Origin of the sequence: Cyanobium sp. T1G-Tous, from assembly GCF_024345455.1 — a bacterium.
Taxonomy (GTDB): domain Bacteria; phylum Cyanobacteriota; class Cyanobacteriia; order PCC-6307; family Cyanobiaceae; genus Cyanobium_A.
The window spans coordinates 1-55,039 of sequence record NZ_JAGQBD010000008.1 but is presented as its reverse complement, the minus strand read 5'-3'; the positions used below and the strand labels follow the sequence as shown (position 1 = coordinate 55,039).

62 protein-coding genes (1 of these 62 cut by a window edge) are annotated in these 55,039 nt (G+C 62.2%); 35 read left to right on the top strand and 27 right to left on the bottom strand.

The features are described from left to right. Positions 1-145, top strand: the final stretch of a protein-coding gene (locus KBY75_RS06590) for a YifB family Mg chelatase-like AAA ATPase (protein ID WP_255023402.1). The gene continues 1,427 nt to the left of window position 1, outside the view; 145 of the gene's 1,572 nt are visible here — the last part of the coding sequence; the start codon falls outside the window, past its left edge; its stop codon occupies positions 143-145. 22 nt (positions 146-167) lie between these two features. On the opposite strand, the gene rpsU is transcribed toward KBY75_RS06590, so the two are convergent. The 4 genes from rpsU to def all read right to left on the bottom strand — a co-directional run bounded on the left by rpsU (position 168) and on the right by def (position 1,902). Continuing rightward, entirely contained in the window at positions 168-338 is a 171-nt protein-coding gene (rpsU, locus tag KBY75_RS06585) for a 30S ribosomal protein S21 (protein ID WP_010304532.1), read from the bottom strand. Positions 339-414: 76 nt separating this feature from the next. Further along, positions 415-1,074: a DUF3747 domain-containing protein gene (locus KBY75_RS06580; RefSeq protein WP_255023401.1), complete on the bottom strand. Its 660-nt coding sequence runs from the start codon at positions 1,072-1,074 to the stop codon at positions 415-417. Positions 1,075-1,107: 33 nt separating this feature from the next. Next, the gene (locus KBY75_RS06575; protein ID WP_254937708.1) at positions 1,108-1,305 is read right to left on the bottom strand and encodes a hypothetical protein; all 198 of its coding nucleotides are present in this window, start codon (positions 1,303-1,305) and stop codon (positions 1,108-1,110) included. A gap of 12 nt (positions 1,306-1,317) precedes the next feature. Next, positions 1,318-1,902: a peptide deformylase gene (gene def, locus KBY75_RS06570; RefSeq protein WP_255023400.1), complete on the bottom strand. Its 585-nt coding sequence runs from the start codon at positions 1,900-1,902 to the stop codon at positions 1,318-1,320. Positions 1,903-1,990: 88 nt separating this feature from the next. Here def and KBY75_RS06565 point away from each other — a divergent pair, with 88 nt between their 5' ends. Both KBY75_RS06565 and KBY75_RS06560 read left to right on the top strand, forming a co-directional pair. Beyond that, positions 1,991-3,919, top strand: coding sequence for a prolyl oligopeptidase family serine peptidase (locus KBY75_RS06565; protein WP_255023399.1), 1,929 nt, complete (start codon positions 1,991-1,993; stop codon positions 3,917-3,919). Further along, entirely contained in the window at positions 3,916-5,286 is a 1,371-nt protein-coding gene (locus KBY75_RS06560; protein ID WP_255023398.1) for a sodium:solute symporter, read from the top strand. Before KBY75_RS06565 ends, KBY75_RS06560 begins: the two co-directional genes overlap by 4 nt. On the opposite strand, the gene KBY75_RS06555 is transcribed toward KBY75_RS06560, so the two are convergent. From KBY75_RS06555 to KBY75_RS06535, 5 genes are read right to left on the bottom strand one after another with little or no spacing between them, the layout of a single operon-like run. Continuing rightward, on the bottom strand, positions 5,268-5,924 hold the full coding sequence (locus tag KBY75_RS06555; RefSeq protein ID WP_255023397.1) for a class II aldolase/adducin family protein: 657 nt from the start codon (positions 5,922-5,924) through the stop codon (positions 5,268-5,270). The two genes, KBY75_RS06560 and KBY75_RS06555, sit on opposite strands and share 19 nt — an antisense overlap. After that, positions 5,917-7,017, bottom strand: a complete 1,101-nt coding sequence (gene mtnA / locus KBY75_RS06550; protein WP_254937713.1) for an S-methyl-5-thioribose-1-phosphate isomerase — start codon at positions 7,015-7,017, stop codon at positions 5,917-5,919. The genes KBY75_RS06555 and mtnA overlap by 8 nt, the downstream gene beginning before the upstream one ends. Positions 7,018-7,068: 51 nt before the next feature. Continuing rightward, positions 7,069-7,452 (bottom strand): HEPN domain-containing protein, encoded by a 384-nt coding sequence (locus KBY75_RS06545; protein WP_254937714.1) that lies wholly within the window; start codon positions 7,450-7,452, stop codon positions 7,069-7,071. Then, a complete protein-coding gene (locus KBY75_RS06540; protein WP_255023396.1) occupies positions 7,445-7,789 on the bottom strand; it encodes a nucleotidyltransferase domain-containing protein in 345 nt (114 codons plus the stop codon). The genes KBY75_RS06545 and KBY75_RS06540 overlap by 8 nt, the downstream gene beginning before the upstream one ends. A gap of 48 nt (positions 7,790-7,837) precedes the next feature. Continuing rightward, positions 7,838-8,383 carry a DUF1543 domain-containing protein gene (locus tag KBY75_RS06535; RefSeq protein ID WP_255023395.1) on the bottom strand — a complete coding sequence of 182 codons (546 nt, stop codon included), beginning with the start codon at positions 8,381-8,383 and terminating at the stop codon, positions 7,838-7,840. Positions 8,384-8,451: 68 nt separating this feature from the next. Here KBY75_RS06535 and KBY75_RS06530 point away from each other — a divergent pair, with 68 nt between their 5' ends. Next, on the top strand, positions 8,452-9,849 hold the full coding sequence (locus KBY75_RS06530; RefSeq protein ID WP_255023394.1) for an FAD-dependent oxidoreductase: 1,398 nt from the start codon (positions 8,452-8,454) through the stop codon (positions 9,847-9,849). On the opposite strand, the gene KBY75_RS06525 is transcribed toward KBY75_RS06530, so the two are convergent. Genes KBY75_RS06525 through KBY75_RS06505 form a run of 5 tightly spaced genes read right to left on the bottom strand, consistent with a single transcriptional unit; the run spans position 9,846 to position 14,981 of the window. Beyond that, the gene (locus KBY75_RS06525; RefSeq protein WP_255023393.1) at positions 9,846-11,171 is read right to left on the bottom strand and encodes a SufS family cysteine desulfurase; all 1,326 of its coding nucleotides are present in this window, start codon (positions 11,169-11,171) and stop codon (positions 9,846-9,848) included. The genes KBY75_RS06530 and KBY75_RS06525 overlap by 4 nt on opposite strands. Continuing rightward, a complete protein-coding gene (locus tag KBY75_RS06520; protein ID WP_255023392.1) occupies positions 11,168-12,280 on the bottom strand; it encodes a SufD family Fe-S cluster assembly protein in 1,113 nt (370 codons plus the stop codon). The genes KBY75_RS06525 and KBY75_RS06520 overlap by 4 nt, the downstream gene beginning before the upstream one ends. After that, a complete protein-coding gene (gene sufC, locus KBY75_RS06515) occupies positions 12,280-13,083 on the bottom strand; it encodes a Fe-S cluster assembly ATPase SufC (protein ID WP_255023391.1) in 804 nt (267 codons plus the stop codon). Before sufC ends, KBY75_RS06520 begins: the two co-directional genes overlap by 1 nt. Positions 13,084-13,140: 57 nt before the next feature. Beyond that, complete coding sequence (gene sufB, locus KBY75_RS06510) at positions 13,141-14,580, bottom strand: Fe-S cluster assembly protein SufB (protein WP_254937720.1); 1,440 nt, start codon at positions 14,578-14,580, stop codon at positions 13,141-13,143. Positions 14,581-14,594: 14 nt separating this feature from the next. Next, positions 14,595-14,981 (bottom strand): ferredoxin-thioredoxin reductase catalytic domain-containing protein, encoded by a 387-nt coding sequence (locus KBY75_RS06505; RefSeq protein ID WP_254937721.1) that lies wholly within the window; start codon positions 14,979-14,981, stop codon positions 14,595-14,597. A 231-nt stretch (positions 14,982-15,212) separates the two neighbouring features. Between KBY75_RS06505 and sufR the strand changes: the two genes are divergently transcribed. From sufR to KBY75_RS06455, 10 genes are all read left to right on the top strand, one after another. Continuing rightward, positions 15,213-15,863: an iron-sulfur cluster biosynthesis transcriptional regulator SufR gene (gene sufR / locus KBY75_RS06500; protein WP_255023425.1), complete on the top strand. Its 651-nt coding sequence runs from the start codon at positions 15,213-15,215 to the stop codon at positions 15,861-15,863. Positions 15,864-16,251: 388 nt separating this feature from the next. Next, positions 16,252-16,860: a phycobiliprotein lyase gene (locus tag KBY75_RS06495; protein ID WP_255023424.1), complete on the top strand. Its 609-nt coding sequence runs from the start codon at positions 16,252-16,254 to the stop codon at positions 16,858-16,860. A gap of 91 nt (positions 16,861-16,951) precedes the next feature. Further along, positions 16,952-17,713 (top strand): phycobilisome rod-core linker polypeptide, encoded by a 762-nt coding sequence (locus tag KBY75_RS06490; RefSeq protein ID WP_254942735.1) that lies wholly within the window; start codon positions 16,952-16,954, stop codon positions 17,711-17,713. Between the two features lie 185 nt (positions 17,714-17,898). Beyond that, positions 17,899-18,942: a DUF4912 domain-containing protein gene (locus KBY75_RS06485; RefSeq protein ID WP_255023390.1), complete on the top strand. Its 1,044-nt coding sequence runs from the start codon at positions 17,899-17,901 to the stop codon at positions 18,940-18,942. Between the two features lie 8 nt (positions 18,943-18,950). Beyond that, positions 18,951-19,133, top strand: coding sequence for a hypothetical protein (locus tag KBY75_RS06480; RefSeq protein WP_254937765.1), 183 nt, complete (start codon positions 18,951-18,953; stop codon positions 19,131-19,133). A 57-nt stretch (positions 19,134-19,190) separates the two neighbouring features. Then, positions 19,191-20,564 carry a phosphatidylserine/phosphatidylglycerophosphate/cardiolipin synthase family protein gene (locus KBY75_RS06475; protein ID WP_255023389.1) on the top strand — a complete coding sequence of 458 codons (1,374 nt, stop codon included), beginning with the start codon at positions 19,191-19,193 and terminating at the stop codon, positions 20,562-20,564. A gap of 123 nt (positions 20,565-20,687) precedes the next feature. Beyond that, a complete protein-coding gene (locus KBY75_RS06470; RefSeq protein ID WP_254937726.1) occupies positions 20,688-21,074 on the top strand; it encodes a hypothetical protein in 387 nt (128 codons plus the stop codon). Positions 21,075-21,121: 47 nt separating this feature from the next. Continuing rightward, positions 21,122-21,364: a hypothetical protein gene (locus tag KBY75_RS06465; protein WP_254929606.1), complete on the top strand. Its 243-nt coding sequence runs from the start codon at positions 21,122-21,124 to the stop codon at positions 21,362-21,364. An 8-nt stretch (positions 21,365-21,372) separates the two neighbouring features. Beyond that, positions 21,373-22,587 (top strand): FAD-dependent monooxygenase, encoded by a 1,215-nt coding sequence (locus KBY75_RS06460; RefSeq protein ID WP_255023388.1) that lies wholly within the window; start codon positions 21,373-21,375, stop codon positions 22,585-22,587. A gap of 22 nt (positions 22,588-22,609) precedes the next feature. Next, positions 22,610-23,035 (top strand): hypothetical protein, encoded by a 426-nt coding sequence (locus KBY75_RS06455; protein ID WP_255023387.1) that lies wholly within the window; start codon positions 22,610-22,612, stop codon positions 23,033-23,035. Here the strand turns inward: KBY75_RS06455 and KBY75_RS06450 are convergent. Next, positions 23,018-23,368, bottom strand: a complete 351-nt coding sequence (locus KBY75_RS06450; protein WP_254937729.1) for a hypothetical protein — start codon at positions 23,366-23,368, stop codon at positions 23,018-23,020. The genes KBY75_RS06455 and KBY75_RS06450 overlap by 18 nt on opposite strands. A 162-nt stretch (positions 23,369-23,530) precedes the next feature. Between KBY75_RS06450 and KBY75_RS06445 the strand changes: the two genes are divergently transcribed. Together KBY75_RS06445 and KBY75_RS06440 are read left to right on the top strand one after the other, a co-directional pair. After that, positions 23,531-25,186 (top strand): alpha-D-glucose phosphate-specific phosphoglucomutase, encoded by a 1,656-nt coding sequence (locus KBY75_RS06445; protein WP_255023386.1) that lies wholly within the window; start codon positions 23,531-23,533, stop codon positions 25,184-25,186. A gap of 121 nt (positions 25,187-25,307) precedes the next feature. Beyond that, the gene (locus KBY75_RS06440; protein WP_255023385.1) at positions 25,308-26,042 is read left to right on the top strand and encodes an ion channel; all 735 of its coding nucleotides are present in this window, start codon (positions 25,308-25,310) and stop codon (positions 26,040-26,042) included. A gap of 114 nt (positions 26,043-26,156) precedes the next feature. Here the strand turns inward: KBY75_RS06440 and KBY75_RS06435 are convergent, their stop codons facing one another. From KBY75_RS06435 to KBY75_RS06420, 4 genes are all read right to left on the bottom strand, one after another. Continuing rightward, positions 26,157-26,600, bottom strand: coding sequence for a hypothetical protein (locus tag KBY75_RS06435; RefSeq protein WP_255023384.1), 444 nt, complete (start codon positions 26,598-26,600; stop codon positions 26,157-26,159). Beyond that, positions 26,600-29,905 (bottom strand): efflux RND transporter permease subunit, encoded by a 3,306-nt coding sequence (locus tag KBY75_RS06430; protein ID WP_255023383.1) that lies wholly within the window; start codon positions 29,903-29,905, stop codon positions 26,600-26,602. Before KBY75_RS06430 ends, KBY75_RS06435 begins: the two co-directional genes overlap by 1 nt. A gap of 7 nt (positions 29,906-29,912) precedes the next feature. After that, on the bottom strand, positions 29,913-30,953 hold the full coding sequence (locus KBY75_RS06425) for an efflux RND transporter periplasmic adaptor subunit (protein WP_255023382.1): 1,041 nt from the start codon (positions 30,951-30,953) through the stop codon (positions 29,913-29,915). 111 nt (positions 30,954-31,064) lie between these two features. Continuing rightward, positions 31,065-32,198 (bottom strand): efflux RND transporter periplasmic adaptor subunit, encoded by a 1,134-nt coding sequence (locus KBY75_RS06420; protein ID WP_254937735.1) that lies wholly within the window; start codon positions 32,196-32,198, stop codon positions 31,065-31,067. 59 nt (positions 32,199-32,257) lie between these two features. On the opposite strand from KBY75_RS06420, the gene KBY75_RS06415 reads away from it, so the two are divergent. Next, positions 32,258-34,552 carry an AAA family ATPase gene (locus KBY75_RS06415; RefSeq protein WP_255023381.1) on the top strand — a complete coding sequence of 765 codons (2,295 nt, stop codon included), beginning with the start codon at positions 32,258-32,260 and terminating at the stop codon, positions 34,550-34,552. A gap of 89 nt (positions 34,553-34,641) precedes the next feature. Here the strand turns inward: KBY75_RS06415 and KBY75_RS06410 are convergent, their stop codons facing one another. After that, on the bottom strand, positions 34,642-35,325 hold the full coding sequence (locus tag KBY75_RS06410) for an alpha/beta hydrolase (protein ID WP_255023380.1): 684 nt from the start codon (positions 35,323-35,325) through the stop codon (positions 34,642-34,644). Between the two features lie 160 nt (positions 35,326-35,485). Beyond that, a complete protein-coding gene (locus KBY75_RS06405; protein ID WP_255023379.1) occupies positions 35,486-36,148 on the bottom strand; it encodes a 4'-phosphopantetheinyl transferase superfamily protein in 663 nt (220 codons plus the stop codon). 41 nt (positions 36,149-36,189) lie between these two features. Between KBY75_RS06405 and bcp the strand changes: the two genes are divergently transcribed. Further along, a complete protein-coding gene (gene bcp / locus KBY75_RS06400) occupies positions 36,190-36,657 on the top strand; it encodes a thioredoxin-dependent thiol peroxidase (RefSeq protein ID WP_255023378.1) in 468 nt (155 codons plus the stop codon). On the opposite strand, the gene KBY75_RS06395 is transcribed toward bcp, so the two are convergent. Both KBY75_RS06395 and KBY75_RS06390 read right to left on the bottom strand, forming a co-directional pair. Then, a complete protein-coding gene (locus tag KBY75_RS06395; RefSeq protein WP_254937740.1) occupies positions 36,635-37,231 on the bottom strand; it encodes a type III pantothenate kinase in 597 nt (198 codons plus the stop codon). The two genes, bcp and KBY75_RS06395, sit on opposite strands and share 23 nt — an antisense overlap. A gap of 92 nt (positions 37,232-37,323) precedes the next feature. Further along, positions 37,324-38,091, bottom strand: a complete 768-nt coding sequence (locus KBY75_RS06390) for a phosphoadenylyl-sulfate reductase (protein WP_396098046.1) — start codon at positions 38,089-38,091, stop codon at positions 37,324-37,326. 111 nt (positions 38,092-38,202) lie between these two features. On the opposite strand from KBY75_RS06390, the gene KBY75_RS06385 reads away from it, so the two are divergent. From KBY75_RS06385 to KBY75_RS06370, 4 genes are all read left to right on the top strand, one after another. Then, positions 38,203-39,357, top strand: a complete 1,155-nt coding sequence (locus KBY75_RS06385; RefSeq protein WP_254937742.1) for an NAD(P)/FAD-dependent oxidoreductase — start codon at positions 38,203-38,205, stop codon at positions 39,355-39,357. Positions 39,358-39,447: 90 nt separating this feature from the next. Further along, on the top strand, positions 39,448-41,106 hold the full coding sequence (hflX, locus tag KBY75_RS06380) for a GTPase HflX (protein ID WP_255023423.1): 1,659 nt from the start codon (positions 39,448-39,450) through the stop codon (positions 41,104-41,106). 46 nt (positions 41,107-41,152) lie between these two features. Next, positions 41,153-41,788 carry a peroxiredoxin gene (locus tag KBY75_RS06375; protein ID WP_254937744.1) on the top strand — a complete coding sequence of 212 codons (636 nt, stop codon included), beginning with the start codon at positions 41,153-41,155 and terminating at the stop codon, positions 41,786-41,788. A gap of 10 nt (positions 41,789-41,798) precedes the next feature. Further along, on the top strand, positions 41,799-42,983 hold the full coding sequence (locus tag KBY75_RS06370; protein ID WP_254937745.1) for an anhydro-N-acetylmuramic acid kinase: 1,185 nt from the start codon (positions 41,799-41,801) through the stop codon (positions 42,981-42,983). On the opposite strand, the gene KBY75_RS06365 is transcribed toward KBY75_RS06370, so the two are convergent. Further along, a complete protein-coding gene (locus KBY75_RS06365) occupies positions 42,917-43,228 on the bottom strand; it encodes a ribbon-helix-helix domain-containing protein (protein WP_254937746.1) in 312 nt (103 codons plus the stop codon). The genes KBY75_RS06370 and KBY75_RS06365 overlap by 67 nt on opposite strands. A 107-nt stretch (positions 43,229-43,335) precedes the next feature. Here KBY75_RS06365 and KBY75_RS06360 point away from each other — a divergent pair, with 107 nt between their 5' ends. From KBY75_RS06360 to KBY75_RS06340, 5 genes are all read left to right on the top strand, one after another. Further along, positions 43,336-43,668, top strand: coding sequence for a hypothetical protein (locus KBY75_RS06360; protein WP_261347262.1), 333 nt, complete (start codon positions 43,336-43,338; stop codon positions 43,666-43,668). A gap of 39 nt (positions 43,669-43,707) precedes the next feature. Beyond that, a complete protein-coding gene (locus KBY75_RS06355) occupies positions 43,708-43,989 on the top strand; it encodes a hypothetical protein (protein ID WP_255023375.1) in 282 nt (93 codons plus the stop codon). A gap of 203 nt (positions 43,990-44,192) precedes the next feature. Next, positions 44,193-45,944, top strand: a complete 1,752-nt coding sequence (locus KBY75_RS06350; RefSeq protein WP_396098043.1) for an ABC-F family ATP-binding cassette domain-containing protein — start codon at positions 44,193-44,195, stop codon at positions 45,942-45,944. 132 nt (positions 45,945-46,076) lie between these two features. Beyond that, positions 46,077-46,256, top strand: coding sequence for a hypothetical protein (locus KBY75_RS06345; protein ID WP_255017083.1), 180 nt, complete (start codon positions 46,077-46,079; stop codon positions 46,254-46,256). 134 nt (positions 46,257-46,390) lie between these two features. Further along, positions 46,391-46,618: a hypothetical protein gene (locus tag KBY75_RS06340; RefSeq protein ID WP_254937751.1), complete on the top strand. Its 228-nt coding sequence runs from the start codon at positions 46,391-46,393 to the stop codon at positions 46,616-46,618. Here the strand turns inward: KBY75_RS06340 and KBY75_RS06335 are convergent. Next, positions 46,615-47,751, bottom strand: a complete 1,137-nt coding sequence (locus KBY75_RS06335) for a trypsin-like peptidase domain-containing protein (RefSeq protein WP_255023373.1) — start codon at positions 47,749-47,751, stop codon at positions 46,615-46,617. The genes KBY75_RS06340 and KBY75_RS06335 overlap by 4 nt on opposite strands. Positions 47,752-47,882: 131 nt before the next feature. Here KBY75_RS06335 and KBY75_RS06330 point away from each other — a divergent pair, with 131 nt between their 5' ends. From KBY75_RS06330 to KBY75_RS06295, 8 genes are read left to right on the top strand one after another with little or no spacing between them, the layout of a single operon-like run. Beyond that, positions 47,883-48,014, top strand: a complete 132-nt coding sequence (locus KBY75_RS06330) for a hypothetical protein (protein ID WP_255023372.1) — start codon at positions 47,883-47,885, stop codon at positions 48,012-48,014. A 46-nt stretch (positions 48,015-48,060) separates the two neighbouring features. Beyond that, entirely contained in the window at positions 48,061-48,366 is a 306-nt protein-coding gene (locus KBY75_RS06325; RefSeq protein WP_254937753.1) for a DUF2973 domain-containing protein, read from the top strand. Positions 48,367-48,409: 43 nt separating this feature from the next. Then, positions 48,410-48,793, top strand: a complete 384-nt coding sequence (locus KBY75_RS06320; protein WP_106632550.1) for a hypothetical protein — start codon at positions 48,410-48,412, stop codon at positions 48,791-48,793. Between the two features lie 18 nt (positions 48,794-48,811). Then, entirely contained in the window at positions 48,812-51,400 is a 2,589-nt protein-coding gene (gene hrpB, locus KBY75_RS06315) for an ATP-dependent helicase HrpB (RefSeq protein WP_255023422.1), read from the top strand. A gap of 60 nt (positions 51,401-51,460) precedes the next feature. Beyond that, positions 51,461-51,637, top strand: a complete 177-nt coding sequence (locus tag KBY75_RS06310; RefSeq protein WP_254937754.1) for a hypothetical protein — start codon at positions 51,461-51,463, stop codon at positions 51,635-51,637. Beyond that, positions 51,607-52,809 (top strand): exodeoxyribonuclease VII large subunit, encoded by a 1,203-nt coding sequence (gene xseA / locus KBY75_RS06305; protein ID WP_255023371.1) that lies wholly within the window; start codon positions 51,607-51,609, stop codon positions 52,807-52,809. Before KBY75_RS06310 ends, xseA begins: the two co-directional genes overlap by 31 nt. A 3-nt stretch (positions 52,810-52,812) precedes the next feature. Next, positions 52,813-53,088, top strand: coding sequence for an exodeoxyribonuclease VII small subunit (locus KBY75_RS06300; RefSeq protein ID WP_255023370.1), 276 nt, complete (start codon positions 52,813-52,815; stop codon positions 53,086-53,088). Between the two features lie 14 nt (positions 53,089-53,102). After that, positions 53,103-53,552 carry a DUF2834 domain-containing protein gene (locus KBY75_RS06295; RefSeq protein WP_255023369.1) on the top strand — a complete coding sequence of 150 codons (450 nt, stop codon included), beginning with the start codon at positions 53,103-53,105 and terminating at the stop codon, positions 53,550-53,552. An 8-nt stretch (positions 53,553-53,560) separates the two neighbouring features. Here KBY75_RS06295 and KBY75_RS06290 read toward each other — a convergent pair whose 3' ends face one another. Then, positions 53,561-53,908 (bottom strand): hypothetical protein, encoded by a 348-nt coding sequence (locus KBY75_RS06290; RefSeq protein ID WP_254937758.1) that lies wholly within the window; start codon positions 53,906-53,908, stop codon positions 53,561-53,563. Continuing rightward, positions 53,908-54,705 carry a YhjD/YihY/BrkB family envelope integrity protein gene (locus tag KBY75_RS06285; protein ID WP_396098040.1) on the bottom strand — a complete coding sequence of 266 codons (798 nt, stop codon included), beginning with the start codon at positions 54,703-54,705 and terminating at the stop codon, positions 53,908-53,910. Before KBY75_RS06285 ends, KBY75_RS06290 begins: the two co-directional genes overlap by 1 nt. Positions 54,706-55,039 lie beyond the last annotated feature (334 nt).

Sequence of the window (55,039 nt, the reverse complement as noted above, 5' to 3'; positions counted from 1 at the left end):
CCGGCAACTCAGTGCCCGGGCTGGGGCCAGGCTGCTGCGGGTTGCCCAGACGATCGCCGACCTAAACGATCAAGCCAGCATTGGCGCAGCTGCAATTGCCGAAGCGCTCACCTACCGGTCGTTTGATCAAGGGGTATCTCCCTAAGCGGGAGGCCAGATCAAAGCAATCAACGGCGGCGGCGGCGCTGCTGGGCCTTGCGCTTGTACTTCTCGACAGGTGTCTCGTGGTGACGCAGACGCTTTAGGTCAGCGAAAATGCCCGCCTTGGACACCTGGCGCTTGAAGCGGCGCAGAGCCGATTCAATCCCTTCGTTTTCGCCGACGGTGACCTGGGTCATGAAGCGCTGCGCTGCTCACAGAGCTTGCCAATGTAGCAACTGCCCTTTCGCGTTGACCATTCCCCGTGCCTCCAGATCAGCTCCCGCTGCCAGAGAGGCCTGAAATGGGGCTGGGCGCCACTACCGGCAGCCCAGGATGGATGGCAGCATCAGGCCAGGTATCGCGGTAGAGATACACGTGGCCCAGATTGCGACCGCCGAAAGCGCGGCGCTTGAGCTGCCAGCCCGGTTCAAACACCAACTGCAGGAAGCCAGAGCCCGAACCCTGGGTGCGGGCTACCAGCATTTCAGGACCCGCACCGGCCTTGGTGGGCACGGCCAGCAGCACGTTGTCACCGCTCTGACGCTGCACGGTGAGCCGATAGCTCGTAGCTAGATCAGCCTCGCCTACACGCACCGAGTAGCCGTTGGCATCAATGAAGCGACTGCAGATGCCGCTGAAGTCAAAAGTTGCAAGCAGGGGGTCTACCTGAGCTGGAGAGCCAGGGACTACGGCAAAACAGGGCCGGGTCGGCTTTACCTGCTCATAGATGTTGAGTTGAGCGCGGACGCCATCGCCGATGGGCGCTGCCACCAGCACAAAACGCTCCTGGCTGAGATCCGCAGCTTGAAAAAGGGTGCTGGCCATGGCTGGGGTGGCAGCAAAGGCCACCGCAGCGGCCCAAGCTCCAGCTGCCAGGGGGAGGGAATTGGCACCCAGTTGGGGCAATCGCATCACGGCATTGGCAAGCAACATGGGCTTAATCGTATGCAAGGCATCCAGCTAGAGCTAGGCCGGCTTGTTGATCCGGATGGCAACCAACAGGGCCGCAACCGTGCCAGGCAGGCTTAGGCCCAGAATCCAACGGGTGGCCTGCAGGCCCAGGTCGGGGTCGCCATAGGCCAGCTCAAACACTGAGCCCGTCGAAGCGATGCCCAGCAGGCAGGCCAGGGCCAGAAACAAGCCGGCCAGGGGTTTCATTGGCATGGAGAAGAAAGATCAGCGGATGGAACGGACATCTGCCCGCTGAAAACCCTTTTCCAGCAAGCCTTCATTGAGGCTGAGCTCATCGGTAACCCGATCGACGAAAAGCACACCTTCGAGGTGGTCCATCTCGTGCTGGATGCAGCGGGCCAGCAGACCATCAGCCTTGACCCGTTGGGGCCGGCCCATCTCGTCGCGATAGCTGACCTCGACCGTGGCCGGGCGCACCACATTTAAGTAGACGCCTGGAATACTGAGGCAACCTTCCTCGTAAGTCTCGATCGCAGCGCCGAAGCAGGCGATTTCGGGATTGATCAAAACCATCGGCGCCGCAGCGGCATTCTCGGGATCAAGATCAATCACCAGCAGCTGCTTATGCACTCCCACCTGGGGTGCCGCCAAACCGATGCCCTTGGCCGCGTACATGCTGCGCAGCATGTCCCGGGCCAGATCTCGCACACTCTCATCAACCTTGCTGATGCGCTTAGCAGGAGCGCGCAGCACCCCATCACCAAGGGTGTGGATTGTGAGCGGGGACTCCTCAAGGGCATCCTTGGGTACTTGAACGCCGCGGCTGGCCTGAACGGCGGAGCGTGCCATCTGGGCAAAGCTGCCGGCTGAACTGCGGGCCAACGCGATACTTGATCGAAGGACATCCACTTTAAGTCGTTATCCCTCGGTGCATGCGGTGGCTAACCCCCCTGGAGCCCTTCCCGCCGCTGTTGTGGTGGGCCAAACCCCCAGCCTGCGGGAGCCACGGCTACTCGACGGGGTGCTCTATTGGCTAGAGCAGCGCCCCCATGAAGGGGGGCGCACGACCCTGCTGCGGCGCTTGGGGCCAGACCAGCCAGCAGAGGAGCTAAGCCCTGGCAGCTGGAATCTGCGCAGCCGGGTGCATGAATACGGTGGAGGCAGTACGGCCCTGGGCCACCGGAGCGATGGCCGGCCGGTGGCAGTGTTCAGCCACGACGGCGACCGCTGCCTCTGGCTGCTGGAGCTCGATAGCAGCAGTTGCCAGCCGCGACGGCTCAGCCCGCCAGGTGCCTACGGCGGCGGCTTGATCGATGCCAGCCGCGACCGCTGGATTGGCGTACTGGAAAGCGGCATTGATGTAGGTGCTAGCTGCGACCAGCTGGTGGCTGTTGGGCTGGAAGGTGGCGAGCCCCAGCCGCTGGTGGAGCCAGCCGACTTCTGCGGCTACCCGGCCCTGAGCCCCTCCGGCGCAGGGCTGGCCTGGGTGGAGTGGCAGCAGCCCTTCATGCCCTGGGAGCGCAGCCAGCTGTGGCTGGGGCACTTCGATGCGGCAGGCCAGCTCAGTGGCCGCCGCCTGGTCGCAGGATCGGGGGTGGAGCCAAACCCGGACATTTCTGTGTTCCAGCCGCTCTGGTGCGGGCCCCACCTGGTGGTGGCAAACGATCGCTCCGGCTTCTGGAACCTCGAACAGCTCGATAACGCCGAGGGACTCGACATAGAGACCCTCGGCGCAGAGGCGCCGCTGCATTGGCGGCCGCTGCTGCCCATGCAGGCGGAATTCGGCCTGCCCCAGTGGGTGTTCGGCATGGGCACCCAGGCCTGGGATGGCGAGCAGCTGCTGGCCACCGCCTGCCTGCAGGGGCGCTGGCAGCTGGGCCGGGTGGAGCTGCCGAGCCAGGGCGGAGACGCCGGCCAGTGGCAGCCCCTGGCCATCCCCTTTGATGATTTGGCTGGTATTTGCGCCGAAAAAGGGCGGCTGGCCTGCATCGCCGCATCAGCAACTGAAGCCGCGGGTCTGCTCGAGCTGGACCTGGCCAGCGGCAACTGGTGGCACACCCCTGCTGCCACCTGCCCTCTGGCGCCGGAGGCGATCAGCCTGCCGCAGGAGCTGTGGTTTGAGGGCCACGGCGGCGCCCGCAGCCACGCCTGGTTCTACCCCCCAGCCGGGGGAGCCCACCGCGGGGCACCCTTGCTGGTGAAAAGCCACAGCGGCCCCACCGCCATGGCCCGCACGGCCCTGAACTTAGCCATTCAGTTTTGGACAACTCGAGGCTGGGGGGTGGTGGATGTGAACTACGGCGGTTCAACCGGCTTCGGCCGCGCCTATCGGCAGCGGCTCGCTGGCCAGTGGGGCGTGGTGGACGTAGCAGATTGCGCCGCAGCCGCCCAGGCCCTGGTGGCGGCGGGCCGGGCCGACCCTGACCGCATCGCCATCGAAGGCGGCAGTGCCGGCGGCTTCACCACCCTGGCCGCCCTGTGCTTCACGGACGTATTTCGCGCCGGCGCGAGCCGCTACGGCGTAGCCGACCCCAGCGCGTTGGCGTCTGAGAGCCATCGCTTTGAAGCCCGCTATCTCGATGGGCTGATCGGCCCCTGGCCGGAAGCGCGCGCCACCTACGAGGCCCGCTCACCGCTGGCCCACGCCGATCAAATCCGCTGCCCGGTGATCTTTTTTCAGGGCCTCGATGACAAGGTGGTGCCACCGGAGCAGACCGACCGCATGGCAGCAGCGCTCGCAGCCAACGCCATCCCGGTGGAGGTGCACCGCTTCCCGCAGGAGGGCCACGGCTTCCGCGATGGTGCCACCTTGATCCGCGTCCTGGAGGCCACTGAGGCTTTCTTCCTCCGGCACTTCAACCTGTGATCGCAACCTTGGCGAGCGACCTGCTGCCCAGCTTCGGCTGGTTGGCCCTGGCCCTGGCCTGCCTCAGCCTGATCCTGGCGGTGGGGCGAACTCTTGGCACGAGGCTGCAGCTGCGGCTGTGGGGCATCCCCGAAGCCCTGCTGGCCGGACTGCTGGGCCTACTGCTGGCCCCGGGCGGCACCCTGCCGCTGTTGCCTCCTCAGGTGATGCAGCTATGGGCCGATCTGCCGCTGGTGCTGCTCACCCTGGTGTTCGGCTCGCTGCTGCTCGGCAAACCCCTGCCCAAGCTGGAGGGGCTGTGGCGACCGGTGTCGGGGCAGGTGTCGCTGGCGCTGGTGCTGGCCTTCGGCCAATACGTGGTGGGCGGCCTGGCGGTGCTGCTGGTGCTGCAGCCCTGGCTGGGGGTGAGCCCGGTGATGGCCTGCCTGATCGAGGTGGCCTACGAAGGAGGCCATGGTTCCGCCGCGGCGATGGGGCCGAGCTATGCAGCCTTGGGCTTTCCCGGCGGTCAGGCTTTGGGCTTAGCCATGGCCACGGTGGGGCTGCTCTCCTCCACTTTGGTGGGAGGGCTGGTGGTGGTGCTGGCCCGCAGCCGCGGCTGGCTGCTGGCCGATGCCCCAGGCGCAGCAGCCAGCGAGTCCATCAGCACGACCAGCGGTGATTCGGGTGGCGTGGCGGCCAGAGCGGCGGCCTGGGCGGTGAACCTGGCCCTGGTGGGCGTGGCGGTGCTCACGGGCGTGGCGCTGCTGGCCGGGCTGCGCTGGCTCACCGCCGGGCTGGGGGATGGCGTTGGCAGCGTTGTTGATGCGCTACCGGTGTTTCCGCTGGCGATCGTGGGGTCGCTGCTGGTGCGGCTGGCGCTGGAGCGCAGCGGCAAAGCCCACTGGGCCTCTTCCGCGGTGCAGGGGCAGGTGGGCACCCTTTCGGCAGATTTACTGATTACAGCGGCCACCGCCGGGCTGGATCTGGCCCTGCTCAAGGCCGACTGGCTGCCGCTCACGGTGCTTGCCCTAGGCGGCCTGGTGTGGAACCTGGCGGTAACCCTGCTGCTAGCCCCGCGGCTGCTGCCCGCCGACTGGTTTGAGCGGGCGGTGATTGAGTTTGGCCAGGCCACGGGAGTGGCGGCCAGCGGCCTGCTGCTACTGCGCATGGCCGATCCAGACGACCGCAGCGACGCCCTACCGGCCTTCTCGATCAAGCAGCTGATGCTGCAGCCGTTTCTGGCCGGAGGGGTGGTGACGGTGGTGGCGCCGCTGGCGGTGGCGGGCTGGGGGCTGCCGCTGTGGACCGGCTTCTGCTTTGCCCTGGTGCTGCTGTTTGGCGGCACCGGACTGTGGTTGGCGCGCAATCAGGCGCCGGTCCCGTAGTGCAGGGAGCGGAACTGCTGGTGCACCGCGGCCATCTGGGCGGCGCTCAACAGCGGAGGCTCGCCGAGTTGCAGGGCCTGCAGATACATCTGGGCCAGGGTTTCCACCTCAACGGCGATGCGCAGGGCCTGATCGAGGCTGGTGCCGAGCGTCACCTGGCCGTGCTGGGCCAGCAGGCAGGCCAGCCGATCCTCCATGGCCTGCACTGCCAGGGCTGAGAGCTCGGCGGTGCCAAAGGTGGCGTAGCCGGCGCAGAGGATGTGATCGCCGCCGGCCACGGCTGTCATGTAATGAAAGGGTGGGATGGGGCGGCCATGGCAGGCAAGGGCCGTTGCATGAATCGAGTGGCAATGCAGCACCGCCTGGATCTCAGGCCGGCTGGCGAGGAGATCGGCGTGCAGCCGCCACTCGGAGGAGGGCCGCCGCTGGCCAGCTGCCGCCGCGAGGGGCTTGCCGCTGCTGGCAATCGCCACCAGATCCCGCGGCTCCATCAGCTCGAAGGGCAGGGAGCTGGGCGTGATCAGCAGGCCACCAGGAATACGCACCGATAGGTTGCCGGAGGTGCCCTGATTGAGCCCGCTGGCGTTTAGGCGCCGGGACACCTCCACGAGCTGCTGGCGCAGCGCCTGCTCAGTCATTGCCATAAAGCTCCTGCAACCCAGCCTCGGTGGCCGCTGCCACGCCTCGCTCGGTGATCAGGCCAGTCACCAGCCGCGCCGGCGTGACATCGAAGGCCGGGTTGAAGCCGGCACTGCCATCGGGACTGAGCTGCACCGTGGTGATCGCCCCATCGGCGCCGCGCCCCTGGATGTGGGTCACTTCCGTAGCGCTGCGGGCCTCGATCGGGATCTCGGCCACGCCATCGCCAATCGTCCAGTCGATCGTGGAGGCGGGCAAGGCCACATAGAAGGGCACGTTGTTGTCGTGGGCGGCCAGGGCCTTGAGATAGGTGCCGATCTTGTTGCACACATCGCCGCGGCGGGTGGTGCGGTCGGTGCCCACGATCACCGCATCCACCTGGCCGTGCTGCATTAGGTGGCCGCCGGCGTTGTCGACGATCACCGTGTGGGGCACGCCCTCCTTACCCAGCTCAAAGGCGGTGAGGCTGGCGCCCTGGTTGCGGGGGCGGGTTTCATCGACCCACACGTGAATGTTGAGCCCGGCGCGATGGGCCTTGTAGATCGGCGCTAGGGCCGTGCCCCAGTCGACGGTGGCCAGCCAGCCGGCGTTGCAGTGGGTGAGCACATTGAGCCTGGCGCCGGGCCTGGCCGCCGCCAGCTGCCGGAAGATCGCCAGCCCGTGATCGCCGATGGCCTCGCACATGGCCACGTCCTCATCGGCGATCGCCGCGGCCTCCGCCTTGGCCACCTCGGCCCGCTCAGCAGGCGGCAGCGGCTGCACCATCGCCCGCACCCGCTCCAGGGCCCAGCGCAGGTTGATCGCCGTGGGCCGGGTGGCATTGAGCTGCTCAAAGGCCGCCGCCAGGGAGGCGTCGCCCGGATCGGCCTGCATGGCCAGCATCAGCCCATAGGCGCCGGTCACGCCGATCAGCGGCGCTCCGCGCACCACCATCGTGCTGATCGCATCTGCCGCGTCAGCGCAGTTGCGCAACGTACGCGTCGTGAATTGGTGGGGCAGCAGGGTCTGATCGATTACGCCAACCGCGTGGGAGCCCGAGCCCCCGTCTGGCTCCAGCCAGATCGTGCGCCAGGGCTTGCCGTCGATGTTCATGGCTGCGGAAGTGGGCCGAGTCTTCTCCTGATCATCTCTGGGCAGGTGAATTCAAGCCCCAGGCCAAGGCTCCTCCACCCGCCGCAACAGGTTTTCGACCAGATCGAAGCAGGCCAGCCAATTGGGTGGCTCAACCTCAAGTTCATCGTCGTAACGCAATTGCACCGCAAAGAAGTTGAGCTCAGTGAGGCTCTCGTATTCAGCCGTGGCTTTGCCCAATTCCTGCAACAGATCCAACAGCGCACCCAGGTCATGGGTGAAAGGAGCTTCTCCTCCAGCCACTTGAATCCAGGCCTTCAGGGCCTTTTCCGCTGCTTGCTGGAGCAAGAAACCAATGCTGCTGCCACGAAAACCAGAAAACTCCCACATGCGCCGAGCCTCAAGAAGATCGGCCCGCGCAATGCGCAGATAGCGACTGGCGTCGGCATCAGCCATCGAGCACGATCCCCTCACGGCACGCCACCGTGGTCACCGCCTGACGACAGGCGCAACGAGCAGCCACCTCACTCTGGGAGTACAGCAGTAGATCAAGAGGCAGGCGGTGGCTCGAAAGCTTTCGGCTCAGCCGACCGAGAACCACAAGCCGACTGTGCTGCGCCAGCCAGGCATCCGGAACGATGATTAACAGATCTGCATCGGAATCTGGGCGCCCCTGCCCGCGAGCCCGCGATCCGAATAGGCGCACGTCCGACTGAGGGATCTCAGCCCGAATCGCAGCCGCGATCTTAAGAATCCGAGGATCAACAACAGCAGTGATGGCGCTTGCGGTCATGGAATCAGTCTGCCTGCTGTTACGAGCGCTGCAGCAGACCCAATCACCTCAAATCAGCCGGTAGCCAAACCAATCCGGCACCTGGCTCTGGCTCAGACCATCAAGGTGGGGCTCCAGCTGCACATGCCAGCGCTCGCCGCCCAGCAGCTCCAGCTGCTCGATCGCCAGGCAGTCGTCTACGGCCACCAGATCATCCTTGTGCTGCTGCAGGGCGCCGCGCAGCCACTGGCGCTTAGCCGCCGCCTTGGCAGCCTGGGGCGAGCGAGCCACCACCAGGCCGAAGTGGTGCAGCTCCGCGAGGGAGTCGGGGCGGTAGGCGCCCAGGTTGACAAACCAGAGCCGCTCGGGCCGGGGCGCGGCCGGCTCGCGCCCGAGGCTCACCGCGAAGCCATCCACCGCTCGCACCGCCATATAGCTGTCCAGGTGCAGGCCCTCACGCCTCCCGAACCACTGCCGCCGCAGCTCCGGCAGCGCCCCTTCGATCGTGGCGCCGGCCACGAAGCGCACGTCGTGGAGCTCGATGTGACAGCCAGGGGCCCGGCCGCCCAGCACCGCCAGAAACAACTCTGGCCGGCCCTGGCTCTCAGAAATCATCGAAACCCAAACGGCCCTCGCTGCCAAGGCTTGCCAATCTGAGCGCAACGCCCCCAGCCGATCAAGCCATGACTAAGAAAGTGGATGTGCTGATCGTGGGTGCCGGGCTCTCGGGCCTGGTCGCTGCCCGCCGGCTGCAAAGCGCCGGCCGCGCGGTGCGGGTGCTGGAAGCCCGGAGCCGGGTGGGCGGGCGCATGCTGAGCAGCACCAGCGCCAATGGCAGCGTCATTGACCTGGGCGGCCAGTGGGGCGGCGCCAGCCACCACCGCTTCGCGGCCCTGCTGGATGAGCTGGCACTCGAGCGCTTTGCCAGCCACTACGGCGACCGCGGCGTCTTCCACTGGCGCGGCAGCAGGGTGGAAGCGCCCCTGGCAAAAGACTTTGCGTCAAGCCATCTCTTCTTCAAACCTGAGAGCCTCGGCCTGACTGCAGCGGAGCTGGAAGCCTTTGAGGACCTGCAGCGGGAATTCAGCACCCTGGTGGCCCAGGTGGATCCTCACCAGCCCTGGCGCACGCCCAATGCCGAGCAGCTCGACCGCCTCACGGTGGCGCAGTGGGCCGAGCGACACACCACCATCCCCCTGGCCCGCCTGCCCCTCGAGTGGCTCTGCCGCGTGGGCGGCTCCGGCGGCTTTGAACCCTGGGAGGCTTCGATCCTGCACCTGGCCTGGACCCAGGCCGTGGCCCCCCAGACGGAGAGCCCGGAAGCCTGGCTGGTGCGCGGCGGAGCAGGAGCCGTAGCCCAGCGGCTCGCCTCCACCCTGGAGGCCCAAGCGCCCGGCTGCCTGCGGCTGAACCGGCCCGTGCAGGCCATCGTTCAAGACAGCCACGGCGTTTGCCTGGTGGACAGCAGCGGGGAGCAGCATCACGCCGCCAGCGCCATCGTGGCCATCCCGCCACCGCTGCGGCTGGCGATCCGCTTCGAGCCGGCCCTGCCCGCAGCCCTTAGCGCCCTGCTGCAGCGCTCACCTATGGGAGCAATGATCAAAGTTCTGGCCATCTATGCCCGGCCCTTCTGGCGCGAGCAGGGCCTCAACGGCCTAGGGAGCGGCGATCTGCCGTTCCTGGAGCTCACCGCCGACAGCGGACCTCCGGAAGGCCAGCCGGCCGTGTTGGCCGGCTTCATCGCTGGCGAGCGCGCCTTAAGGCTTGGCGCCATGCCCGCTCTGCAGAGGCGGCAGCTGGTCATTGACGACCTAGTGGCCTACTGGGGGCCGGAAGCGGCCAAGCCGCTTGAGCTGGTGGAGCACAACTGGAACAAGGAGCCCTGGAGCGGCGGCGCCTTTACCAGCTTCGTGATCCCTGGCACCTGGACGGGCCCAGCCCGGCTAGCAGCTGCCAATCACGGCCGGGTGATCTGGGCGGGCAGCGAGGTTTCCCCGAGATGGCCGGGCTATTTCGAGGGGGCAATCGAAGCCGGTGAACTGGCGGCCGCCACTGCCCTGGGCGAATTGCCAGCAAACTAGCTGTGCTCGCGCAGGAAGGCGATCGTGCCCTCCAGTTCCTCAGCGAAGCGGTCGATCTCTTCCGGGGTGGTTGTGAAGCCCAGGCTGGCTCTGGCTGAGCCGGGGAGGCCGTAGAGGCGGTGCAGGGGCTGGGTGCAATGGTGGCCGCTGCGGATGCAGATGCCGGCTGAATCAAGCAGGGCGGCGATGTCGTTGGCGTGCAGGCCATCCACCGTGAAGGCTGCCAGGGCACCGCGATCTGGTTGCTGCTCAGGGGTGGGACCCAAGATGCGTACCCCCTCGATCGCCTGGAGACGCGCAAACAGCTGACGGGTGAGCAGCTGCTCCCAGGCGTGGATGCGCTCGAGACCAATGGCACTGAGGTAGTCGAGAGCAGCGCCCATGCCGATCGCCTCGCCGATGGCCGGGGTTCCCGCCTCAAATTTGTGGGGCAACTCGGCCCAGCTGCTGTGATCGAGATAAACGTCCTGAATCATCTCGCCGCCGCCCAGGAAGGGCGGCATCGCCTCAAGCAACGCCTCGCGGGCCCAAAGAAAGCCCATGCCGGTGGGGCCGCAGAGCTTATGGGAGCTGCCCACCAGGAAATCGCTGCCCAGCCTGGCCACATTCACCACCAGGTGGGGCAGGCTCTGGCAGGCGTCCACGAGCACCAGAGCGCCTGCGGCGTGGGCCTGCTCCACCACCTGCTCAATCGGATTGAGGCAGCCGAGGGTGTTGCTCACCTGCACCAGGCTCACGAGCTTGGTGCGCTCGCTGATCTGGCCGCGCAGATCCTCCAGATCCAGCTCACCGCTCTCAGTGAGCCCCGCATGGCGCAGCACGCAGCCAGTGCGCTGGGCCAGCAGCTGCCAGGGCACCAGGTTGGAGTGGTGCTCCATCACTGTGAGCAACACCTCATCACCAGGGCCCAGGTTGGCCTCCCCCCAGCTGCGAGCCACCAAGTTGATCGCCTCGCTGGCATTGCGGGTAAAGACGATCTCGCGCGCACTGGCCGCACCGATGAAGGTGGCAGTTTTGCTGCGGGCTGCCTCAAAACCTTCTGTGGCGCGAGCACTTAGCTGGTGGGCGCCACGGTGCACGTTGGCGTTGTCGTGGTCGTAGTAGTGCTGTAGGGCCGCCAGTACCTGACGGGGCTTCTGGCTGGTGGCGGCGTAATCGAGGTAGATCAGCGGCTGGCCCAGGCAAGCCGTTTGGGCCAGTAGGGGGAAATCAGGCCGGGTGAGGACAGCAAGATTTGGCGCAACCACCCCAAGGCTGGGCGGGCTGGCGGGAGTGGTTGCTGCGGTAGTTGCTGCAGCGGTTGTGGTGGTGCTGGTGGTCATGGATGCTCCCGCAGCAGCAGCTCTAGCGGATTCAGGGCCGCCGCCGCCGCGGGAAGCTCGCGCAACACCTCCTCGCAGTAGCCCCGCAACAGCAACCGTGAGGCTTGTTCAGCGCCAATACCCCGGCTCTGCAGATAAAAAAGCTCGTTCTGCTGCAGCCGACTAATGGTGGCGCCGTGGGCGCACTTGACATCGTCCGCGACGATTTCGAGCTCGGGCTTGGTATCCACTCGGGCCCGATCGGAGAGCAACAGGCTGCGGCTGAGCTGGGCGGCGTTGGTTTGCTGGGCGCTGCGCGGCACCCGCACAGCCCCATTGAAAACGCTGCGTCCGGCCCCATCAGCTACCACCTTGTGGAGCTGGTCGAGCTGCCCATCGGGGCCTTCAAAACGCACTTGGCTGTGGGTGTCGGCAAGCTCCTGACCATCCACCAGCTGCAGTGCCCGCAGCCGGGTCTGGGCCGCTCCCTCCAGCTGGCTGATGCAAGGCTCGAGGCGGCTTAGGGCCCAACCCCCAACTGCGGTGGTGAGCTGGAGGGAACTGGCGGGGGCCTGGCTGATCGACAGGTGGCTGAGCACGCTGGCGCAGGCATCACCAGGCGCCAGCAGCCCCATATTGAGCTGGGCACCGCGGCCCAGCTGGGCCACTGCTACCAAGCTGGTGGCATTGAATCCACTGGAGCCGTGCCGAATAAGCAGCTCCAAGCTGGCGCCCTCCTCAAGCACGAGCACCAGCTGCAGTGCCAGCAGACCCGGCGCCGCACCGGCGTCAAAATGCAATTGCAACGGATCAGCCGATCCAGCCACCCGCAAAGCCAGACAGCGGGGTGAAGCTCCTTGGTTTAGCCGCACCGACCAAGCATCGCTACCGCCTGTGGCCTCAAGCACCTGTTGCTGCAACCCCTGCACCTCATCGGCTCCGATGCGGCTAATGCCAGCGGGCAAGCTGAGTTGGGCGAATGGATCGACACCACTCCAGAGTTCGGGCGCCAAGGCCTCTAGGGCAGCCAGGCCTGTGAATCGCCACTCCTCCTGACTTCGGCCCGGCAGGGGCACGCCAGCAAGGTGAGTGAGCCAATCAGCAGTATTTGGCATAACCGCAGCTGCCATCACAGCACCTCCGCAGGTTCCCGGCCCAGGCTGGCCAGCTCCTGATCCACCCATTCGTAACCAGCGCGCTCAAGCTCCAAGGCCAGCTCCTTGCCACCGGTGCGCAGGATCCGGCCAGCCGCCATCACATGGACGTAATCGGGGGTGATCAGATCCAGCAGGCGTTGGTAGTGGGTAATAAGCAAGGTGGCATTTTCCAGGCCAGCGAGTTGATTGACCCCATCGGCCACGATGCGTAGGGCATCGATATCAAGGCCTGAATCGGTTTCATCGAGGATCGCCACCAACGGCTCAAGTAGCGCCATCTGCAAGATCTCGTTGCGCTTTTTCTCGCCACCGGAGAAGCCTTCGTTGACACTGCGATCTAAAAAGGCCGGATCCATCTGCACCACTTTGAGGCGCTCACGCACGAGGTCTTCGAAAGCAAAGGTGTCCAGCTCCTCCTCACCCCTTTGAGCGCGGCGCGCGTTAGTGGACACCCGTAGGAATTCAAGGTTGCTAACCCCCGGGATCTCCACCGGGTATTGAAATCCCAGAAACAAGCCCAAGCGGGAACGCTGTTCTGGCGCTAGCTCAAGTAGATCTGCACCCATATATGAAACCGAACCGGCTGTGACCGTGTAGGCGGGATGGCCGGCCAACACTTTGGAAAGTGTGCTTTTGCCGCTGCCATTACGCCCCATCACTGCGTGGATTTCACCAGCTCGGATAGTGAGGTTCACCCCTTTAAGGATTGGCTGCTCCTCAACCCGTGCGTGCAGGTCACAAATTTCGAGCAGTACCGAGGCGTCTGGGCGAATCACAGCAGGTAAGGAAAGGCGGGAAAGGGGGAACGGACAGATAGAACAGATCGGCGCGGCTCAGCCGACGGATCCCTCGAGCTTGAGGGCAAGCAATTTGTCTGCCTCAGCAGCAAATTCCATGGGCAATTGATTAAACACATCACGGCAAAAACCACTGACCATCATCGAAACCGCCTCTTCAAAACCAATGCCCCGGCTTTGCAGGTAAAAGAGTTGATCTGCAGAGATGCGGCAAGTGCTTGCCTCATGCTCCACTGCAGCATCTGGTTGCTGAGAGCGGATATAAGGATAGGTATTGGCGCCAGCTTGATCGCCAATTAACATCGAATCGCACTGACTGTAATTCTTAGCGCCTACCGCTTTAGGGCCTATCTGAACAAGGCCTCGATAGCTATTAGAAGAATGACCAGCGCTAATGCCCTTACTGACAATGGTTGAACGGGTCCTCGGGCCAACGTGAATCATCTTGGTGCCAGTATCGGCCTGCTGATAGTTATTAGTAAGGGCAACCGAATAGAACTCGCCCACCGAATCAGCACCCTGCAATACACAGCTGGGATACTTCCAGGTAATTGCCGATCCAGTTTCCACCTGAGTCCAACTAATGCGGCTGCGGTCACCTCGGCACTGACCGCGCTTTGTCACGAAGTTATATATTCCACCTACGCCATGCTCGTCACCGGCGTACCAGTTCTGAACCGTTGAATATTTAATAGAAGCGTCATCTAGCACCACCAACTCTACAACGGCCGCATGGAGTTGATTGGTATCAAACATCGGGGCCGTGCAACCCTCTAAATAACTAACCGAAGCACCCTCTTCGGCAATTATCAAAGTACGCTCAAACTGGCCCGTATCAGCGGAATTGATCCGGAAATATGTTGACAGCTCCATTGGGCATGCCACACCCTTGGGAATAAAAACAAAAGAACCGTCGCTGAAAACCGCAGAATTCAGGGCCGCAAAATAGTTGTCATTACTGGGAACAACTGTGCCAAGATATTTCTCTACCAAACCTGGATACTCCTTTACAGCCTCACTGATAGAGCAAAAAACAACGCCGTGCTCAGCCAGCTTTTCGCGATAGGTGGTGGCGATTGAGACACTGTCAAAAACGGCGTCAACCGCCACATTCGATAGGCGCTTCTGCTCGCTCAGGGGGATGCCAAGCTTTTCAAATGTTTCCAGCAGCTTGGGATCGACCTCATCAAGGCTGGCTTTTTTCTCCTGCTGCTTAGGAGCTGCGTAGTAGATGATGTTTTGATAATCAATCTGCGGGTACCCCAGTGCGGCCCAATCTGGCGACTGCATCTGCAGCCATTGGCGGTAGGCCCGTAGCCGAAAAGCCAATAAAAACTCAGGCTCATTTTTCTTCGAAGAGATCAGACGCACAACGTCTTCACTCAGACCCTTGGCGATCTTTTCAGTTTCAATATCAGTGACGAAACCGTGCTTATACGGCTGTGAAACTAGATCGCCAACGGTTGCAGTACTCATCGAGGTAAACCGAATCAGCTGGCAGTAAGGGCTTTAACTTCGTCTAAGGAAATTGTCTGCTGGTCACCGCGGAAAGCATTGTCCTCGGTGAGAAACAGCATGCAGTGGCACTCTTTACGCTCCCGCATGGGCACGCAAGGGCAGTTCCAAAAGGCTTGGGAAACCTCGGCCTGCTTGTCCTCGTAATGGCGGCAGGGGCATAGGGCACCACCAAGCTCATCTTTGTGCTTGGCCAGGCCAGCAAGCACAACCGCGGTCACACCAGGATCACTACAAAAATAAGTACCAGTGCGCTGCGCGTAGGTTTCGGCAAACTTTCGAATCACCTCCAAGCTGTCGGAATGCGCCGGCGAACTCCCTGCGGGGCTCTCAGCGGTCGAACTGGCCGGAGTGTCGGACATGGCTCGAAAGGGAAGGTGATCAGAAGGCAGTAGTCAATCAGCGCCTCGAAATGTGACGCCATCGGCAACCAGCAAGTGGATTTGCCGGCAGACCATTACGAAACCAAGTTGTTTCGATAGTGGTTGAGCCTAAGACACCATGGCCGGGAGCGGGGCCCAATCCCCAACCTCCCGCCAGTCGTGGCATCGTTGTCTCAACCGGCCTTTGCCGTGAGCGCCATTCCCCAAATCATTCCCCAGCACGCCGATCCGGCATCCACTCGGGATACGGTCCTCACCTTGCTGGTTAGGCATGGAGAGGCCACCGCTAGCGCCCTAGCCGCTCATCTGGCGATGTCGGTGCAGGTTGTGCGTCGCCATCTGCGTGGCTTGGAAGATGATGGTCTGGTCGAGGCCAGTCCAGCGGCGGAGGGTCCGGGCAGGCCCAGTAATCACTGGCGCCTTACCGCCAAAGGCCAAGGGCAATTTCCCGATGGCAGCGACCATTTCGCCCTCGGCCTGCTGCAATCTCTGGCTGGCAACCTGCCACCGGAAACCCTGCACGGACTCCTAGAGCAACAAGCCATTCAGCAAGCTGACGCCTACCGCCACCGCATCGGCGCCGGCTCGCTTCAAGAGCGGCTGGAGCAACTGGTGGATCTACGCCGGCAGGAGGGCTATCTGGCGGAATGTTCTCAAGATGCCGGCGACCCTCAAGCCTGGATGCTCAGTGAATTTCACTGTTCCGTGATGCGCATCGCCGAGCAATTTCCTTGCATCTGCGACCAAGAGCTGCAGCTAATTCGCCACACCTTTCCCGACTGCCAGGTGGATCGGGTGCAATGGCGCCTGGAGAAGGGTCACTCTTGCGGCTTTCGCCTGACGCCCTGCCGTGACGACTGAAGCCCCGCCACCCCAAGCCCAAAGTCCGCTTTCAGCAGCGGAACTGGCGGAGCTGGAGGCCACCCTCCTGCCTGCCTTGGAGCGGCACCACCTGCGCCTTCTGGCCCATAGCCTGCGCAGCCTGCAGGCGGTTGCAACTCACCAGCCCGCGGGGGCACTCCCAGGCCATGACGCGATTTGCGCCTGGGCCAGCCAGCAGCCCGCGCTCACCGACGCCCCCTGCTTCCAGGCAGTCCTGGTGGAGCAGTTAGAAGCAGCGGGCAGGCAGCTGCAGCAACTGGCCACCAGCCTGGGCCGGGCACCATTGGCCCTAGAGCTGGGCGACCTCATCGCGGCTTGCGATCATCGCCACAGCCACATTCATAGCCACATCACGCCAGTGAGCGAAATCCAATCCGAGTCGATCGCCGACGCCCTCAGCTTTTTCCGCCTTAGCTGCGGTCGCTGGCGCTCCCAGCGCAGCAGCCATCACCTGCTGCACCGGCGAGCTGAGGCGGGAGGCTCCTTCATTGAGGTGGTGGAGATCGCGGCAGCCGATCCCCGCCTAATCGCCATCGCCGAGCTCCACGGCGAAGATCCCGCCGGCCTCGTTGGGGGCTGCCGGGTGACCTGGAACGCCTCAATGGCGTGGGATAAGGCCGGAGAAGCCCACGAAGGGGAAAGCGTTTTCGGCTTGATCCCCACCGATGAGCTCGGCCGATCCGGCCTGCTGCTGCGCGACCGTGGCTACGCCGAAACCGCCCCCGTGGCAGGCCATTTCGCCATGGACGAGCGCGATGGGCTACTGCTCACCACCGGCTACGAAACCATGGCCAGCCTGGAGCGATTCAGCTTTGCCGGCCCCAATGTGCGTCTGCGCACCAGCACGGTGGAGGGCCTCTCCAATACGGCGTCCTTCTGCGTGGAGACACGGCTGCTAGACAGCCCGCAGCCTGGGGCCAAAACCCCAGCCCAAGAGCCCGTTTCCGAGCAGCCCCTGTCTCCCCTGGGATGGTGACGAACGTTACGGACTGTGAGCCCTGTCTCGGCCAGCCGAAGCCGGCCGCGGCTGCACTTCTACGATCCACAACGACGGATGATGAAGTTGTGTGGCCCTGCCCCTCCTGAAATACGCGCCCACTACCCAAAACTCGCGGGTTGACCCGCTACGGGTAGGTTCGGATGAGGACCCCAAAGCCATGTCCATGGACAGGGCAATGGATCCCAAAGACCTAAATCTGGTCATTGAGTCGTGTTATCGACAGATTTTCTTTTATGCCTTCAAGGTCGACCGCAACTTGACACTGGAGAGCCAGCTGCGAGACGGCCAAATGAGTGTGCGGGATTTCATTCGCTCCCTGTGTCTCTCAGACACCTTCACACGCAGCTTCTACAACCTGAACAGCAACTACCGAGTGGTGCGCCACTTAGTGGAAAAGCTTCTGGGTCGTCCCACCCACGGCCGGTCTGAGGAGATCGCCTGGGCGGCCGTGCTGATGACCCGCGGGGTCAAGGGCATGGTTGACGACATCCTCAACGGCCAGGAATACCTGGATGCCTTCGGCTACGACACCGTTCCCTTCCACCGCAACCGCGTGGTGGGCTCCCGGGATCTGGGCGAAACCCCCTTCAACATCACCACTCCGCGGTACGAGGCCTACTACCGCGGCATCTTGGGCTTCCCCCAGGTTGTGTACACAGGCACCGCCAAAACAATCCCCGCTCGCTCCCGTCAGCGCCGTGGCGGCTTCCCCGAGGACTACCTCCCCTGGGTGCGCAATCTGCCTGCCATGCGCAGCCAAGGCGGTGCATCCGGCAGCGTCAGCATGGACTATCTGTCCAAGGTTCCTTACCGCAGCATCGGCCGCTGAAGCCAGTCTCCAACTAAAACCACGGGCGGTCAAAAGGCCGCCCTTTTTTATGGGCCATCAGCACCCAGGCCGTCAGCATCTACTGACGGCTCCAGATCGAGCTACCCGAGCCAGGAGAAACTCATCCACACTGATCCCAAAAGAAATCTGTCGCTGTGACCCAGGCACTTACCGCATTGGCACGCATGACTTTGCGTCAGCTGCGCCAGGTCGCCAGCGACCTTGGGGTGAGCCTGTACAGCCGTAAGTCCAAGGATGAACTCCTGGCGGCCATCAATGTTCGCCAGGATGAGGAGGACACTCCTATCAGCCTTAAGGCAATCGAAGCAGAGCTACCCCCAGCTCCCCGCCCCAGCTCAGCAAATACCAGTGTTGTATTTCTGCCCCGCGATCCCCAGTGGGCCTACGTGTTCTGGGATATCTCCGAAAGCGATCTGGCCTCAGCCCTCGCAGCTGGCGCCTCCCAGCTTTGCCTGCGAGTAGCCGACGTAACTGGCCTGCCCGGCGGCTCGGCTCACCCCCACACCCTGCAGGAAGTGGTGGTCGACAGCCATGCCACCGAGTGGTATTTGCCCGTGCCCCTGTGCGATCGGGATTACCGGGTGGAACTCGGCTACCGCAAAGGCAGCGGCGGCTGGATATCCCTGGCCTTCTCTTCAGTGGCACGGGTACCAGCCCAGCACCCCAGCGAGCAAATACTCGATCAGTTCGTGCCCTTTTCGCTGGACACGGCTCCAGCCATCCTGCCGACGCCGGTGGAGCCAGCCGATGCAGGGCTGCACGAACGCCTTTATCAAACAGCTACAGCCCGCTGGCGCCGTCTTGGCAGGGGTTCTGAGGCTTTCCATGAGCTTGAGGCAGCCGGCCTAGACACCAGTGAACTGAACACCTCTGGTGCCGGCATCTGGGCCAGTGGCCGCAACGCCTCCGGCATCGGCGGGGTCGCTTCCCGTCAACGCTCGTTCTGGCTTGTGGCTGATGCTGAGCTGATTGTGTACGGTGCCACCGATCCCGCTGCCCGCCTCACCATTGGCGGTGAGGAGGTGCCCCTTTCCGCCGATGGCACCTTCCGAGTGCAAGTGCCCTTCCGCGATGGTCAGCAGCTGTATCCGATCGAAGCGGTCGCCGCCGATGGCGAGCAGAAGCGCAACATCACCCTGGAATTCAGCCGCTCCACCCCTGAGGACAACAGCAACCCAGCCGAAAAGGCCGTAAGCGAATGGTTCTAAATCTATCCTTGGCACTGAAGCGCTCTGCCGTAGCCCTCACGCCGATGGCGGGAGCCCTGGCCTTTCCGCTGATTGTGCCGGTTGTGTTGGTGCGCTTCGGCCTGCCAGCCGCCATGCTTAGCGCGGTGTTGATTGGTACTGCTTGGTTTGTGGTGATGCTGCGCACCGCCGAGATGCCCGGCCACCACTAGATAAAGCCTGGGCTTGATCCGATGTGGGAACCCTGGGTTCAACCGCCCAGGACTGCCATGGCCAACCTTTTGCCGCGCCACCCCTTCGCCTGGGCAAGCCTTGTGGCCTTGGCTCTAGCTGGCTGCAGCGCTGACGCCCAGCTACTGGGCCAGTCAGCCCGGCCCAAGCCCCTGCCCAAGGGGATTGAGCTGGCCTTCAACCACGCCGAAACCAGCCGCTACCGCAGCCCGATCAACGGTCAATGGCGTCAGGGCGACGATCTCGAGGCTTTCGTTCTGGCCAGTATTCAGTCGGCGCGGCGGGAAATCCTGATAGCGGTGCAGGAGCTGTCTCTGCCGAAGCTGGCCGAAGCGCTGGCGGCTAAGTACCGCGAGGGGCTGACGGTGAAGGTGGTGCTGGAAAACACCTACAGCAGCCCCTGGAGCGAAGAGCATCCGGCCGATCTGGCTCCACACCAGCGCACCCGCCATGAGCAGCTCAAGGCCCTCGGTTGGGGGGATGCTGTGGCGATTCTGCAGCGGGCCGGCGTGCCCCTGATCGATGACACCGCCGATGGGAGCGCTGGCAGTGGCCTGATGCACCACAAGTTCATGGTGGTGGACAGGGCCGTGGTGGTGACCGGCTCAGCCAATTTCACCCCCTCCTGCATCCACGGCGATCCGGGTGCAGACCGTAGCCGCGGCAACGTCAACCACCTGCTGCGTCTGCGCAGCCGTGAGCTGGCTAACACCTTTGTGGCCGAGTTTGAGCGGATGTGGGGCGACGGCCCCGGCGGCCAGCCCGACAGCCGCTTTGGACTGGGCAAGGGCGGCGGAGCTCCCCAACAGCTGCTGGTGGAGTCAACGCCGGTGACGGTGCTGTTCGCCCCCCACCGCCGCAGCGATCCCCACCAGGGCCTGCTGATGTTGGAGAAGCTGCTCGCAGGCAGCCGCAAGCAACTCGATCTGGCCCTGTTCGTGTTCTCGGATCAGGGACTGGTTAATGCGATGGAGAACCTGCAGCAGCAGGGCGTCAACATCCGCCTACTGGCCGATCCCGGCTTCGCCAACCGAGCCTTCAGTGAAGTGCTCGATCTTCTCGGCACCAAGCTGCCCGACCACCGCTGCGGCCTGGAGGCGGCGAACCGCCCCTGGCAGCGCCCCCTGGAGAGTGTGGGCACACCACGCCTGGCCAGCGGCGACAAACTCCACCACAAACTGGCTGTGATCGACCACCGCACCGTGGTCACCGGCTCTTTCAACTGGAGCCCCAGCGCAGCTCATCAAAACGACGAAACCCTGCTGGTGCTCGACTCCCCCCAGCTGGCCGAACACTTCACCACTGAAATGAACCGGCTCTGGAAGGGGGCCGAGCTCGGCATCACCCCCCGGCTGCAGCGCAAACAGGAACGGCAGCAGGTGCGTTGCGGCAGCGGGGTGCAGCGCAGCTGACCAGGACTGGCCGCCGTAATTCAGGCCACACCAATGGTGCCCGTACAAGCACCAAACACCACATCTGGTGATCAACCCCTACGCTCAGCGCACAGCAACCACTCTGGCGAGAGGAGTAAGACCATGCCAAAAAGCGGCGGCTTGGGCAAAACCGGAAGCCTGATCAAATCCCTAGCCGGCTCCTTAATCCTGCCCGCAGAAGACTCAACCCCAGCCGCGCCGGTGGTCTACACCACGGCCATTCGCAGCGAGGGCAGCCTCAGCGAGTCAATAGCGGGGATCAGCGTGCTGGCCAACCAGCTCGGTTTTACCCACGCCCCCGAAACCCTCTATGCCGTTGACGGCCAGAGCGCCGCTTTCCACGCCGACCATGGCGCCAGGGCAGTGAGCCTGGCGGTTGAATGCAATCCGCAGCAGCAGACAGTTTCCCTAGCGGTTAGCGGGCTGGACAACCAGGACACCTTTGAAACATTCCATCAGGTGTCCAGCACCTTGTTTGGTGACTGCTGATCTTCGGGAACGCCCCCTACGCTGAACGTCTTCCTTATCTCGCGGCCATGGATCACCAGCCGGCCTCCCGCAACACCTCAGCCACCCTGGATGCCATCCAGCTGATGCTGCGCGACCTCCACACCCGGCACGATGAAATCCGCCACCGGGCCGCATTCCGCGGCTGCACCAACGAACTGCTGGCCGTGCAGCAGGAGCTCGTGGAGTATTTGCTTAGCAAGAAAAGTCAGTTGATGGGCCATGTCGACCCGGTTAGCGGCGGCACTCGCAACTACAACTCCTTCGTTTGAGTAGCCCCTTGAACCACCGCCCCAAGGTGGTGGTAGTGGGTGCCGGACCGGCTGGCGCCAGCTTGGCCCTACTGCTAGCCCGTGGCGGTGTGGCCGTAACCCTGGTTGAGGCCGGCACCAGCCTGGAGCGTCAATTCCGCGGCGAAGCGCTGATGCCCTCAGGGCTAGAGGCCCTGGCGGCCATGGGGCTACTCGAGCTGATTCCAGGCCTGCCCCACCGGCCCCTGGTGGGATGGCGCTTCGTGGTGAATGGCCAGGAGCTATTCACCGCCAGCGAGCCTCTCGGCGGCGATCCCAGCCGACCCTGCACCCTGGTGAGCCAGCCGGCCCTGCTGGAGGCCCTGCTGAAACTTGCCGGCACCTACCCCTCCTTTGCGATTGAGCGCGGGCAACCGGTGGTCGACCTGCTCTGGCAGCAGGAGCGGGTGGCGGGGGTGCAACTGCGCGATGGCCGTCAGCTGCCTGCCGACCTTGTCGTCGGCTGCGATGGCCGGGGCTCCCTGGTGCGCCAGAAGGCAGGGCTAACGCTGCAGAGCAGCCCCAGCCCGATCGACTTGCTCTGGTTTCAACTGGCCAGTCCCGCGGCCTCGCCCTTGGCTGGCTCCTTCACCACCCTGGTGGGTCCCGAGGGGGTTTTCAGCGCTTTCGAAAGCGCCAGCGGCGGCTTGCAGCTGGGCTGGGTTATGGGCAAGTCTCAAGCCACACCCGAGCTCAGTAGAGAAGGCTGGATCGAGCGGATGGCAGCCTTGAGTCCGCCGCAGCTGGCGGCCTGGCTACGGGAGTGGAGCGGCGGATTGGGCCCGCCCAGCCGGCTGACGGTGCAGGTGGGACTAGCGGAGCGCTGGTGCCAACCGGGCCTGCTGCTGCTTGGCGATGCGGCCCACCCGATGGGACCCGTGCGCGCCCAGGGCATCAACATGGCCCTGCGTGATGCCTGGGTAGCCGCCAGGCGGTTGTTGCCGCTGCTCAGCAGTGGCTGCAGCGGCGCTGCCCTTGACGGGGTGGCCGTCCAAATTGAGGCGGAGCGGCGGCCCGAAATCACAGATATGCAAACCCTGCAGGCCGCCGAAGCCGCCCGGGGAGAGCAGTTGCGGCAGCAGGGTTGGTTGCGGGGGGCTCTGGCGATCGCCGCCCCCCTGGTGGGCCCGGCAATCGCTGCCCACTGGAGCCAGCAGCAACAATCGCTGCGCCAGGGACTAGCCCCGCTGCCAGGACCGCCATGATGGGGGCCACCCCGGTGGAACCATGGCCGCGCCTCGGATTGATCCAGCACTTGCCCTTGGCCTGATCGCCCTGTTGGCTGCCCCTCTACAGGCAGCACCCAAGGACCCGCCCTACCCCTCCATGGAACTGTTGCGCGAGCTCCAGCTCCACACCTTCGACTGCGGCAGAGACAACACGATTGAAGCCTGCGGCAAGGCACGCACCATGGCCGATCCGCTGCTGGATCACCCCCGCCTAGGCGCCAACTGCAAGGACGCCATCTGGACGATCCGCGAACGGGCCAAACCAGCTGCCACCAACACTTTTGAGCGGCGTGAGGCTCTCAACAGAGCCGGCCAGGACCTGATCCCCTTCTGCAAGCAGCAGACCCGCTCGGTCGCCCCGAGCAAAACCGACAGCAAACCCCAGGAGAAAAAGGGCGGGTTTGGCCTAATTCCGGGCTCCTGATCCTGACGCCGCCTGGCTCTCGATCAGGTCCAGCACCTGCTGGGCAGTGCTGTTCATAAACGCCAGCGACCAGCCGACCTGCACCACCGCCTGATCGGCCAGGGCACAGAGACCATCCTTCTGAGCGGCAACTTCACAGCTGGCAGAAAGGCCCAGCAAGGCATTGGTGAGCTTGCCGCGCAGGCAGGTTTCCTTGCCGCGGCGATGGATCACGGCTTCAGCTGCCAAACGACTGCGCTGAACTGCCTCCCCCAAAGGGAGAGCGCGGGCTCCCCCCATCACTGCCGCCCTGCCGGCTTCTGTGGCTGCCAAGGAGCTCGCCGTTAGTGCCAAGCCAGCCAAGCAAGCCACTCTCCAAATGTGCCCGCTGGCAAACCTGCTTTCGGCCAATGCCCCTCTCCCTATTCAACTGCCTTCCCTTGGAAGCTAGTCAGTTCTGTAAGGGTGACAAGCCAAGGCTAATTTGGTGCCCCAGTGCCTCCGTGGATTCGGCCGATGACCAGCAGTAATCCCGTGAGCATTCGGCAGATTTCCCTGGCCCAGCCTTTCACCGACCAGAAGCCCGGCACCTCAGGCCTACGCAAAAGCAGCCGCCAATTCCAGACTCCCCACTACCTGGAGAGCTTCATCGAAGCGAGCCTGCAGGTGCTGCCAGGCGTGGCCGGCGGCACCTTGGTGGTGGGAGGTGACGGTCGCTACGGCAACCGCGCAGCCATCAGCGTGATCGCCCGCATGGCCGCCGCCCATGGCGTGGCCCGGCTGATTACCACCACCGGCGGCATCCTCTCCACTCCGGCCGCTTCCCACCTGATCCGCCAACACGGCGCCGTGGGCGGGGTGATCCTCTCGGCCAGCCACAACCCCGGCGGCCCCGATGGCGATTTCGGCGTCAAAATCAACGGCGCCAACGGCGGCCCCACCCCGGAATCGATCACCGACGCGATTTACGCCGCCACCTTGGAACTAGGCGGCTATCGGATCTGCGCAGGCGGCAGCGATCCCGACCTCTCGGCCCCTGGCCGCAGCAGCATCGGCGATCTGCAGGTTGAGGTTATCGATGGCGTCGACGACTACGTGGCGCTGATGCAGCGCCTGTTCGACTTCGACCAGATCGGCGATCTGCTGCGGGGCGACTTCCCGATGGCCTTCGACGCCATGCACGCAGTGACCGGCCCCTACGCCAGCCGCATCCTCGAAGAATTGCTTGGCGCTCCCGCGGGCACGGTGCGCAACGGCATACCCCTGGAAGATTTTGGCGGCGGCCACCCCGATCCCAACCTCACCTACGCCCACGACCTGGCCGAGCTGCTGATGGGCAGCGATGCCTACAAATTCGGTGCCGCCTGCGATGGCGACGGCGACCGCAACATGGTTCTGGGAGCGCGCTGCTTCGTGAACCCTAGCGACAGCCTGGCGGTACTCACCGCCAACGCCACCTTGGCCCCGGGCTACGCCGATGGCCTAGCCGGTGTGGCTCGCTCGATGCCCACCAGCGCCGCCGCCGATGTGGTAGCCAAGGAGCTCGGCCTGGCCTGCTTCGAAACGCCGACGGGCTGGAAATTCTTTGGCAACCTGCTTGATGCCGGTCGGATTACCCTGTGCGGTGAGGAGAGTTTCGGCACGGGTTCCAACCACATCCGCGAGAAGGACGGCCTCTGGGCCGTGCTGTTCTGGCTGCAGATCCTGGCCAGGAAGCGGGAGCCGGTGAGCAGGATCATGGCCGAGCACTGGAGCCGTTTCGGCCGGCACTACTACTCCCGCCACGACTATGAGGCGATCCCCTCCGAAGCCGCCCACGCCCTCTACGCGCGGGTCAAGACCATGCAGCCCGCGTTGGTGGGCCAGGCCTTCGCCGGCCGTAGCGTCGCCACCGCCGACGACTTCGCCTACACCGACCCGGTGGATGGCTCCCTCACAACCGGCCAGGGGCTGCGACTGCTGCTCGATGACGGCAGCCGGGTGGTGTTGCGCCTTTCAGGCACTGGCACCCAGGGGGCAACCCTACGGGTGTATCTAGAGAGCTATGTGCCGCCCAGCGGCAACCTCAGCCAGGATCCCCAAATCGCCCTGGGCGAGCTGATCACAGCCATCGATCAACTCGCCGAGATTCGCAGCCGCACCTGCATGGAGCAGCCAACGGTTATCACCTGAATCAAGCAGGCGTCTCCTGCTTTACCTCCGAAAACGGCTGCCCGCGTAAACCAGCTGGGGCGCGTCGTCTGATCATGTGATCGTGCTCCAGTTCGACCCATGCCCGCATCTGGAAACGTAGATGCAATCGGAGAGCCGAAAGGACTGGATTGAGCGCGTAAAGCCGTTGATTCGCAAACCGGAATCCATCAAAGCGCTAACTAGTCTGGAGCCGTGGTTCCAGTTGCCCAGACAACCGATTCACACCGCTCCTAAGCGTTACAAACAAGCGAAACTAGTTTGGATTGGCGTGGTAAGCATTTCTCTAATGCTGAGTCCCCATGTGAGCGCTCTACTGGCCGGAGCAGCTGCGGCTGGGGTGCTCTTAAGCAACTATCCAACAACGCCTCAGCTATCGCGCTGCCCTGAAATCGGCAGCCTCCCGGGCATCGTGCTGGGGATGTTCATTGCCACAACGCTCATCCATACATTGGTGACATCCTTACAAGCGGACCTGGTTCACTCAAAACGTCTGAGCGCCTGGTGCTCAACAAGCGGCGGAGGGCGCCACTTGTTGATTGCCATTGGCGCACTCATGACTGCAGCCACGTTGTTCCTGGAAATTATCCTCTGGGCATGGGTCTATCGCCACGTCGGCGCTATTCACGGACTGGAAGCAAGCTTGTATTTCTCAGGCATCACATTCACAACAGTTGGATACGGAGATATCACGCTAGCCAAATGCTGGCAATTACTCAGCATGGGAGAAGCTGTCAACGGGGTGCTAATGGCCGGCTGGAGCACCGCTCAATTAATTTTTCTTGTCCAGAGAATGATGATCTTGAGCGTACAATCTGAAAGAATAAAAGCAGATTGATTCTAAATCAAGATCTATTTCGGCCTCACCCGGCTTGGCGTTGCACCGCACAACTAATTTCAACTCAACTATGTGCAGCTGACCATCTCAAGCATCTGCGTGATTCGATCCCAATCAATCTGCAGCAGAACCAGCCGAAAGCCGGAGGGAAGCCAGATAGCTGGAGTGGGCAGACCTCGACCAGTAAACAGCCAGAGAAATCGCGACAAGCTCATTGATCAACATGGCGCGGATGTAGGAAATCAATTCTATTTCACCTTGAGCCAGCAGCCATAATTGAACGATCAAGATCTTGACAACCCCAAGCCACAAGATCACTCGAAGCCAGGAAAGAGCCCTCAGTGACTTCTTGCTCGTAACAACAAACATGGCGACCAGAACCGTAAGCGAAAATGCAATTCCCATCAGATGCGGGAGGACCAGCTCATCGATGCCTTGGGATGGAAGCAGCCGCAACCCGGCCACAAAGAATGCTAAACAAACAGCCTGATGCACATAGACAATCCTCGTGAATAGGCCAAATCCCCAAGGCCTTGACTGACGAGGATTTGCAGCCATCAATTCGGACCGGAAATGGTAGGAACAGCAACGCTTCTGGATTCAGCTCCTCCACCGCCCTCACCAAACCAACGCGCCTCCAGCTGCTTAATCAGCACATAAAAAGGTGGCACCACTCCGAGCGACAGCACCGTGGCCACCAGCAGACCGCCGAAGATCACCGTGCCCAATGACTGCTGGCTGTTGGCACCGGCCGTGGTGGCCACCACCAAGGGCAGGAAGCCAGCCAACGAGGCAATGGCCGTCATCAGGATCGGCCGCATTCGGGATTCAGCAGCGGCCATAGCCGCCTCGACGACGCCCATGCCCTCCTCCAAATGCTGTTCGGCCACCTCCACAATCAAGATGCCGTTCTTGGCCGCCAGACCGATCAGGGTCACTAGCCCCACCTGGGCATAGATGTTGAGATCGATCGAGCGCAAGGCCAGGAACACCAGGGCACCCAGCATGGCCAGAGGCACCGTCATCAGAATGATCACGGGCGTGACATAGCTCTCGTACTGGGCCGAAAGCACCAGATAAACGATCAGGATGCCCAGACCAAATACCAACACGCTTGCGTTACCAGCAGAAAGCTGCAGCGAGGCCAGACCAGTGAATGCATAACCAATATTATTGAAATCGAGCCGCTTAAATATCTGCTGAATAGCCGTCAATGCCTGACCAGAGCTCTTGCCAACGGCCTCAGCGCCCTGTACCAAAATAGTGCGGTAAAGGTTGTAGTGGCTAATCACCGGAGGTGCACTGGTGAGGTCCGACGAGGCAAACTCACTGACCTGCACTAGTTTGTTGTCGCGATTGCGCACGTAGTAACTGAGCACATCCTCAAGTGTGCTACGGCCGGATGCCTCTGACTGCACGTAGATATTGCGCACCTGGCCATTTTCGTAGGTCAAGCCTGAGTAGTTGCCACCTGCGAGCACGGCAATTGTCTGCATTGCCTGCTGAAAGTCGATGTTCAGTGCACCCATGATCGAGCGATCGATCTTGAGCCCAAAGGCTGGGGCGCTGGGGATGAACTGGGTATAAAGGCTTGAAAACTGATCGGATGCAGTTCCAGCAGCTACAAGCTTTTGGGCTAATGCGTCGAGTTGGTTAAAGCTGTATGCGCCATTACTTAAGTCATTGAACTGAAAGTAGAAGCCACCCTGGGCCGAAAAACCAGGAATCGCCGGCGGCTGGGCTGCGACTACTAGACCACTACTAATCTTGGAAAGCTTGGCATTGAGTCGCTCCACAATTGCCGGAGCTTTCTGATCAGCTCCGCTGCGCTCCTCCAATGGCTTGAGGCCGAAGAAGAAAACACCCTGGTCTGGGCTGGAGCCGTTGAAGCCGTAGCCGCTAACCACCGAAGCTGCCGTGATATCAGGCTCCTCCTTGAGCACCTTGGCGATCTCGAGACCGGTCTGCTGGGTAAGACTGAGGGAGGCACCATTCTGTAGCTGGAAAATCCCCACCCCATATCCCTGATCTTCCTCCGGAATGAACGCCGAAGGCAGGGCGGAGAAGGCAAGAGCGGTCAGCACGATGCCGCCTGCCAGACCGGCGAAGACTAACTTGCGCTTGCGGATCAATACCTCCAGCAGACGGGCATAACGGCCCTGCAGCCAGGCAAAAAAGCTGTTGAAACGCTCAAAAATTAGGCCAAGCCTGCTGCCGGCGATACCGAACAGCACCACCCCGAACACGTAAGCACCGACACCAAAGGATGCGGCGCTGAAGCGCCCCAAGGCCAGGCCCACCACCACACCACCGATGGTCCAACCCCAACCCTTGGGCTTTGGAGGCTGCTCCGACTTGAGGATCAGGGCCGACATCATTGGCGAGAAGGTCAGGGCATTGAAGGTGGAGATGGCGATCGAAAAGGCGATCGTGAGGGCGAATTGCTTGTAGATGATGCCAATACCACCCGGGTAAAAAGCTACTGGCACAAATACCGCCATCAGCACGAGCGATGTAGCGATCAGAGCACCAGTTAGCTCACCCATACAGGCCATTGCCGCCTTGCGTGGACTCATGCCACTCTCAAGATTTTTAGAAACTGCCTCGATTACCACGATGGCGTCATCCACCACCAAGCCAGTGGCAAGCACCAAGCCCAGCAAGGTGAGCTGGTTTATGGAAAAGCCAAAAGCATTGATGAAGGCGAAAGTACCAATGAGTGAGATCGGGATCGCCAGGCTAGGCACCACAGTGGCTCGCCAATTCTGCAGAAACAGAAACAGAATCACAAGTACCAGCACAATTGCCAGGCCAAGGGCGTCGGTTACACCCTCAACCGCAGACTCAATAAACTGACCAATATTGTAAATCTGCTTAACCGCGATCCCCGGTGGAGCTGCCTGGGTAAATTGATCCATCACTGCCACCACAGCTTCTGATACATCCAGAGCGTTGCTCTCAGGGGTTTGGAACACCGCAACGGTGATAGACGGAAACCCGTCGAAACTCACCGCCTGCTGAGCAAAGGTATTAAACCCATAGGTAGCCTGGCCCACATCGCGGAGTCGCAGCAAATTACCCTGGGGTGACTTACCAACTATCAGGTCGTTAAGCTGATCTACCGACATCAAGTTGCCGTTGTCGGACACCAGGATCGGGTATGCGAACAGCTGATCTCCTCCTGCTGGCGGACCACCAATCAGGCCACCAATAGCGATGCTATTTTGACTCTTAACCGCACTGACGATTTGGTCGGCAGTCAGCTGGTTGGCAATGAGCTTGCTTGGATCAACAAACAGCCAGAAGGCGGGGTTACTACCTCCCAGCAGATTGACTTGAGCTACTCCGGGGACCCGCTCAAGCTGGTAGTAGAGCTGCTCATAAATCAAGCCATTGATATAGGAAGCATCAAATTGACCCTGGCTAGACGTGACCTGATAGGCAAGCAGAATCGAGGGTGTGCTCTGCATCACCGACACCCCAGTTGCCGAGACCTGTTGGGGCAACTGGGGCATGGCCAGGGAAACGCGGTTTTGAACGTTTACCTGGTCGATGTTGATATCAGTGCCTTCGTCAAAATAAACCTGAATGATGCTCTGACCGGTGTTTGAACTAGTTGACGAGATGTAGGCAGCACCCGGCACGCCATTGATCTGCTGCTCGAGCGGGTTGGTAACTGCCTGTTCAGTAACTATGGAATTAGCCCCGCCGTAATTGGACGTCACCTGAATAAGCGGTGGCGCAATATTCGGCAGGTTTTCAATTGGCAGACTGGGGATCGCAATGATTCCCATCAGCACGATCAGGATGCTGCAAACGGTCGTAAGAACAGGCCGCTTGATGAAATTATCGGAGAGTGACATATCTTTCTCAGTTGCTTCCGCTCGAGAGTTTCACCGGCATACCGGTACGCAACAGCGCCGTATTGGAAACCACAACCCTTTCTCCTTTCTGCAGGCCCGAGACCAGCGGGTAACGATTGCCCTCCAGCTCACCAAGCTGCACTGGGGTTTGCACCACGATCGGAGTAGCTGGCGGCAGGGCCTCAAGCTTCTGCTTCTGCGCCTCAGGGATTTGGGTGGAGGCGCGGATCTTGGCGAGCACCTGGCTGAGTTGCAGCACCCGATAAACAAAAGGCTGTTGGGCCTGCATCATCACTGCCTGGACAGGCACGGAAAGCTGGCGGGTGTTGCCGGTGACAATCAGGTTGCGCACGTACTGACCTGTTTTGAGCTGGCCGCTTGGGTTAGGGAAGGAGGCCTTAACTAGCACCGTGTTTGGCGAAGAACTACTACCGCTAACTCCGTAGTAAGGAGAAATAAACACCACCTTCCCCGTCGCAGCTAAAGGCGGGTTGCCCTGGGTCACCAGCTGCACGGTCTGGCCAAGCGCAACTCGCGATGAGCGAGTGGCGGGCACATCCATCAGGGTCCAAAGACTTGAGTTATCGACAATGCCGGTGATCGCCTGTCCTTGGCGCACGTAATCACCCAACTTCACCGTATCGAGATCGCCGATCTCACCACTGATCGGTGCCGTCACGAATTTGTAGCCCAAGGTGGCCGCATTGGCACGCACTTGGTCGCGGCTTTGAATTGCCTGGGTGACGTAGAAGTCGCGATCCTTGGTGGATACCGCTCCCTGCTCATTCAAAAAAATGTAACGCTCCGCATTAACCAGATTCTTACGGGCCTCGGCCTTGCTGGCATCCAGGTTTGCCGATTGCTGCACGTTGTCGAGCACCAAGATCGGCTGGCCCGCCTTCACCCGCTGGCCCTGGGTCGCCAGGATCTTCACCACTCGCCCATCAACCTCGGGGCGCAGTGCCACATCACTGGTGGAGCTGAGCTGGCTGATCACCTCAATCGAGGGGCTGAAATCAGCCTCGCCGATGGTCTCGACCTGAACCACCAGCGGTGGCCGGGAGGCCTGTTTGGTGGCACACCCCCCTGCGCACAACAGGCCGATAAGAGAGGTGACCGCAACCGCTCTGTTCACATCCACTGAGCACCGAAGCGCAAGTTACCGGACCCCGGCCTTTTTGGCCTGCTTCGCAAGTTGCACAGGAGCACCGTGGCGCAGATTGAGCAGACCAGCGGTGATCACCCGATCACCACCCTGAACAGCACCCTGACCAATGCGCTGCAGTGGATAGAGGGTTCCCTGCAGATCACCCAGCTGCACCGGAGTTTGCAAGGCAAACAGGGTGCCGCTCGGCAACCGGCGCAGCTCGGCTATGGGGGCCTTGCCTGGCCGCTGCTCCAGCTCAGCCAAGCTACCCACTAAATAGATGAAGGGCTGTCCTGCCAACCGGGTCACCGCGGTGAAGGGAACGGCCAACTCCTGGCGCCGATCCAGCACCAGCCGCGTGCGACTGCGCTGGCCATTGCGCAGGCTGCCCCGCGGATTAGCAAACGACGCCTTCACCAGCAGCGTCTGAGTTGGAGCGCTCACCCCCGGATCCACCGAGATCACCGGGCCCTCCGCCAGGGGCTGGGAGCTGGAGGCGGCCAGCAGCAGCACCCGCTGGCCCGGCCGAACACGATCGGCATAGGTGGCAGGTATGTCTATGCGGGCCAAGAGATTGTCGTTGCGGATCAAGCGGGTAATCGGCACGCCCGCAGCAATCACATCGCCCTGCTTGACGCGCAAATCCGCCACCGTGCCGCTGATCGGCGCCCGCAAATCCTTGAAGGCGAGGTCGGCCTCCTTGGCTACCAGGGCTTCGCGGGCAGCGATGTAGGCCTGGCGAAATTCATCCCGCTGCAGGGCACTGGCTGCACCCTGGCGAGCCAGATCCTGATATCGCTGGTAATTGAGGCGGTTGGTCTGCATCTGAGCGCGCAGGCTGGCCACCTCGGCCCTGAGCTGGGCCTGATCGAGCACCAGCAGCAGCTGCCCCTGGCGCACCCGATCTCCTTGAGCCACCAACAATCGCTGAATGCGGCCCCCCGCCTGGGCCGCCAGATCCACCTCCTCCTCAGCCTCCAGGGTGCTCACGGTGTCAAAACTGGCTTGAAATTCGGCAGTTTCCAGGCGCTGGCTCTGCACCACAGGTATTCGGGAGGCTGGCTGGCGGCCCTGCTGACAGCCCACAACCAGGGCAGAGGCCATCGCCGTGAAAAGCAAAAACTGGGAAGCAACAGGGCGGTGCATGGAAGTGATGGTGGCTCGGGCGCGCCGCGTGGCCGGAGCGTATCGCCGGCGGGCCGATGATGGACTCAGAACGGCGCTGCGGCGACCTCGTGAGCGACCTGTTCAGCCATCAACGCGACATCACCCTGGCCCGGGTCGCGCCCCTGGCCGACAGGCTGAGGCCCCGCAGCCTTGATGACTTCGTCGGTCAGGAGTCGATCCTCGGCGTAGGGCGCCTGCTACGCCGCGCCATCGCCGCAGATCGAGTCGGCAACCTGATCCTGCACGGCCCGCCGGGGGTGGGCAAAACCACCCTGGCCCGGATCATTGCTGGCAGCACCAGGGCCCACTTCAGCAGCCTCAATGCCGTACTTGCCGGCGTCAAGGATCTGCGGGCCGAGGTGGACGCGGCCCAGCAGCGCCTGGCGCACCATGGCCTGCGCACCACCCTGTTCATCGACGAGGTGCACCGTTTCAACAGTGCTCAACAAGATGCCCTGCTGCCCTGGGTAGAAAACGGCACGGTGAATCTGATCGGAGCCACCACCGAAAACCCCTTTTTCGAGGTGAACAAAGCCCTGGTAAGCCGTTCGCGATTGTTTCGCCTGCAACCGCTTGAGCCAGCACACCTGCGCCAGCTGCTGGAGCGGGCCCTGCGGGATCCGGAAGTGGGCTACGGCGGACGCTCGATTGACTTAGCCGCAGCAGCGGCCGACCACCTGGTTGATGTGGCCGGGGGCGATGCCCGCAGCCTGCTGAATGCCCTGGAGCTGGCGGTGGAGACCACTCCTCCCGGCGCTGATGGCTCGATCAGGATCGATCTGAGCATCGCCGAGGAGTCGATTCAGCAGCGGGCGGTGCTCTACGACAAGCAGGGGGATGCCCACTTCGACACGATCAGCGCCTTCATCAAATCCTTGCGCGGTTCCGATCCAGATGCGGCCCTTTTCTGGTTGGCCCGCATGGTGGAGGCGGGCGAAAATCCTCGCTTTATCTTCCGGCGCATGTTGATCGCTGCCGGGGAAGACATCGGCTTAGCCGATCCCCAGGCCGTGGTGGTAGTGGAAGCCTGCGCGGCCAGCTTCGAGCGAGTGGGATTGCCAGAGGGGCTTTACCCACTGGCCCAGGCAGCTCTCTATTTGGCGGGAGCGGAGAAGAGCAACAGCGTGCTGGGTTTCTTCGATGCCCTCAAAAGCGTGCGCAGCGCCAACCGCCAGCAGGTGCCCGCCCACCTGCGCGACGCCAACCGTGATGGCCAGGCTTTTGGCGATGGAGTGGGCTACCGCTACCCCCATGCCTACGCCGAGCACTGGGTAGCCCAGCAGTATTTGCCTGGCGCACTTCAAGGTGAGATCTTCTGGCAACCGGGCAGCCTGGGCTGGGAGGGCCAGAGGCGCGAGCGCCTGCAACAGCGGCGAGCCGCCCAGCTGGCAGCTGCCGCCGAGATGGCGGCGGATCAGGGCGACGTGCTTAGCAGCAGTCCGGAGGATCCCCAGCTGGAGCGCTGGCTGCAGCGGCAAGCCGCCGCCGAGGGAGAACGACTCGACACTCTGAGACGTCGGTTCTGGGATGGGGTGGGCTGGCGGCGCCACGACCGGGTGCTGGTGCTGGAAGCGAGGTCGTTGCTATGGGCCCTAGATCCCCTGGCCGCTACGCCCGAGGGCGGGGTAGTGATCACCGTGGCCCAGGCCTCCGACCTGGAGCGGCTGCAGGCCCAGCTAAAGGTGCTCGAAAGCCTGCGCCAACCCCAGCTGCTGCTGGTGCCTCCCCAAACCCCTACCGCCCTTAGCTCCCAGCTCGAACCGCAACTCGCACTTGACTCCGGGGCCCGCTTCGACTGGGTGATAGCGCGGCAACCCTGGCAGGGCCTCAGCGCCGAACAACTCGAGGCCTGGATCGGCCAGGCAGGCGCGCTGCTGGGCCACACCGGCCAATGGCGCCTGCTGTTCAGCACTCCCCAACTCGGACCAGCAGCAGGCCTGCGGGCCCTGATCGGCACGGCAGAAACATCCCTACAAACCCTGCTGGAGGAGCTAACCCACCTGGAGGGGCAGCGACTGATCCAGGCCCAGAGCACCGGCCTAATCAGCCAACGCAGCTTGATCGCCGCTGGATGGCAAGTGCAACAGGAGCAGTGGCAGGAATCACTCCAACTCGAGCTGACGGCCGAGCTGATCGAACGCTGGCTAGCACCGGCCAGCCCCTATCTCGAAGCGATGGCCGCACTCCGGGGCAAGCCCCTAGCCAGTGATGCCGTGCAAAGTCTCCAAGAGGCGTTCAGCCGTCTGCTGGGCCAGCCCCTGCCCCAGACCCTTGAGCACACCTTGGTACGGGCAAGACGAGTGGACGCACTGCAAACACTCCACAACCCATGAAAAAAGCCCCGGCGCTAGCCGGGGCATCTGGGGTGGCGATTCGCCTAAGGCGAGCCGAACACCAAGGCCATGCTCTCCAAAGGCCAGGCTCACCAGAGGCCGCGGATGGCCTCAGATTCAACTTGCTGAACCGGAGCAGGGGCCATTGTGCGCACTTCAGCCACGGCATCGGCCATCTGGTTGGCCTGAATGCAGGCCGGCAGAAACACGTACCAGGAGAGCAGAGAGGTGCACTGGGCGTCACCTTGGCAACGACCTTCAGCGCAGACGTTCTGGGCACCGGTGTAGGTGTTGCAGAAGTCGGCCAGGCGCATGTCGGTAGGCAAGGCATTCATGATGCCGGCCGAGGAGATCTGGCCGTCACGGGCATCGGCCACGATCGCTGAGCGCAGAGCCTGCACCGCAAAGGTGTTCATGCTCCAGTAGGGGAAGTAGCTGGTGGTTTGGTTCTTGAGGAACTTCACACCGGCATCCGAGTAGAGGAAGCGGGAGACGCCAACCAAGTCCACGTTGTAGGTCTTGTTCATGCCTTCACGCACCTCGGCAGCGGTCCAGCCGGAACGGCTAAGGCCCCCTTCCAGGCCCCGATCGGTGACTTCACCAGACTGCAGGAATGTATTAAAGGCGTCCTGGTTGGTGGACCACACGGCGCCGCCGGTGTTCCAACGAACGGGGAGATTGTTGTCGACTGCGGCAGACGCTGGCAGCGCCACCGCCGATAGGGCCGTACCCACAAAAAGGCCGGCCAGCAAACGTTTGATCACGACAAACATGGCATCAGTTCATTTCGAACGTAGCCATGCCATGCGGCGTGTCACCAAAGAGGTAAGTCTGCAGGGAACATCGACACAGAAACAAAAGGTTTTTGCTGTATTTCAGGAGCAAATCTGCGTTTTTAGAATGATCATGCGCCCTTTGGGCCCCGTTCTTTCTTCAGGCTGCCTCTTCAGGCTGTCTTGGCGACTGCAACATCAATCCTGCGCAACCCTCACCAACCGCCGCCCAGCGCCAACCCTGCTGCAGAGCGCTGCTGTGATCCGGCTTGGCTCCATCACTGAGATTCTGCAAGCTGCCGCTGCTGTGGTCGTAACACCACTGAGCCAGTTCTGCGGCCAGGGTGCGATGGCGCCACTTGATAGCCGCTTCCTTCAACACCCAGCTGTTGAGGACCGCTCGCCGTAGCTCCGCCCCAGTCAAATCCCGCAACTGCGCCTGTTCAGTCTCTGGATAAAACCGCCGCATCAATCCAGCTGGCTCAATAGGTCGAGCAGTGGATTCGAGGTCGACTCCGATGGGGGAGCCGGAGTAGCCAATCAGCAAGCCAGCGCCGCTATGGCTGAGACTGACCCATCCCAGACCATCCCCTAACAGTGGAGGGTGGCCGGGCGGACTATGGAGAGGCACCGAGGCACCAGCGCATCCCAACACCTCAGCCAACTGCTGCCGGAGCAGCGCCCGGCTCTGGAAGTAGCGACTTCGCTGCCGATCAGGCAGGGCCAAGCCCCAACTGCGTTCAGCCATAGATAAATAACCGAGGTCACCCCCCTCCAGAGAACGCAGCCATAGCTGGGGAGCTGGGCGCTGCGGCAGATCCAAGCTGCTGCCTAGGCTCACTTGTGAGTTCGGTTGGATGTTCAATGACCCTGCAGATCGGCGATCCCGCCCCTGATTTCACCTTGCCAGACCAAGACGGAACGGCGGTGAAGCTTTCCCAGTTCAAGGGCCAACGGGTGGTGGTCTACTTCTATCCCAAGGACGACACCCCGGGTTGTACCAAAGAAGCTTGCAATTTCCGCGACCAGTGGGGAGCGTTCGAAAAGCAAGCCATCACCGTGCTCGGCATCAGCAAAGACGGCGCCAGCAGCCACACCAAATTCATTGCCAAATATGACCTTCCCTTCACCTTGCTAAGCGACGTCGAGCCCTGCGCAGTGGCCGAGGCCTATGGGAGCTATGGGCTCAAGAAATTCATGGGCAAGGAATACATGGGCATGATGCGCCACACCTTCGTGGTGGATGCGGAAGGAAAGATCGAAAAGATCTACACAAAGGTGAAGTCCGAAACCATGGCGGACGACATCCTTAGCGATCTGGGCTTGGCCTGAGTGCAGCCAAGGCCTCAAGGGCCAGATCCGGAGCCAGCTGCAGCGGCATGGGGCTAACTAGCAGCTGCTGCAGCAATGGTTTCAGCAGGGAGCCATCTCCTCCCGTGAGCCAAAAACTGCAGCCAGGACAGCTGGTTTGAGCTTCACGCCCAGCCGCGGCCAGAGCGGCCGCCAGACCTCGCAAAACCCCAGCGGCCATAGCTTCTGAGGTGGAGCGAGGCCAGAGGTCCAAAGGCAGGTCCAAGGGCAGGTCCAAGCCAGGCAGTCCTGCAGTTTCAGAAGCCAGGGCCCGCAACTGCAAGGCCGCTCCGGCTAGCAAGCGTCCTCCCCCAAATCGGCCCTCGCTGGTGACCAGGGTGAGGCTCAAGGCGGTGCCGCCGTCAGCCACCAGTACGGGACCAGAGGCAAGGCACCAGGCCCGCCAACCCACCAGAGCACGATCCACCCCCAGCCAGCCAGGCTGCTCCAACAAGGGCACATCTTTCAAGTGCAGACGCCGCTCCAGCGGCAGTGGAGCAGAGGCGGGCACAGGGCCCACCGCAGCCCAAGCAACCAGCCCCTCAAGCTGTCCCACACCGGCTGGAGCACTCCACGTCCGCAGGCAGCCCAACGCCCCCTCTGCCCAATGCCATCGGCTGTTGCCGATCAGCAGCCAACGGCCTTCGCTCAGATGCCCTCGCCCATCAATCCCGGCAGATGAATGCCACATTCCTGTTGGAGACCACCGAAACGCGTCGCTCGGCCGATGACATCGCCTAGATCGGGAGCACTGGAGTGCCAGTCGCCCACCGTGGAATAACCCTGCTCAAACAGCGGGTGTTGGGGCAATTTGTGCTCTTCCATGTAGTAGTAAACATCCCGTTTACTCCAGGAGAGAAGGGGCCGCAGCGACCAGCGCTGACGCACCGCATCTAGCGGTTCCATGGCCTTGCGGTGATCGGTCTGGCTGCCGCGCACACCACTGGCCCAACAGGTCACCGCCAGCTCAGTGAGGGCCCGGTCGAGGGGTTCCACCTTGCGGATGCGGTGATAGAGCTCCAGATCTGCGCCCTGGTCGGTTTCCCAAAGGCGGCCGTGCAGAGCTTCCATCCGGGCCGGGCTAATGGCCGACTGGGCCACCACTAATTGGAGCTGGAGCTGCTCTACCAGGCCCTCGGCGTATTGATAGGTCTCCGGCGGCAGATAGCCCGTATCAACCCAGACCACGGGTATGGGCCGGCCGGTATTGGCGGTCAGCTCACTGGCCATGTGCAGCAGAACTGCCGACTGGATGCCAAAACTGGTTGTTAAAGCAAATCCTGCCCCGAAGGTGTTCTGTGCCCAGCTCAGGCGCTCTTGGGCCGGCAAGGGTGCAAGCAGTGCCCTAGCAGCTTCCAGATCGATCGGCCGTCCGGCGCCATCGGGTGAAAGGGCTGGGACTTGGTCCATCTGCATCAAACCATCATCGCCCTTTGAGTAAGTCGCTGGTTAGGGTTCAAAAGCAGGTGCCGGCGAAAGACCACCAAAGCAATGCTGAATCCTGAGGCGGCGCGATCGCAGGCTGCGGTGACCCCGCCAACCGCACCGGTGGTGATCGTGGGAGGGGGCTTTGGTGGGCTCTACACCGCCCTCGCCCTGGCAGAGCGCCGCCAACATCCACCAATCCTGCTGATCGAACCCAACGATCGCTTCCTGTTTCTGCCCCTGCTTTACGAGCTGCTGAGCGGCGAACTGCGCAGCTGGGAAATCGCACCTCGCTACGACAGCTTGCTGGCCGGCAAAGGGGTGGCCTGGCTGCAGGACCGGGTTGTGCGCATCGACGCCAAGTCTTCACAGGTCCATACCGCTACCGGCCGCTGCCTGCACTTCAGCCGCCTGGTGCTGGCCACGGGTGCCCAGGCCAATGACTTCGGCATCCCCGGCGTAGCTGAATACAGCCTCGGTTTTCGCACCTTGGCAGACGTGGAACGGCTGCAGCTGCTAATCCAGACCTTGAAGGAGCGGTCCCGGCCCCTGCAGCGCTTGGCCGTGGTGGGAGCTGGTGCCAGCGGGGTGGAATTGGCCTGCAAGCTGGCCGACCAGTTGCAGGGGAGCACGATTGTGGACCTGATTGAGCAGGGCCCCGGACTGCTGCCCCAGGCCAAGGCCTTCAACAGAGAGCAGGCTGAGCAGGCCCTGCAACGCCGGGATGTGAGGCTGCGAACCCACACCCGCGTCGAGGCAGTGCAAGCAGGTGGATTGACGCTGCTGGGGCCAGCCGGCTCGGAACAGCTGAAGGTTGATGGGGTTATCTGGACTGCAGGCCTGCGCTTTCAATCGCTTGAATGCCAGCCGCCAATTTCCGTCGACCGACTTGGACGACTGAGCTGCGAGCCCACCCTGCAGCTGGTCGATCACCCCCACCTATTTGCCCTAGGCGACATCGCCCAGCAGGAGTTACCCCTGCCAGCCACGGCCCAAGTGGCCTTCCAACAAGCTGAGTGCCTGGCCGCCAACCTGATGCATTCCCTCGCAGGCGAACCCCTCGATCCCTTCAACTACAACGACCTCGGCGAAATGATGAGCCTGGGCCGAGGCGAAGCAAGCCTCGTTGGCGGCGGATTCACCCTGGCGGGAGCGGCGGCATTTCAGATCCGCAAACTGGCCTACCTGGCCCGCTTACCTGGCAAATCGCATCAGTTAAAAGTGGTCGCCGGCTGGCTAGCGGACTGGCCCCGGTGACCCTGCCGAGAGCCCAAGCTTGTGGTGGGCAAGGCCCGCCCATGATCAAATCCTTAATCGCTCTCTATCTGTGGTGAAACAAGGCCTGTGGTGAAACAAGGCGGCCTGGCGGGGCGCACGGCCGGCTTGCGACCCGCCCAAAAAAGACGCCTGGAACGCCTCTGTCACCGCCGCCATCCGGACGACCAGGTAGCCGAATTTCTCTGCTTGCAGCGGCTTGCCAGTGAAAGCCGTGAGCTGGAGCTGCCGCTCACCCTGGTGGTGGATAGCCGGGGCCTGTGCCGGCTGCTCTGGGTGGGGCCGCTGGAGCAATCGGGCCGGCTGCTGGAGCGCCTGCCCGGCTCGGAGCGCCGCCAGGGTTCCGAGCTGCGGCTGATCACCTGCTGCGGCCGAACCAAACAACTCGAAGCCGGCCGCCAGGAGGGAATCGTGGGGCTGGATATAGCGCCCATCTTTTGGCTGCGCTTCGGCGACAGGGCGGGGGCGGGGGGCCAATGGCCCGCCCAACTGTTGGTGGCCCACCCCGACGCCGCCGAACCCTGGGCAAGCGAAGCGACTGAAGATCTAGCCGAGTTGTGCGGCCGCGATCCCCTCAGCCTCACCCAGCCGAATGCACCCAGTGATAGCACCTTTGGCGCCAACCAAGACGGCCCTGAACAGGTGCTGCTGCTAGCCCTCACCCCCGGCGACCGCGGCCGGGCCCAGCGCCTGATCGCCGAACTGGAGGGACTCGTAAGCAGCGCCGGTGCTGTGCCGGTGGGAGTGGTGGAGCAGCGCCGCAGCCAGGTTGCTCCCCAGACCCTCTGGGGTGAGGGGAAAGTGGGTGAAGCGGCCCTGGAGGCCCGGCGGCTCGGCGCCACCCTGGTAGTGACAGACCGGGAGCTCACACCGGTGCAAGCCCGCAATCTGGAGCGGCTCCTGGATCTGCCGGTGAGCGACCGCAGTGAACTGATTCTCGACATCTTTGCCCAACGGGCCGCCAGCGCCGCCGGACGACTCCAGGTGGAGCTAGCCCAACTGCGCTACAGGCTGCCCCGACTCACCGGCCGCGGCCGCAGCCTGTCGCGGCAGGGGGGAGGCATCGGCACCAGGGGGCCGGGCGAAACCCAACTGGAAAAAGATCGTCGCGCCATCGCCCGCCGGATTGAGCGGTTGCAGCGGGAGGTGAGCCAGCTGGGCGAACACCGGGCCCGGTTGCGTCGCAGCCGCCAGGGACTGCGGCGACTGGCCCTAGTGGGTTACACCAACGCCGGCAAAAGTTCCCTGCTCAACGCCTTAACCAGGGCCAGCGAGGGCCGCGCCGTACTGGCCGAAAACAAGCTGTTCGCCACCCTTGATCCCACCACCCGACGACTTGAATTGCCGGAACCAGTGCTGCTCACTGACACGGTTGGCTTCATCCGCGATTTGCCCCCGCCCCTGTTGGAAGCCTTCCGCTCAACCCTGGAGGAAACCCTTGAAGCTGAGGGCCTGTTGATCGTGGTTGATCTGGCCGACCCGGCCTGGCCCGAGCAGTGGCGCACCGTCAACACCATCCTCGATTCCCTTGGAGCAACCGCCCCCAGGCGCCTAATCGCCAATCAAATCGACCGCTGCCCAGCCGGGGAGGTGGAGCGAGCCAGGGCGCTAGCCCCAACGGCCCTGTTCATTTCCGCCACCGCCTGCCTGGGCCTGCAGCACCTGCGCCAGGAGTTGCGCAGCTGGCCCGAGTCAGCGCCTGAGGACGAAAACACCACATCTGCGCGCTGACTTGTGGCACGATCAGCACTTGCTTTCTTCCTCCCTTTCAGCCTCTATGGCCCTCCAACTCGGCGATACCGTTCCCGATTTCACCCAGGATTCCCAGCTGGGGCCGATCAATCTCTACGACTTCGGCGCTGACAGCTGGGTTGTGCTGTTCTCCCACCCGGCCGACTACACCCCTGTTTGCACCACAGAATTGGGAGAGGTATCCCGGCTGCGCCCTGAATGGGAAAAGCGCAACGTCAAAACCATCGCCCTGAGTGTGGATTCCGCCGAAAGCCACAACGGCTGGATCTGCGATATCAACGAAACCCAGAACACAACAGTTGATTATCCGATCCTTGCGGATGCGGACAAAAAGGTGAGCGACCTTTACGGGATGATTCACCCCAACTCCCTTAATAATCTGACTGTGCGTTCGGTGTTCATCATCGATCCCAACAAGAAACTGCGCCTGCAGATCACCTACCCCGCCAGCACAGGTCGCAACTTCCACGAAATCCTGCGGGTGATTGATTCACTGCAGCTCACCGACAACCACTCCGTGGCCACCCCGGTGAATTGGAAAGACGGCGACGATTGCGTAGTAGTGCCATCGATCTCCACCGAAGATGCCCGCGCCAAGTTTGCCAAGGGCGTCACTGAGATCAAGCCCTACCTGCGCATGACCCCCCAGCCCAACAAGTGAGTTTGGGCTGATGCGGGTGTTGGGGTTGATGAGCGGCACAAGCGCCGATGGCGTGGATGCCGTCCTGGCCAGCTTCAGCGGGCCGCCCCAACGTCCGCGCTGGAGGCTGGAAAATCACCACTTCAACCCTTACCCCGCCGAGCTCCAACGCCAGATAATTGGCGTTGGCCAAGGCCAATCGTTCGCTAGCTCAACGCTGCTCGAATTGGCGGAAGCCGTGACCGAGCAGCAAGCTCTCGCAGCCAGAGCATGCGATCCCCAGGGCAGGGCCCAATTAGTTGGCTGCCACGGCCAGACCCTCTGGCATCGCCCGCCCCAGGCTGGCCAGCGGGGTGCCAGCTGGCAACTACTTCAAGGGCCACTGCTGGCGGAACTGCTGGCTACGCCGGTGGTATTTGATTTCCGCAGTGCCGATCTGGCCCTTGGCGGCCAGGGAGCACCGCTTGTCCCGCCTGCAGACCAGGCCCTACTGGGTCGTTGCGGCGGCTGGCGGGCGGTACTGAATCTGGGGGGCATTGCCAACCTCACCCTGATCCCACCGGCCCAGGGCCCCGAAAGTTGCCTACCAGTGCGGGGCTGGGACTGTGGTCCCGCAAATACCCTGCTGGACCTGGCAACCATGCACTTCAGTGGCGGCCAGCAGAGCTATGACGCTGATGGGGCCTGGGCCCGCCAGGGACAGATCGACGAAGCCCTCATTAAACGCTGGTTAGCTGAGCCCTATTTCCAGTGCCCACCGCCGAAGTCCACCGGTCGAGAGCTATTCGGCCAGGCAGACCTGGAGCGAAGGCTGGCCGAACTCAAGGGGCGAGACGCGGCGGACGCCCTAGCCACCCTGACCGGCTTCAGTGCCGCAGTTGTAGCCCAGGAGTTGGGCCATGGACCCCAAGCGATCGAGCTGCTGGTGGCTGGCGGGGGCTGCCGCAACAGCCTGCTAGTAGAACAACTGCAACGCCGCTGCCGCGGCCTGATCGTGCGGCCGCTGGTGGAATTTGGCATCGGCGAGGCAGAGAGAGAGGCCTTGGCCTTCGCCCTGCTGGCCTGGTGGCACGCCCTGGGGCATCAGGGAAACCTGCCCTCAGTCACCGGCGCGAGCGGCGGCGCGGTGCTGGGGCTTTGCGCCCGTCCTCAGTCAGGTCGGTGCAACCGAACCCTGCGGGGAGCTCCCCGCAGGCGCTGGGGTTTCTGGGCCTGACTGGCCTCCAGTCCCTGACGAAAAAGCTCAGCCTGGAATCCCGCCTGAACCGGGGAAGCCTGGCTGGCTTGGGCCTGCTGCAGCCGCTCCACACCTTGCTGGATCAGCACCTTGGCCATGTTGCTCACCGTACGGGACTCGGCATCCGCGAATTCAGCCAACTGTTGGCAGAGCTGCTCGGGCAACACCACCTGAATGCGAGGTGATTTGGACTTGCCACTCGAGGAGGTCTGCCGGGTGGCCACGGAGTTGCGAAGCAGGCGTGGGGCAGGACTGGAGCTTGCAATCTCCAGCCCATACCCCTCAGATACAGACCAGTGTACAGAGATGCACAAGGGTAGTATCCAAGACTATGCTGAAGGCAACTATCCCATCGGAGGTGCACACCGTGCCCCGTTCCTCCACCCCACGCGCCTCAACCCCTGCCTCAGCTGCCCAGGAACGCAAACGCCGGACAGCCGAACGCAGCGATGTGCTCGTCTCCGCAGTAATCAGCACCTACCTGCTCACCCACCTGCATCACGTTCTGCAGCGGGCCGAATACGGCGCCCAGCAGGAGGGAAGAGGCGCACTTGCAGCCAACTACGCCGAGCTGCGCAAAGTGCTTTGCCTAGATGCCCGCAGCATGGAAGATGCCTCCGCCTGTGGCACACCAGAGCAAGGCGAAAACCAGCTAGCCGCCTGAAGCGATCCGTCTTAAAGTTCAGATAATTTGCTGCTTGCAATGACCGCCAGCAACGTCGACGCCCTAAGAGACGAAACTTTACAAACTCTGCATGCCAGCAATGCTGCTGAGCTCTACGCCCAAATCAGTGCCGACCACGACCTAACCCAAGCGCTATTCCGCCAGGCCCTACAGGATCCTTCTGGGGCCATTAGCCGAATCATTGAGCTGGGTCAGCAGTTCGGCTTGCCGGTCAGCGCCCAAGAGATCCGCACCTACGTTTCCAGCCTGGATGACAGCGTCAGCAAGCAGTGGCTGGTGAAGGCTCGCGGGGGGCTCTGAGTTGGTGCGGCGCTGTTGTCGCTGATCGCGATCACCACCTGCCCAGCTGAAAAAGAGCCAATAACTCACAAGCGCCAGACCAGCTGCGACAACCAGAGCTGCCACCTGCTCAAGGCGTTTGATCATGGCCGTCCCACAGGCAGGTGAGACGAGTCTGCACCAGATGATTACCTAGCCGACCCCCGGCAGACAGGTCGCCAGGGATGATGGACCTGGTCCCTAGACCCTTCTCCGTGCTCCGCCTCGAACGCCTCGGCAAGATTTATCCCACAGGCGAGGTGCTGCGGGATGTCACCTGGGAGGTGAGGCCGGGGGACCGCATTGGCTTGGTGGGCGTCAACGGAGCTGGCAAGTCCACCCAGATGAAGATCATTGCCGGGCTGGAAGAGCCCAGCAGTGGCCTGGTTGTGAAGCAAGGCGAACCCCGCATTGCCTACCTGCAACAGGAATTCGACGTCGATCCAGCCCGCACGGTGCGAGAGGAGCTGTTCCAGGCCTTCGGCGAAGCAGCTGAAGTGCTGATTCGCCAGCACCAGCTGGAGCACGAAATGGCCAGCGAGCAGGCCGCCAGCGACCCCGACCATCTTGACGGGCTAATCCACGAGCTAGGCCGGCTGCACAGCCGTTTCGAGGCGTTGCACGGCTACGAGCTCGACGCCCGCATCGACAAACTGCTGCCCACCATTGGCTTCAGTCCCGAGGGGGCCGAACAGCTGGTGGGGGATTATTCCGGCGGCTGGCAGATGCGCATCGCCCTCGGCAAAATCCTCCTCCAGGAACCGGATCTGCTGCTGCTCGACGAGCCCACCAACCATCTGGACGTTGAAACGATTCAGTGGCTCGAGGGCTATCTGGTCGAACAAACCGCGGCCCTAGTGGTGATCAGCCACGACCGCACCTTCTTGGATCGGGTCTGCAACCAGATAGTGGAAACCGAACGGGGGGTATCGCGCACCTACCTGGGCAACTACAGCCAGCACTTAGAGCAGAAAGTCCTGGAGCGCGAAGCAACTCAGGCCGCATTTGATCGGCAACAAAAGGAGCTTGGAGCCCAGCAGGCCTACATCGACCGCTTTCGGGCCAGTGCTACCCGCTCCACCCAGGCCAAAAGCCGGGAGAAACTGTTGGAGAAAGTTGAGCGGGTTGAAGCTCCGCTCGAAGGTGTCGGCGGGCCGCGATTCCGCTTTCCCGAAGCACCACGCTCTGGGCGCCTGGTGGCAGACATCAAAAATCTGACCCACAGCTACGGCGAGCAGATTCTGTTTTTGGGTGCTGAGCTGGAGGTGGAACGGGGTGACCGCATCGCCTTTGTCGGGCCTAACGGCGCCGGTAAATCAACCCTGCTGCGGCTCATCATGGGCAGCGAAAAGCCCGAGGACGGCTGCGCCAGCCTCGGGGAGCACAACGTGATAGCGAACTACTTCGAGCAGAACCAGGCCGAAGCCCTAGACCTCTCCAAAACCGTGATCAACACGATCTTCGAGGTGGTGCCCGACTGGACTCAGACCCAAGTGCGCTCGCTGCTAGGCAGCTTCTGCTTCAGCAACGAAAGCGTATTCAAGGAGGCCGGCAAGCTCTCTGGAGGAGAGAAAGCCAGGCTGGCGCTGGCATTAATGCTGCTCAGCCCCTGCAACCTCCTAGTTCTGGATGAGCCCACTAATCACCTTGATATTCCAGCCAAGCAGATGCTGGAAGACGCGCTGATCGACTATGAGGGGGCGGCCTTGCTGGTGAGTCACGACCGCTATTTCATCTCCAGGGTGGCCAACCGGATCGTGGAGATTCGGGATGGCCAACTGGTGCTCTACCGCGGCGATTATTCCTATTACCTCACCAAGAAAGAAGAGGAAGCTGGCCTGGCCCGGCAGGCCGAAGAAGCAGAACGCAAAGCGGCAAAACAGGCAGCCAACAAAGCCAAGCAGGCGTCTCGAAAATCCCAGTCAAAATCCAGCTGAGCAGCCCGGCCCCCAGCCCCTACCTCGGCAAGTACACAGAACTTCACCGCCGCTTAGGCAGGAAGACTCATTTCACTAGCCGCCTTGGTTTGGTGTGCATAGGCTGACAAGTAGTCGCCACCGCAGGAGATCATGGGTAACGCACACATGGGCCCCAACGCCCAGGGCACCAGCTATCAAGTCGCCGGCTATCAGGAGACTGGCGGCCAAAGCGACGCTTTGGAGGTGTATTTCGAATGCATCACCACCTGCTCCCTAGACGACGGCGCCTGCGTGACGCGCTGCGTTGAAGAGCTGCGTGAACAGCCCTGAGCCCAGATATCGGCCATCCCACCACCGCGTAACAGCAAATCAGCACAGGCAAGGCACCCTGTCGCAACCGCTACGCAAGCGAATGAAACAGTTTGTAGCGTTACGGGGTCAAACAGATACCTGTGGTGCGTGCCATGTCTGAACCACTCGCCCTCAGTCTCGGCCAGCAGTTTGAGCTGGAGCGCATGAACCGGGCTATTGAAGCCACCGCCGATCCCCAGACTCTGCGAGGCATTGCCAAGCAGCTACTCCAGGCCTGGCATAGCCAAAAGGCGGCAACCCAGTGGGTGATGCGTCAGCAACTCGGCGCACCAACCCAAGTTTCACCAAGCCTGGGCAGTCCGTGGGGGCAAGAGGCCTAGGGGGCTGGGGCTAATTGGGCTGGAATAACGGTTAACTGCATCAATTTTCCGGCCCTATTCACCCGAAGCGCCAAGCTTCCCCCCACCCCTGCCCTCTCCACCGCTGTCACCAGCTGGGAGGGGCTAGCAATGGGCTGATCACCCACCGCAACGATTACATCGCCCTTTTGCAGGCCTGCCCGGGCCGCCGGTGAGGAAGCCTGTATCGCCATCACCCGCACGCCTTGATTCAGCCCAGTGCCATCACCGGCACGAACCCCGTCGAGACTTACGCCGATAACTGGGTGGCTGACGCGACCAGAGGTAAGCAATTGTCGGGCAATATCCCGGGCCCGGTTAATTGGAATGGCAAATCCCAAGCCTGCCCCAGGCCCGGTACGCACCAAGGTGTTAATACCGATCACCTCGCCATCAGCATTTAGCAGTGGTCCGCCTGAATTGCCCGGGTTAATTGCTGCATCGGTCTGAATCAGATCCAAGCGCTTGTCTGTGATGCCCAGCTTGCTGGCGTTGCGGTTGAGATTGCTGATGATCCCCATGGTCACGGTGTTGTCCAACCCGTACGGGTTGCCTACGGCAATTGCCCACTCGCCCACTTGCAGGCTGTCGGAGTTGCCCAAGGGCGCTACTGGCCAGGGGCCATTGCCCGCCAACCTCACGACCGCCAGATCCGTGCGGCGATCAAGACCGACCACCGTGCCCTCAACCCGACGACCGCCCTGCAGCCCCACGGTCACCCGGTCTGATTTCTCCACCACGTGGGCATTAGTCAAAATTAGGCCCTCAGCCTGAAAAATAAATCCGCTTCCCTGACCCCGCTCTGTGCGCTGAGAGGGCTGCTGTTGCAGCTGGGGCATGCCAAAAAATTGTCGAAACAGAGGGTCGTTGAGCAGGCCACTGGGCAAACCTCCCGAAGCACCACCTGAGGCGGCCACGGTCCGTTCCGTGTCAATGGTCACCACCGCGGGTCCAGCGCGGCGGACGGCCGCCGCTACAAACGACTGGCGGTTCGAGCTGACTGAAGCTGCACTCTGGGCAAGGGCGGCAGCGGCTGGCCAGGGGGCCGGGGGCGCCAGCAGAGCCATAACCACTAACCCCGAGCCCAGCCAGGGCAAGGCCCGCAAATCAGCCATCACCACAAGATCCAACTAGTAAAACCGTAAGCAAGCAGCCAGCGGCTGCCTAGATCGTGATTTCCCTCCCAGTTCGGGCGCCACGGGCGGCCCAAATCAGCCCTATTGTTAATAAATATTCTTTTAATTCCATGGACACTGGGCGACTGCTAATTGCTTTTCTCGCCTTCGGTGCCGCCTGCAGCACCCTGTGGGCCTGGATGGTTGCCAATACCGGAGATGTTGCAGTCGTTGATCCCCAAACGGCTCGCTCCAGGCAATGATGGAACCGCGACACGCAACCACCCATCTGAGGCCAGCTTTACGGCCATGAACACTGTGTTCTCCCAGCTTTTACCCCTGGTCTACGGGGCCTGCTTCGTATTACTGCTATGGCAAGCCTTCAAGGTGATGGGTCAGGGATTCCGAGCCATTCCCCGTCCAGGTGATCGAGATGCTGAGGGTGCGCCTTCAGCACAAGTACCCGAAATCAGGTCCAATCTCGACCGCACCGGGCGACTCACCATCCATCCGGAGCTGCTTGATTCAGATGGTCAGATCACCCAGGAAGACCTGTTGACCGTGCGCTTCAGCGGCGACAACGAGCAAGCGGCTTACCCAGGTGACCTCAGCTGAATAGGCTCTCCGTTGAGCAAGCGTTTTTCAGCGGAGACAGAAGGTGGATCAACGGACCCGAATAGTGGCTGCAGTGCTGACAAGTCTCAAGCTGCCACCTCGTTTTCGCCTCAAGCTGATCAAGGAAGATCCGATTCGGCTGGAGTTGAGCATCACTCCCGCCTACGGCAGGGATCCAATTTTGGTAGGTCTGGTTGAATCTCAGGATCTCGTTGCCCGTCGCGACCGAGAGGGGCGCATCCCCCGAGACCTGCAAGGCACCTGGGACTGGACTGTTCGCCACGGCAAGGTGAGCACTGGGGGCTGGAATCCTTACCTGAAGGAGGCCTTGCAAACCATGTTTGAAACCGGCCTGCCGGCGATCGTTTACGAGGAGCTCACTGGCGAGGCCTACCACCCGGTAGATGGCATTCGCCACGTGCGCTGATTCCACCAGGAAAGCCCTCTGCCAACGCCCCCGCTCCCGATTGACGGCCTGCTGGCGCCGCTGCTCGAAGCCTGCAGGCCCGGAGCCACCGTGCTGCTCCAGGCACCCCCTGGAGCAGGTAAAACGACCCGGGTGCCCCTAGCTCTGCTGTCAGGACTGAACCTGGAGCCGGGCAAGCCGGGTGACGCATCTGGCCGCATCTGGATGCTGGAACCCCGTCGCCTGGCAGCCAAAGCGGCAGCCCAAAGGCTGGCGGCCGAGCTCGGTGAGCCCCTCGGCCAGCAAGTTGGCTACAGCGTGCGGCTCGAATCCTGCATCTCAGCCGCCACCCGCCTGGAGGTGCTAACAGACGGCCTGTTTCTGCGGCGCTTGCAGGCAAACCCCGGCCTTGATCGGGTGGAGTGCCTGATCTTTGACGAATTCCATGAGCGCGGCGCCGACACCGACCTATCCCTTGCCCTGGTGCGTCAGGCCAGGGAGCTGCTGAGGCCAGAGCTGCGGCTGGTGCTGATGTCTGCCACCCTCAACCTGGCCCCTCTGGCGGAGCAGTTGCCTGGGGCCACGGTGCTGACTAGCGAAGGGCGTTGCTACCCGGTGGCAATCAGCCACCAGCCACCGCGACCAGGCGAAAGGCTGGCGCAACAGGTGGTGCGCGCCCTTGAGCAGCACTGGCTAGAGCAGCGCGGCGACGGCGAAACGGTGCTGGTTTTCCTCCCAGGGCTAAAGGAGATCCAGGACTGCAGCAGGGCGATCGCCGCCACCGACTGGGGAAAGTCCACCCATGGGGTCGTGGAGTGCGTTCCCCTGCACGGCAACCTGCCCCTGGAGACCCAAGGCCGCGCTATTGGCCCGGCCAGCAGCGCCGCGGGCAAGGTGGTGCTCGCCACTTCCATCGCTGAGAGTTCCCTCACCTTGGCTGGGGTAACGCTGGTGCTCGACAGTGGTCTGAGCCGCCGCAACCGCTTCGATCCGGGCAGTGGTCTTGATGGCCTCGTCACCGTGCCCGCCAGCCAAGCCAGCGCTGAGCAACGGGCCGGACGGGCCGGGCGCCTGGGGCCAGGTCGCTGCCTGCGCCTTTGGTCGCCCGCTGAACAGCAGCGCCGTCCCGCTTTCGATCCACCGGAGTTGCTCGAGGTAGATCCCCTGCCCCTGGCCTTGCAACTGGCCCAGTGGGGCGATCCCCTTGGCAGGGACCTGCACTGGATCGACCCACCAGCACCTGCACACCTGCAGGAGGCCCGTCTGCAGCTCGACCAGCTTGGTGCCCTAGCCGCCAGCGGGCGGCTGAACAGCCACGGGCAGCACCTGGCCCAACTGGGGGTGCATCCGCGCCTCGCCCAGCTGCTACTGCTGGGCGAGCAACTAGGCCAACTGGAGCTGGCCTGCGGCCTGGCGGTGCTGCTAAGCGAGCGCGATCCGCTCAACCGTCAGGAGGCCGGCAGTGACCTGCTGCGGCGACTTGACTGGCTAGGGGTAGACCGCCCTGGCGATAGCTCCCAGCGCCGGCTGCGTCAGCTGCAAAGCCAGCTGCACCGCCAGGTCAGGCAACTAGGTGGTCAGGGTTCCAGCCCTACAGCTGCAATGCCTGTTGGCCGATCAGTAACCCTGTCAGAAGCGGCGGCCGCGCTAATTGCCGCCGCCTATCCGGAGCGGCTGGCCCTAGCCAGATCAGGCAAGCCCGGCCGCTACCTCCTCAGTGGCGGCCGCGGCGCCGTGCTCCATGCAGACGATCCCCTAGTGGCCTGCCCTGCTCTGGCCGTTGCCCAGCTGGATGGCCAAGGCCAGGACGCTCGCATCCAGCTAGCGATCCCCCTTGATATCAGCCAACTGCGGCAACTGGCGGAGCATCCCGGCGGGCAAGGCCAGGTCGCAGTGGAGGCGCGCTGGGATGGAGAAGGTCAACGGGTGCGCTGCGAGCGCTCCCTGCGACTAGGGGCGCTGGTACTTGAGCGCCGCAGCTGGGGCGAAGCCGAACCGGCCTTGATTCGCAGCGCCCTGGTAGAGGGCCTGCGGCAGCTGGGACTGGAAGCTCTGCCATGGGATCCCGTTAGCCGCCAACTCCAGCAACGCCTCAGCCTGGCCCACCAGCACCTAGGCGACCCATGGCCCGACTGCAGCCCCCAGCTGCTATTTGAACAGCTAGATGAATGGCTCGGCCCCCACCTCAACGGCCTCCGCAGCCGCGACGACCTGCAGGGACTACCCCTAGGCGAAGCCCTCTGGGGCGACGCCCCCTGGAGCTTGCGTCCCCAACTCGATCAGCTGCTGCCAGTGGCCCTGACCGTCCCCTCTGGCCGCCAGGTCAAGCTCGACTACAGCAGCGGCCAGCCCGTGCTGGCAGTAAAACTGCAGGAGCTATTCGGCGCTCGCACAAACCCAATGGTGCTCTCAGGCCAGCTAGCCGTGACCGTGCACCTGCTCACACCGGCCGGCCGGCCAGCGGCGATCACCCAGGATCTGGCGGGCTTCTGGGAGCGCAGCTATCCGGAGGTGCGCAAGGAGCTGCGCGGGCGCTACCCCCGTCACCCCTGGCCAGAAGACCCGTGCCAAGCCCAGGCGACGGCACTTACCAAAGCGAGGCTGCAACAGGGGAATCATCGAGCCTGAGGAGCATGGGCCGATAAGGCACCTGCCTGCCCCAAACTGGATCTTTCCGGCAAGGCTGCCTTGGCCCGCTTTTACGTCAACAACCGTCGTGATGGCTCGCGCCTGCTTAGCAGCGCCCTAGTGATCTGCGTCGCAGGCCTGATTCGCTTTGATCATCCGATTGGGCGATCGGTAGCGCTGGTAGCAGGCCTGGTGAGCCTCTACTGGTGGATCTGCTACCGGCAGATCCAACCGTGACTGCGGCCGGGGATTTTTCAGGCATACCGCGCTATGGCGTCACAGAACTGAATTGCGCGGTGGCATCGCTGCTGGAGCGAGGCTTTGCACCTCGATTTCTGCTTGACGCAACCGTGAGCCGGCCCCAGCTCAAAAAGGGACATCTCTGGATGACCCTGGTCGACGAGCAGGCATCAATTTCAGCAGTGGTTTGGGCCTCCCAACTGGCGAAGCTGACCTTCGTTCCCGAAGACGGAGATGGGGTCGTAGTGGTGGGCAAGCTCAATTTCTGGAGCAGCCGGGCAAGCCTCTGCGTTCAGGCACTCGACATCAGGCCGAGCCTGAGTTCGGTCCTGCGTCAGTTCGAACAGGTGCGGGAGCGGCTGGCCCTCGAAGGGTTATTGGATCAAGACCGCAAGCGCCCCCTACCAGCTTTCCCAAGGCGCATTGCCCTGCTCACGAGTTGTCCGAGTTCTGCGTTGGCCGACATGCTGCGCACCAGCGCCGAGCGCTGGCCAGCGACAGCAGTAGTCGTGGTGCCAATACCCGTACAAGGCCCCGTACACGAAGCCATCTGCCGGACCCTGGGACAGTTGAGCTCCCAAGTGGAGCAGTTGGGCATCGATGCGATCGTGATCGGCCGAGGCGGAGGCAGCCGCGAAGACCTAGCCGTGTTTGATAACGAAGAGCTGGTGCGATGTTTAGCCGCCTGCCCTGTGCCCGTAGTCAGTGGCATTGGCCACGAAGATGACACCACCGTTGCCGACCTGGTAGCGGACTACAGGGCCGCCACCCCCACCGCTGCCCTGGTGGCCCTATTGCCAGATCGCCGCGTAGCGGTTCAGACATTGCAGCAGCAGGGGAGACACCTACAGCAACTCGTCCAGCTGAGGCTGCAAGGAGAGCGTCAGCAACTCACTCGGTATCGGGAGCGCCTAGCGGGGGTGCATCCACTCGCCCTAGTGACCTGTCGTCGCCAGTCCCTGGGGCATGCGCAGCAGCTGCTGCAGGCACTTTCGCCCGCACACCAGCTCAAGAGGGGCTTCTGCTTGCTGCGCAATGGCAAAGGGCTTGTGGTGCGCTCCGTGCAGCAACTAGAACAAGGGGGCGAAGTCATAGCCCAACTCACAGATGGGCAGGCGAGCGCCGTGGTGCGCGAAATTCTGCATCAAGCTCCTGAGGCGAAGCTCTGAACGATGCCTAAAGCAAAGGCCACAAGCAAAACCAAAGAAAATGAAAGCTTCGAAAGCGTTGGCACCGATCTCTCATACAACGAAGCCCACACCGCCCTGCAGCTGGCCTTATCAGCCCTGCAAGCCACGGACCTAGATGTCGAAGCAATGACAGGTCTATACCGTCAAGCCCGCGCCTATTTGGATCGCTGTGAGGCGGTACTCGCCCATGTGGAACAGGAAGTAATGCTGTGGCAGGAAGGAGATATCGCCGTAGTCCCCTTTAATGAGCCCAACTAGAATCAACTCAAATCATGGCAGCTAATTCCGACACCAGCCCTAGCAACAGCAGCACTGGCATCAGCACCATCGCCATTCAGGGGAATTCGGCCTTGAAATGGCTGTATCTAGCCTTAGCGATCAGCGGGGCTGTACTTCCCTGGCTAGCAAACGTTGACTTCATCAGGCAATACGGATCAAGCTTCGACATAGGCATGTTTGTGCATCTTGCAAATGCAAATCCAGCCGCAAGCTCCCTATCAAGGGACCTGGCAATAGGAGCAACGGCGGTGGTGATTTGGATCGTGCAGGAGAGCAAGCGGCTGCAAATGCGAGGGCTGCCTTGGGTACTGCTCAGCTGCGTAACGCTTGCTTTCGCATGTGGAGCCCCACTATTTTTGTATTTACGAGAGCGCCGTTTGGAGGAATTAGCACGCGGGCAAAAGCCCACACCTACCGGCCAGGAATTAGAAATAAAGAATTAGCAGCAAGCTCAAGGAGATGGATTTTCCTCGTTGACGACTTGTACATCGATGGTGACGTTACTGACATCAAACTGCTCACCAGACTCGGAACCCGACGCAGAAGCGGAAAAAGCGCTGCCACAGGCTGGGCAAAATTCCTTCTCCATGGAGGCAAAACCACAGGATTCACAGGTACGCAGCCTGCTTTGAATCACCTGCCAAGCCACGAAGCCAGCCGCTCCCAGTAATAGGGGCAAAAACACCAAGAGCAAGGTTATGCCTCCGAGCAGATCGAGTACAAAGCGCCCTGCCGGACCGGGAGCGAGGAGCAGCAAAAGCGCCAACAGCAACCAGAGCCAGGTACGTGATCGCGGCATCAGCTGATTTCAATTGGGGCAGATACATCCATCCTGACGCGCTGGCGCCGGTCCAGGACGACACACAAGCACTGACCGTAGTAAAGGATGACACCAACCAACCAAACCCAAAGACTCAACAACAACACACCCCCCACCAGCCCATAGGCCTGAAAGCGCACCCCTACCGCCAACAGAATGCGCCCAAGCACCAAATTAAGGATGGTGAGGGTTGAACCTATTAATAGCGCCCCTGGGAACAGAGGCTGCCAAGCGACACGACGCGAGGGCAATACCCACAACAACAACATGGCCAAGGCAATAGAAATCAGCAACGAAATCAGTAAGTCAAGTATTGATGAAACTGGACGCTGCAAATCACGAGCCACAGGCAGAATCTCCAGGACACGGGCCCACAAGCTGGCCGAGCCAAGCAGACGCATACTGGTGAAAGCCTGATCGACCACAATAAAAAGGGCGAATAATGACACAAGGCCAAAAGCCTTGATACGTAATCGCACATAGCGAACTACCAAACGCTTCCATGGCAAATCCTCAAGCCCTGCTGGGCGATTCCACCAAAGCCGATCAGCGCCACGCTGCAAAGTGAGATAGGCATTGCTTGCCGTTAAAATCAATACAACGGCACCAAGAATCCCAGCACCAAATCCTTGCCTTAAAAAAGCTGACAATGTTGAAGAAAAAATCGGCATCGCCGAATTGGGCAAGATTTCCGAAACAACTACCAATAACCTCTCAACCAAACCCTCATCCCCGCCAAGCAGCCTAGCCGCAATGGAAAGTGCTATCAAAAGCACAGGGAATAAAGACTGAAGACTGTGATATGCGAAAGCAGCACTGAGGTCAACGCAGTCGAGCTTAAGCCACAATCTATAAGCCAACCAAAAGGGCAGCAGTCTATACCTCTGGCCACCATCCCATCTACGCAGGTCCCAGAGAGCTCGTGAACGCACTACCCAGCCACCATCTGGAACTAGATGGACACTAGCCGCAGCCGCTGTAATTAGGGCCTCCTGAATAAGGTCAGAACAGTTGCAGCGCAATGGATGTGAGCAGTTTCTGGCGGTAAAATGTACGCAAATGGGCCCATTTGCGCCCAAAAGCCGCCCAAAGTTTTCCGCATGTATCGGC

Bases quoted from the DNA above. Each gene is read 5' to 3' on its own strand.
- KBY75_RS06530 (WP_255023394.1), top strand. From the start codon at position 8,452: ATGACTAAGAAAGTGGATGTGCTGATCGTGGGTGCCGGGCTCTCGGGC.
- KBY75_RS06545 (WP_254937714.1), bottom strand. From the start codon at position 7,452: ATGGCTGATGCCGACGCCAGTCGCTATCTGCGCATTGCGCGGGCCGAT.
- KBY75_RS06325 (WP_254937753.1), top strand. From the start codon at position 48,061: ATGAACACTGTGTTCTCCCAGCTTTTACCCCTGGTCTACGGGGCCTGC.
- def (WP_255023400.1), bottom strand. From the start codon at position 1,902: ATGGCACGCTCCGCCGTTCAGGCCAGCCGCGGCGTTCAAGTACCCAAG.
- KBY75_RS06335 (WP_255023373.1), bottom strand. From the start codon at position 47,751: ATGGCTGATTTGCGGGCCTTGCCCTGGCTGGGCTCGGGGTTAGTGGTT.
- KBY75_RS06505 (WP_254937721.1), bottom strand. From the start codon at position 14,981: ATGTCCGACACTCCGGCCAGTTCGACCGCTGAGAGCCCCGCAGGGAGT.
- KBY75_RS06415 (WP_255023381.1), top strand. From the start codon at position 32,258: ATGGACTCAGAACGGCGCTGCGGCGACCTCGTGAGCGACCTGTTCAGC.
- KBY75_RS06485 (WP_255023390.1), top strand. From the start codon at position 17,899: ATGACTTTGCGTCAGCTGCGCCAGGTCGCCAGCGACCTTGGGGTGAGC.
- KBY75_RS06330 (WP_255023372.1), top strand. From the start codon at position 47,883: ATGGACACTGGGCGACTGCTAATTGCTTTTCTCGCCTTCGGTGCCGCC.
- KBY75_RS06420 (WP_254937735.1), bottom strand. From the start codon at position 32,198: ATGCACCGCCCTGTTGCTTCCCAGTTTTTGCTTTTCACGGCGATGGCC.
- KBY75_RS06300 (WP_255023370.1), top strand. From the start codon at position 52,813: ATGCCTAAAGCAAAGGCCACAAGCAAAACCAAAGAAAATGAAAGCTTC.
- KBY75_RS06390 (WP_396098046.1), bottom strand. From the start codon at position 38,091: ATGCAGATGGACCAAGTCCCAGCCCTTTCACCCGATGGCGCCGGACGG.
- KBY75_RS06360 (WP_261347262.1), top strand. From the start codon at position 43,336: ATGCTGAAGGCAACTATCCCATCGGAGGTGCACACCGTGCCCCGTTCC.
- KBY75_RS06340 (WP_254937751.1), top strand. From the start codon at position 46,391: ATGTCTGAACCACTCGCCCTCAGTCTCGGCCAGCAGTTTGAGCTGGAG.
- KBY75_RS06440 (WP_255023385.1), top strand. From the start codon at position 25,308: ATGCAATCGGAGAGCCGAAAGGACTGGATTGAGCGCGTAAAGCCGTTG.
- KBY75_RS06355 (WP_255023375.1), top strand. From the start codon at position 43,708: ATGACCGCCAGCAACGTCGACGCCCTAAGAGACGAAACTTTACAAACT.
- KBY75_RS06410 (WP_255023380.1), bottom strand. From the start codon at position 35,325: ATGTTTGTCGTGATCAAACGTTTGCTGGCCGGCCTTTTTGTGGGTACG.
- KBY75_RS06445 (WP_255023386.1), top strand. From the start codon at position 23,531: ATGACCAGCAGTAATCCCGTGAGCATTCGGCAGATTTCCCTGGCCCAG.
- KBY75_RS06435 (WP_255023384.1), bottom strand. From the start codon at position 26,600: ATGGCTGCAAATCCTCGTCAGTCAAGGCCTTGGGGATTTGGCCTATTC.
- KBY75_RS06430 (WP_255023383.1), bottom strand. From the start codon at position 29,905: ATGTCACTCTCCGATAATTTCATCAAGCGGCCTGTTCTTACGACCGTT.
- KBY75_RS06455 (WP_255023387.1), top strand. From the start codon at position 22,610: ATGGCCGCGCCTCGGATTGATCCAGCACTTGCCCTTGGCCTGATCGCC.
- KBY75_RS06555 (WP_255023397.1), bottom strand. From the start codon at position 5,924: ATGACTGAGCAGGCGCTGCGCCAGCAGCTCGTGGAGGTGTCCCGGCGC.
- KBY75_RS06575 (WP_254937708.1), bottom strand. From the start codon at position 1,305: ATGCCAATGAAACCCCTGGCCGGCTTGTTTCTGGCCCTGGCCTGCCTG.
- KBY75_RS06535 (WP_255023395.1), bottom strand. From the start codon at position 8,383: ATGATTTCTGAGAGCCAGGGCCGGCCAGAGTTGTTTCTGGCGGTGCTG.
- KBY75_RS06465 (WP_254929606.1), top strand. From the start codon at position 21,122: ATGGATCACCAGCCGGCCTCCCGCAACACCTCAGCCACCCTGGATGCC.
- mtnA (WP_254937713.1), bottom strand. From the start codon at position 7,017: ATGAACATCGACGGCAAGCCCTGGCGCACGATCTGGCTGGAGCCAGAC.
- KBY75_RS06520 (WP_255023392.1), bottom strand. From the start codon at position 12,280: ATGGCAGCTGCGGTTATGCCAAATACTGCTGATTGGCTCACTCACCTT.
- KBY75_RS06540 (WP_255023396.1), bottom strand. From the start codon at position 7,789: ATGACCGCAAGCGCCATCACTGCTGTTGTTGATCCTCGGATTCTTAAG.
- rpsU (WP_010304532.1), bottom strand. From the start codon at position 338: ATGACCCAGGTCACCGTCGGCGAAAACGAAGGGATTGAATCGGCTCTG.
- KBY75_RS06475 (WP_255023389.1), top strand. From the start codon at position 19,191: ATGGCCAACCTTTTGCCGCGCCACCCCTTCGCCTGGGCAAGCCTTGTG.
- KBY75_RS06295 (WP_255023369.1), top strand. From the start codon at position 53,103: ATGGCAGCTAATTCCGACACCAGCCCTAGCAACAGCAGCACTGGCATC.
- KBY75_RS06350 (WP_396098043.1), top strand. From the start codon at position 44,193: ATGATGGACCTGGTCCCTAGACCCTTCTCCGTGCTCCGCCTCGAACGC.
- KBY75_RS06370 (WP_254937745.1), top strand. From the start codon at position 41,799: ATGCGGGTGTTGGGGTTGATGAGCGGCACAAGCGCCGATGGCGTGGAT.
- bcp (WP_255023378.1), top strand. From the start codon at position 36,190: ATGACCCTGCAGATCGGCGATCCCGCCCCTGATTTCACCTTGCCAGAC.
- sufB (WP_254937720.1), bottom strand. From the start codon at position 14,580: ATGAGTACTGCAACCGTTGGCGATCTAGTTTCACAGCCGTATAAGCAC.
- KBY75_RS06580 (WP_255023401.1), bottom strand. From the start codon at position 1,074: ATGTTGCTTGCCAATGCCGTGATGCGATTGCCCCAACTGGGTGCCAAT.
- KBY75_RS06525 (WP_255023393.1), bottom strand. From the start codon at position 11,171: ATGACCACCAGCACCACCACAACCGCTGCAGCAACTACCGCAGCAACC.
- KBY75_RS06290 (WP_254937758.1), bottom strand. From the start codon at position 53,908: ATGCCGCGATCACGTACCTGGCTCTGGTTGCTGTTGGCGCTTTTGCTG.
- KBY75_RS06375 (WP_254937744.1), top strand. From the start codon at position 41,153: ATGGCCCTCCAACTCGGCGATACCGTTCCCGATTTCACCCAGGATTCC.
- KBY75_RS06345 (WP_255017083.1), top strand. From the start codon at position 46,077: ATGGGTAACGCACACATGGGCCCCAACGCCCAGGGCACCAGCTATCAA.
- KBY75_RS06470 (WP_254937726.1), top strand. From the start codon at position 20,688: ATGCCAAAAAGCGGCGGCTTGGGCAAAACCGGAAGCCTGATCAAATCC.